Here is a 57,671-nt window from a genome sequence, read left to right as displayed (position 1 = left end):
GCCGACCCGCTGGGCGATGCCGAGCATCGGGTCGAGTGGTCTTGGCGGTGAGCCCAGCCCGCGTCTTTGCCGAGGCTGTGGTGTGAAGTGTGTCGATTAGGGACAGATCGCCAGGCCGGTACCGACCTAGCGTTCCTTCCCATTGGTGAGCGCTTGCATCGAGGAGGGCCCGTGGTTGCTGCAGCGGCAGTCGAAGGCACGCTGGACGAAGTCGGCCTTCGCGGGCGGTCCCCTGTCTGTGTCGTGCAGGGCTGGGTGCGTGCACAGGTGGATGTTGACCATCCAGGTACTCCAGCTGCAGCCATTCCCGTCTTCGACCAACGCGGTCCGCTGGGTGTTACTGAAGGGGTATGGATCGGTGTGGTGAGCTTTCGCGCCGATGGACGGCAGCGGCGCGAACTTTCCATCGTGTCGGTCGCCCGACCAGCCAAAGCACAAGGTGCTCTTGGGCGCCGATCGTTGGAAGTTCGACTGGTGGGTGCATGCGACAGCCTTGACGGCCAGTTTGTGGCGGTCCAGCTTTTCGAGCGGATTCGCACCCAACCCCTGTCGGCCTCGGCGGAGTCGGTGGCGCTGCAGGCGGTCGAGGACGCCGGCAGGGCCCAGCAGTGGATGCTCCACGGCAACCATGGGTGAGTGCTTGAGTGTGCCGGGGATGTGCTTGGGGGTATTTGATGAATTCCGCAGGCCTGTGCTGACCGTCCTGATCACGGCGACGTCCCGAGGGCACGCGGTGACGGATGAGGATGAGACCGTGCGAGAGGCACCTCGTCGCCGACCGCGTGGCACGTGCTGAGCCCTTGCATGCTACGCGGGGCACGTACGAGGCGGGCCCGGCCCTCGCTCGGTTGGTATGTCCCCGGCGACTACTGAGATGTAGCCGTCTCCGTCTTACGCGACATCACCCCGATGTTGGCCTCTCGGAACAAGGGGTGTTTCACCCCTAGATGACGACCGGGGTGAACGTTGCTGGCTGGGTCGACCTGTCGATTCCTACCCTGGCATGAACAGCCCTTGGAACTCGCCCGCCAGGGTTGCGGATCTGCTCGTCACGAGGTACTTGAGTCGTCGCGTCGTGCGAACCTGCTGGGGCCGTGCAACAGCGATCTGCTGGCGAGAGTCGCCAAGACCTTTCATGGGATTACCTGGGTCACAGATGCGTGTTGAACGCCGGTCGGGGATGCCCGAGCGGTGGATCAGGCAGTCCTTGCGGTGTGGTTCCTCCCGCGAGACGCCGTACGAGGGGCCTTAGGGGAATATGTTGCGAGGTCCCGCTGCGCTGGGTCGGACTTCGGCTGACCACTGGCCACGACGAGCGCCGCTTGGAAGGCCGAGGATCGACGGAAGAAGGTGGCGTTGTCGGCGGTCAGATGCGCATGACCTCGGCCAGAAGCGCCTCGCGCTGGGGAGCCGCCGATTGCTGCTGTCGGGCGCGGCCGAGCCGTTGAGGTTCAGATGCACGAGAACTCGCCGCTGGTACTTGACGCGTTGATGTGGGCGCCGGCGGCCTGTCGGCCCCGTCACCACGTTTAAGGCGCTTGGGGATGAAGCGTGATGTTGGCCCAGGATGCGGCCAGTGGGGACAAACGTGGTCGACGCGGACTGCGATGGCCGCATCGGGCGGCGGGCTGAGCCTGAGGTGGAAGACGCAGGAGGCTGGCCGTTGGGTCGACTCGCACGCGCAACGCTGCGGAAACACCCATGAAACAGCCTTGTGGCAGCGTACGAACGTACGTTAGGTTCCGTCTCGCGTACCTCAACCGTCGGGCACAGGTGCCCCGTTCACGAGGAGAGTCAGCACGATGAAGTCTGTCGACGCGCCACTCAGCGGACAGCTGGGTGTAGGTTCGATCCTCTTCATGGTCGTCGCCGCCGCGGCGCCCCTCACCGCCATCGCCGGGTTGTCACCTGTAGGAGTCCTTCAGGGCAACGGCGCTGGATACCCGGCGATGTACCTGATCCTCGGCGCGCTCTTGGTGCTCTTTTCCCTCGGCTTCTGCGCTATGGCGCCACGCGTCCGGGAGGCTGGGGGCTTCTACTCCTACATCCGCATGGGTCTGGGTAACCGGGCCGGCGCGGGTGCTTCCTTCCTGGCGATGTTCGCCTATGTGGCCGGGCAGATCGCGATGTACCCGTTCATCGGCCTGCAGATCGCCAACCTCGCCGATGATGCCGGGATTCCTATGCCGTGGTGGGCAGCAACTTTGCTCGTCATCCTGGGAGTGGGCTACCTGGGCTATCGCAACATCGACTTCAGCGCCAAGATCCTCGGTGCCATCCTGGTGATCGAGATCGTGGTCACGTTGGCGGTCAGCGCTGCGATCATCGGCCAGGGTGGTGATTCTGGACTCACCGTCACACCCTTCGAACCGTCCATGGTGTTCTCCGGCAGCATCGCGCTCGGCTTCATGTTTGCGGTCTCGGCCTTCATCGGCTTCGAGGGGACGGCCATCTACCGCGATGAAGCCCGCGACCCCGAACGCACGATCCCCCGCGCGACCTACATCGCGGTGACGTCCATCGCGGTGTTCTACGCCTTCTCCACCTGGACGTTTGTGATGGGCTGGGGAGTCGACGACGTCGCCGCCGAGGCGGCCCGAACCCTCGCGCACGGCGACATGTATCAGCAGACCGCGACCCGATACATCGGGACATGGATGGGTGTCGTCATCAACGTCTTCCTGGTGACGAGCAACCTCGCGTGCATCCTGGCTCAGCACAACGTGACCGCACGGTACATGTTCAGCAATGCCCGCACCGGACTGCTGCCCGAGCGCCTGGGTATGCGTCATGCCAAGCACGCATCGCCGGCCACTGCGTCGCTGACCACGTCGATCATGCTCACCGTCGTCACGGTGGCTTTGATCGCTGCCGGCTTGGATCCCTACGCGCAGACGTACACCTGGTTCTCCGGGGTCGCAGTCGTTGCGATCGTGCTCCTCATGGCGACGACGTCGCTGGCCGTCGTGACCTTCTTCCGCAAGACGCCCTCGTCGGTCGGCGTGCTGCGCCGCGCCGTCGCGCCGATCGTGAGCGCGGTCCTCATGGCGGTGCTCTTCGTGGTGATCGTGATCAACTTCAACCGCCTGACCGGTGACGTGGACAGTCAGGGCCGGCCCACCTTCGGCCCGGTGACCCTGTCCATCCTCGCGGCCATCGTCGTTGCACCCGTCGCCGGCTGGCTGTGGCAGGGAGTGCGAGACCGCCGCCGACCGCTCACATCCACCGGTTCCGGTGAGACGCCGAACGTCGATGAGGTGCAGGAAGCGAACAGGTGAGGAGTTCCACCGTGCAGGCATCAGACTTGCAGCCATCGAGCTTGACAATCGACTTGTCCGGCTACCGGGCGGTTGTGACGGGCGCAGCCGGAGGCATCGGCTCGGCCATCAGTGCGGTGCTGCGCCGCGCCGGTGCCCACGTCACAGGCGTAGACCGAAGCCAGTCGGCACCGGCCGACGTCGACGAGTACGTAAGTGGAGACCTCACGGAGGCGACCGTACGCAAGGAGGCGTTGGCGCGGTTGGGTGACCAGCGCGATCGCTGCATCCTTGTCAACAACGCCGGTCTCGTGCTGGACAAACGGCTGGCCGAGACCTCCGAGGAGGAGACTCGCCAGCTCTTCGAGGTCAACGCCATCATGCCCATGCTCTTCACCGCCGAGCTCGCCGCCGCCGGCCACCAGGGTGCGGTGGTCAACATTGCGTCGATTCTGAGCTTCGCCGCCGAACGGTCGACCGGCCCCTACACGATGACGAAAGGGGCGATCGCCAATCACACCCGCGTCGCGGCGCTGGAGTACGCCGGGCAGCTGCGCGTCAACGCCGTGTGCCCAGGATCGGTCCGTACCCCCATGGTGACCAGGGGTTGGCACGAGAGCGGAGACCCCAGCCGGGCCGAACGCCGGGTCAGCAGCCTGTACCCCGTTGGCCGCATCGGGGAGCCTTCTGACATCGCGAACGTCGTCGCCTTCCTCTGCAGCGATCTAGCCGCGTTCGTCAATGGTGCGCTGTGGACCGTCGACGGCGGTATTACGGCCGCCAACGCCGAATGGGCCCTCGAGCAGCTCTGATCGGACCGGTCCCAGAACGAAGGAATGAGTCACAGTGATCGAAGCAGTCGTCGTACGTCACGACGGTCCTCACCCGACGTTCGCGGTCGAGGAGGTTGCGGATCCCGTCTGCGGACCCGATGAGCTCCTCATCGAGCCGGAACTGGTAGGTATCTGCGGGTCCGACCTTGAGCTGTTGTCCGGACACCTGGAAGAGGGTGTCGGTGTGACCTACCCGGTCGTGCTGGGTCACGAGTGGGCAGGGCGGGTCGTGCAGTGCGGCGATCGGGTGTCGGGGTTCAGCGTCGGCCAGCTCGTCATCGGTCACGGTCATCTGCCGGGCGACCGGTGGCTGGGTTTCACCGCGGACGGCGTCTTGGCGCAACGGTTCGCGATGGGCGCTGCCCTATGCATGCCTGTACCTCCCGGGGTGAGCGCCGAACAAGCCGTTCTCATCGAACCCATCGCCTGCGTCCTGCAAGGTCTGCGGCGAGCGGGTGGGGCGGACGCGGGTGTCACGGCGGTCGTCTTCGGTTGTGGGACGCTGGGGCTTGCGACGATCGGAGTCCTCGCCTCCGCTGGTGCCACGGTGGTGGCGGTCGACCCGAGCAAGCGGCGGCGGACGACGGCACTGCGCGTCGGAGCAGAGTTCGTGATGGACGCTGCTGCAGGACCAGACCTACGCCGATCGATCCGGGAGGTGATCGGTGTTGACGGCGTGGACCTGATCGTTGAGGCGTCGGGCAACCCAGCAGCGCAAGCCGGCACCTTCTCGCTGACCAACCGCGCCAGCCGGATCGTCTTCCTTGGGCTGAGCCATGCCGACGCGACCGCCGTACCACTGCGAATGATCCAAGAACGGGATCTGCGGATTCACTCCTCGGACGGGGCGGAAGCAGACATCTGGGGCCCGGCGTTGAGACTGGTGCGCAAGAGCGGCCTCGACCTCACGCCGGCGATCTCGCATGTCTTCACAATGCGTGAGATGGAGGCGGCCGTTGCGGCGGCGCGAGATCCCCAGATCGCGGGCAAGGTGCTCGTGCGGCCGAACGCCCCCTCGGAGAGGCCGGTGCGCGCTGAAGACTGCTCCCGGGCCCGGTAGGCTCTCCAGGCCGGAGAGCCTGTTCGGGGGAGGGGTCGCGTCATGGGTGCGTCGAGTGTCGGGCAGATGATCATGTCCGACGACCTCGAAGGTCGACGATGGGACGCGCTGGAGGCCCTGCGGACTCGTCTTGCGGCCATGGACTGGACACGGTTGACACCAGGCCGGCGACACATCCTCGAAGCCTTCCTGCGGGTGGCGACCAGCGGCGGGTATTCCTCGGTCACCATGCGGTCGTTGAGTCGTGCGGTGAACCTGCAGCCAGCCAGCCTGTACAGCCACTTTCCTGGAGGCCGTGATGAGGTCGTCAGCGAAGCGCTGCGGTGGAACGATTACCAGCACTCATCGGCCATCGTCACCGCGGTTGAAGCGACCACCACGGCGGCGCAGTATTGGGACGCCCTGGTACGTGTTTACGCCGAACGCCAGCTGACGTTGCTGGAGAACGATATGTTCGACCTCATCGTCGCCTCCGACAGGATCGGCAACTTCCTACCCGACGCCACGCGCTCCTCGATCCGGGACATCTTTCAAGTTCAGGTCGGCTGCGGCGTCGCCGCGGCGCAGGACATGGGATACACCGGGGACCTGGTGATGGCCGTACGTCTTGTCTTCTCCGTACTGGACCGCATCCACACCTGGGCCGAGTGGGACGGTCGAGCGGAGACCGTCCCCGACATCGTTGAGGCCGCCGTCCGCTCCGCTCGAGCGCTGCTGGCCACGCACGCACGTGCCGCCGATGGGTCGCAGCTGCCCAGCTGACGAGCGCAGGACTTCAGGCATCGAATCCACGGGGCCGAGCGGACGTTGCGATGCTCATCGCGTCTTGTACCGATCGGGCACGCCCAGGTGGCGTTGGGTAGCCTCATGATTCGCTGGGACTGGCCGGATGGGAAAGTGGATCAACTGAGGGTCGCTCTGCAACGCGTCAACTGTGTCGCACCGTGCCTCCGGTATCGACGTGAACCGCGGCCATGATCACCTCGTGGTTATGATGGCCGGCGTCTGCGCCCTCGCCAAGAGGTGCCGTCCTGACACCTCGTACGGCCGCACAGTGCGCCGCCGAACGCGCCGCGACGCCGCGACGGCAACGGGTGGTGGCTCCTCGATGGTTAAGGCAGTCCGAAGGCTCTCGTTGGTCCTCGACCGAGCAGGATTGCTGGCCACTGCCATGGTGTAGCGCGACCCTCACCTTGTAGGTGACTCCGTACCTACTGCTTTGCCTGCTCGGACGATGGGGGAACGATCATCGTGTGTGCGAGCACAGCTCGGCGGTGCAACGACGATCGAGGCTGTTGCACCTCGAGAGAACACCGGCGGCGCGTGCTAGTCCGGCGCTGTCGGCCGTCACCGTTCGCCGTCACCGTTCGCCCTCGCCGCACGCAACACCTAGCGGACCGCCATCGGACTCTCAGACCAGGCAGGCGGACATCGACCCTGCGCAGCATCGCCTCTTCTGGCGCTGCGCTCGAAGGGCGACCACTTCCAGAGGCTGATCTTCAGCCTTCGCCGATCCTTGACACTCAATCCGACCTCGGCTCCTCCCCTACTGGCCCACCGGTGGCGGAACAGGAACCGTAGAGCGTCTGCAGCCGTCTCTAGCACCCGGGCCGGCACTTGGCTCAGACGGCACCGACACGGGTCGGCTTACTACCCAGCTGTCCGCCGTCCTAACTCATTACCCACAGCGTGACACCGCGACTACAGGTAAAGATCTACAGGAAGCAACTACAGGGAGCACCCTGCAGTCAGGGCCTGACCTGCAACGATGCTGTCGCAGGCGGCGCCAAAAATACGTACGGGCGGCGCCAGAAATACGTGCCCTGCCGCACAAGCGCCCCAGCCGGAGCGGCGCCAAAAATACGTGGACCATCGTCAACATCCACCCCCTGCTGTGGATACCTACTGGCCACGCCCAACGCCTGGCCTGCACTCTCGCGACGCCACCTTCGAGTCACTGCTGAGGTCGCCGCCTCCAGCAACACCCCACCACCCCACCGCCCGCCTGAAAGCAATCGCGCCACCTTGGGACAGTGAGTTATGGAGGGCGCGGACTTGGCCCTGCCCGGCTCCAACCCGTGGCGCCTGCCCAACTAGACCCACTCAGAGGCCTAACCAGACCTTGTGAGGTAGGCGCTTGCGCGCACGCTGCGCCTGCGTGCTCATGCGGGCGCGCAGTCCATGAGGCGCCGGCTGCACCGATCCGGCATGGATGGTCGACGACACGCGGAGCGCAGTGCATGACCGACCGGTGCTGGCGTGGGAGGGTGGGTGACTGTGACCGGTAGGCCTGGTCGGCCCCCACGCGATGACCTCGCCTGGCTGGATGAGGCCGCCCAGCTGTGGGACCAAGCCCACGCCGACATCGGCTACCTGGCCTGCGTCTTCGCCCAAACCTCCCTGCCCTACCGCGACCCCGGCGATCTGCCCGTGTGGCAGCGCCGCAACGGCGGCCTCACCCTCACCCTCCAGCCCGGCGCCCCTCTACCGGGCCCCACTGGGGAGTGGGAGCCGATCGGCTACCCCTTCGGCACGCTGCCGCGGCTGCTGCTGGCCTGGCTGACGACCGAGGCGGTGCGGACCAAGAGCCGCACCATCGGCCTGGGGGAGTCCCTCAGTGACTTCTGCCGGCAGCTGGAGCTGCCCATCACCGGCCTGCAGATCCGCCGGCTGAAGGACCAGGCCCGGCGGTTGTTCAACGCCCGCCTGTCGGTGCACTACATCGAGCACCTGGACACCAGTACGGACACCACCACAGGCACCACCGCCGGCGCCCGGCGCTCTGGGGTGCGGCAGGAGGCCGGGCAGAACCTGCTGATCGCCACCCGCTATGAGCTGTGGACCTCCACCCAGCGCACGCCCCAGCCCGCCGAGCCCAATCCACCCGCCCCCGGCGTCGGCAAGAGCAGCAAGAGCGGCAAGAGCCCGGCGAAGACGTCGGCCAAGGACGAGGCCGAGGGCGAGGCCAAGAGCACCGGCCGCGGCCGCACCCACGCTGCGGCGGCGGCGAGGCCGGCGCCGGGTTCGGTGGCGGCCGAGACCAGCCTGCCTCCAGCGTCACGTTGAGCGCTGAGCTGTACGAGGAAGTCACCCACCGCCCCGTCCCGGTCGACATCGGCGCGCTGCGGCTGCTGCGCGGGTCCCCGCTGCGGCTGGACGTGTACGTGTGGCTGACCTACCGGATGAGCTACCTGCGCCGGCCGGTGACCGTGACGTGGGAGCAGCTGCGCTTCCAGTTCGGCACCCAGGTCTCCACCCCGCGCGGGTACCGGCACTTCCGCGCCGACTTCTCCGAAGCCCTGCGGTGGGTGCTGGCCATCTACCGGGAGGCGAAGGTGGAGGAGGTCGCCAACGGCATCCGCCTGCGCCCCTCCCCACCGCACGTCAGCCGCGGCCGGCGCCCCGCGCTCAACCAGCGCGACTGATCGCACTATCGCCGCCGCCATACGGCTACCCCGGATGACTCCGCGCGGCCCGACAAGCGCGGATGCAGCACAAATCCGAGCACACCCACCGCTACGTGCCGCGAAGCGGCGTCATCCGGAACTGATCATGGTGAAAAGTCACTCTTAGGACCAAAATCAGAAAAAACTGCTCATCTTCACCTCTTCCTCCCGTGGTGCTCGGTGGTCCGCACCGACAAAGTCGTCTGCACGTAGCCGCCTGGTGCCGCTGCCCGTACAACGACGGACCACAAGGACGGGGTGAGAGACGGCCGTGACTCAAACCGACGTAGTACCGGTCTTCTTCCTGTCTGACAGCACCGGGATCAGCGCCGAGACGATGGGCAACGCCCTGCTCATCCAGTTCCCGCACCTGCGTTTCGAGCGCACCTCCATCCCCTTCATCGCCACCGAGAACGACGCGCTCGCCGCAGTAGCGGTGCTGGATGAGGCGATGCGAGGGCCGGTACAGCCGCTGGCGTTCACCACGACCGCGCTCACGGCGATCCGGGACATCCTGCACACCAGCACCTGTCCGCTGATCGACTTCTTCGACCTACACATGAGCCGGGTCGAGCACCTGCTCGGTATCGCCGGTGTTCGCCAGCCCCTGCGGCTGCATGGAGTAGGCGACGTGCGCCGCTACAACAACCGCATGCAAGCCGTGGAGTACGCCATCGAGCACGATGACGGCGCCAGCCTGCGCGCGCTGGACAAGGCCGACGTCGTCCTGCTGGCCCCCTCCCGCTGCGGCAAAACCCCCACATCCATGTACCTGGCGTTGCAGCACGGCTTGTTCGTGGCCAACTACCCACTGCTACCTGAAGATCTCGAACGCAGCGAGCTGCCCGCCCCCGTGCGGTCCACGCATCAGCGTTGCTTCGGTATCACCACCTCGGCGCAGCGGCTCAGCCAGGTCCGCCACGAACGACGACCGCACTCGCGGTACGCCGCCCGCGAGCAGTGCGCCTGGGAGCTTCGCGCCGCCGAGCGTCTGTTCGCGACGCATGAGTTGCCGGTACTGAACTCAGCCACGACCTCGGTGGAGGAGATGTCCACGGTCGTACTGCAGCACCTCGGTCGCCATAGCGAACGCCCCAACGTGCCCGCCTTCCCTACACCGTCACCAACGATCACGACGGCACGGTCAAAGCGCATCTGACACGGCCCATCCCCGACACGTCCAACTGTGAGTCACCACCCACGCCATCTCAAGGAGACCTTGCATGACTACGAACGCCAGCCCACGACCCGGCCGATCAAAGCTCGCCCCGTCCAACGTGCGCTGGTACTCGCAGTTGGCGATGACCGATGTCGAGTCAGTCGGCGGCAAGAACGCCTCCCTGGGGGAAATGGTCAGCGGCCTGACCGGTGCCGGGGTACGTGTACCGGACGGCTTCGCGACCACAGCCGAGGCCTACCGCCGATTCACCGCCCACGACGGGCTGCAAGAGTTCATCGACGCCGAGCTGGCCGCGCTGGACCCCGACGACGTGACGGCGCTAACGCTGGTCGGCAAGCGCATCCGCGACGCTATCACCGCTCAGCCCTTTCCTGCCGACCTCGAAGCCGACGTCCGCGCCGCCTACGCCGAGCTGGTCGCCGGCCTAGACGACCACGGCGACCGGTCGGTGTCGGTCGCGGTACGCTCCAGCGCCACCGCCGAAGACCTGCCCGACGCTTCCTTCGCCGGACAGCAGGAGACGTTCCTCAACGTCCGCGGCGTCGAGGCAGTACTGCAAGCCGTCCGGGAGGTCTTCGCCTCCTTGTACAACGACCGGGCCATCTCCTACCGCGTCCACCACGGCTTCGAGCACGCCACGGTCGCGTTGTCGGCTGGAGTGCAGCGGATGGTGCGCTCGGACCTGGCCGCCTCCGGAGTCCTGTTCACCATCGACACCGAGACCGGGGTGGACCGGGCAGTGTTCATCACCTCCTCCTACGGCCTGGGTGAGACAGTGGTGCAGGGCGCGGTCAACCCCGATGAGTTTTACGTCGACAAAGACGGGCTGCGTGCCGGGCGCCCGGCGATCCTGCGCCGCAGCGTCGGCGCCAAGGCGATCAAGATGGTCTATGCGGCCAACGGCTCCGGTGTGCTCACCGTCGACGTTTCCGCGCCCGACCGCGCCCGGTTCAGCCTCACCGACACCGAGGTCGAGGAGCTGGCCCGTACAGCGCTGCTCATCGAGGAGCACTACGGACGGCCGATGGACGTGGAGTGGGCCAAGGACGGCCTCGACGGACTGCTGTACGTCGTGCAGGCGCGCCCGGAGACCGTTCAGTCGCGCACCGAAGGAGCGATCCTGACCCGGTATCAGATGACCAAGCAGGGCAAGGTCCTCATCGAGGGCCGGGCCATCGGCCAGCGCATCGGTGCCGGCCCGGTGCGGGTACTGCGCTCCTTGGACGACATGCACACCTTCACTCCCGGCGACGTCCTGGTCGCTGACATGACCGACCCGGACTGGGAACCGATCATGAAGCGGGCCTCGGCCATCGTCACCAACCGGGGTGGACGGACCTGCCACGCGGCGATCATCGCCCGCGAGCTGGGCATCCCCGCGGTCGTGGGCACCGGCGATGCCACCACGACGTTGGCCGAGGGTCAACCGGTGACGGTCTCATGCGCCGAGGGTGACACCGGCCTGGTCTACGACGGCGTCCTGGACTTCCACATCGAACAGACCCGGCTGGACGACATGCCCCGGGTCGGTCTCGACGTCATGATGAACGTGGGAACGCCGGAGCAAGCCTTCGCCTTCTCCCGGTTGCCGCACCGCGGGGTGGGGCTGGCGCGGCTGGAGTTCATCATCAACCGACAGATCGGCATCCACCCCCGTGCTCTGCTGCAGGTCGAGACCTTGCCAGCGGACCGACGCGCGCAGGTGCAGGCTCTGACGGCCGCCTACCCCAGCCCGCGGGACTTCTTCGTCTCCCGCGTCGCCGAAGGGGTGGCGATGATCGCGGCAGCTTTCGCCCCACACCCGGTCATCGTGCGACTGAGCGACTTCAAGTCCAACGAGTACGCCAACCTGCTGGCCGGTGAGCTGTTCGAGCCGACTGAGGAAAATCCAATGCTCGGTTTCCGCGGCGCCTCCCGGTACCTGTCCCCGAACTTCGCCGACTGCTTCGCGATGGAGTGCGAGGCGCTGCGCTACGTGCGCGAGGACATGGGGTTCACCAACGTCAAGGTCATGGTGCCGTTCGTGCGGACCGTCGCCGAGGCCGAGGGGGTCATCGCTCTGCTGGCCCGGCACGGCCTGCGGCGAGGAGAGAACGGGCTGCAGGTGGTGATGATGTGCGAGCTGCCCTCCAACGTGCTGCAGGCCGAGGCTTTCCTGGAGCACTTCGACGGTTTTTCCATCGGCTCCAACGACCTGACCCAGCTGACTTTGGGACTGGACCGGGACTCAGCGTTGGTCGCGGGCACCTTCGACGAGCGCGATCCCGCGGTCAAGAGCCTCATCGCGACGGCCATCCGTGCCTGCAAGGAGCGCGGCAAGTACGTCGGCATCTGCGGTCAAGGGCCCAGTGACCACCCCGATCTGGCGCTGTGGCTGCTCGAGCAGGGGATCGACACTCTCTCGCTCAACCCCGACACCGTGGTGGACACCTGGCTGAGCCTGGCCAACAGTGGTTCAGCAGCCTGACCGGCCCTTGGTCCTGCAGCTTCGAGCCAGCTGCGGCCACGCCACCATCGCGCGGGTGACCTCTGAGCGCCGCGGTCGCACTGCCCGGCACCAGGCTCGCCGGAGGGCGCAACGGTGGCCCCTTCCATCGGTCGACAGTCCGCACCCTGCACGAAAGGTACCTTCGTGACGCGTCTCGTCCTGCTCGGTGCGCCCGGTGCGGGCAAGGGCACCCAGGCCAAGCTCCTGTCGGCCCGCCTCGGTGTCCCCGCCATCTCCACCGGCGACATCTTCCGCGCCAACGTCGCAGCGGAGACCGAGCTGGGCCAGACGGTCAAGGAGTACCTCGACGCCGGCAAGTACGTGCCGGACACCGTGACCAACGCCATGGTGCGCGACCGCCTGCAGCAGCCGGACGCCGTCGACGGCTTCATCCTCGACGGCTACCCCCGCACGACCGACCAGGTGCGCGAGCTCGACGAGATGCTCGGCGAGGCCGGGGCCAAGCTCGAGCACGTCCTGGAGATCACCGCCGACACCGACGAGCTGGTGCGCCGGCTGGCGGGGCGCGCGGCCGAGCAGGGCCGCTCCGACGACACCGAGGCCGTGATCCGCACCCGCCAGCAGGTCTACGCCGAGCAGACGGCCCCGCTGGTGGAGGTTTACGCCGAGCGCGGCCTGCTGCGCTCGGTGGACGGCCTGGGCGAGATCGCGGCGGTGACCGGCCGGCTCGTGGCCGCGCTCACGTCGCTGGTGAACCCTGCCTGATGCCTCATCCCGCACGTACTGACACCCAGGAGGCATTGATGTCCAGACCCGTACCGACCATGATCGGGTACCGCAGCGATGCCGACGACCTGGGGTGGTCCCTCAAGCTCGGCCTGGCCGAGGCGATGGTGCCGTTGATCGGGCGGCTGCACCGCGACCACGGCGTGACGGTGACCGTCCACGGCCGCAGCCTCGTGGGCAAGTCCGTCGTCGGCCTCGTCAAGGCGCACCGCTTCGCGCGCCGCGTCGACGACGAGGAGCTGTCGCTGGAGGTCAGCCTGGACCTGCTGCAGGTGCTGTGCCGCCTGCCGCTGTCCCCGGCCGTCGTGGACCTGGCCCGGCTCAACGCCGGGGGCACCACCGGGGAGGCCGCCGTGCGCGAGCTCCTCGCGCCGCTGCAGCACGCCCCGGCCGGCCGGGACCGGCTGCAGGCCCGGCGCGACGTCGTCCTGTACGGCTTCGGCCGGATCGGCCGGCTGCTGGCCCGCATCCTGGTCGAGGACGGCGACGACCCGTGGGGTCTGCGGCTGCGGGCCGTCGTGGTGCGTCGCGGCGGGCCCAACGACCTGGTCAAGCGCGCGAGCCTGCTGCGGCGCGACTCGGTGCACGGCGCGTTCGCCGGCACGATCACCGTCGACGAGGAGAACGACCGGATCCACGCCAACGGCACCACGATCCAGGTGATCTACTCCGACGACCCCGGCACGGTGGACTACGCCGCGCACGGCCTGACCGACGCCCTGGTCATCGACAACACCGGCCGGTGGCGCGACGAGGCCGGCCTGGCCCGGCACCTGGACAGCACCGGGGTCGGGCGGGTGCTGCTGACGGCCCCGGGGAAGGGGGCGGTGAAGAACGTCGTCCACGGCCTGAACCACGGGACCCTCACCGCGGCCGACCGCGTCGCCTCGGCGGCCTCGTGCACGACGAACGCCATCGCGCCCGTCCTGAAGGCCGTGCACGAGAGGTTCGGGATCGTGCGCGGGCACGTCGAGACGGTGCACTCCTTCACCAACGACCAGAACCTCATCGACAACTTCCACAAGGGCGACCGCCGGGGACGCTCGGCCGTGCTGAACATGGTCCTCACCGAGACGGGCGCGGCGAAGGCGGTGGCCAAGGCGCTGCCGGAGCTGGAGGGCAGGCTCACCGGGAACTCGATCCGCGTGCCCACCCCCGACGTCTCCCTCGCGGTGCTGCACCTGACCCTGGAGCACCCGGTCGACAAGGCCGGGATCAACGAGTACCTGCGGCAGGTGTCGCTGGACTCCCCGCTGCAGGACCAGATCGACTACACCGATTCCCCCGAGGTCGTCTCCACCGACTTCATCGGCACCCGCAAGACCGGGGTGGTGGACGCGCTGGCGACGATCGCCGCGGGCGACACGGTGGTCCTGTACGTCTGGTACGACAACGAGCGCGGGTACTGCGAGCAGGTGCTGCGGGTGGCGCAGACGTTCCAGGGCCTGGACCGGCCCGTGTTCCCCGCCGCGGCCCGCTCCGGCAACATCTTGCAAGCAGCCGTTGGCGCAAGATGACCTACACAGCACCACCCTCCTTAGGCCCCTCCTCTCCTGCCACATCCAAGCTCTGTCCACGGCGTTGACCCTCCCTTTCGCGGGGTGTACAGCCGTGAAGCGCGCCTCAAACCGACACCGTCGATCGTCTGTAGCCTCTGTGCTCTGGCAGCATGTCCGCTGCTGCCGATTAGACGGAGGGCCGGATGGGCAAAGCGCCAGGCTTGGTGGACGTCGCGCGCTTGGCTGGCGTGTCCCACATGACGGTTTCTCGGGTGCTCAACGGACACCCCATGGTCAAGGAGGCGACCCGGCAGCGGGTCATGGCCGCTGTTGAGGAGCTGGGATACCGCCGCAACAGCATCGCTCGCGCCCTACGCGGAGACGTCTCAGGAACGCTGGGGGTCGTCCTAGCCGGTGAAGAGCTGTTTGAGCTGTCCAAAGTGCTCCTGGGCATCGAGACCGCCGCTCGTGACGCTGGCTATTGGGTCAACCTCGCCGCTTGGCACGGCGGGTCTGCCGAGGACCTCACGGAGACGGTCAACCGGCTGATCGACCAAGCGGTTGACGGCATCGCCTTCGTCGCTGACCGGCCGATGGCGGCCGAAGCGCTGCGCAGCGTCAACAGCCGTGTCCCGGTCGCCGTCGTGATGTCCGGCGCGGTGAGCAACGAGCGGTTGGCCTCGGTCGAAATCGATCAGGTCTCAGGAGCCCGCGCGGTGACCCGTCACCTGTTGGAGATGGGACATCAGCGCATCGTCCACCTCAGCGGCCCATTGCATGTCTACGACGCCAGGGCTCGCGTGCTCGGCTTCCGGGAGGAGATGGCCGCAGCCGGCCTGGGTGAGGCGGTGGTGCTCGAAGGCGGGTTCACCCCCGACAGCGGTTACGAGCTCACGGTCGAGCTGCTTCGGTCCCGCGCTACCGAAGACGCCGACTCAAAACCCAACCTTATGCGCGCCGGCCGCTTGCACACCACGGCGGGCCGCAGCATCGCTGCGATGCCCACCGCGGTGTTCGCGGGCAACGACATGATGGCGCTGGGTTGCCTCAAGGCACTGACCGAAGCTGGCCTTCAGGTGCCCCACGACGTCTCATTGGTGGGATTTGACGACTCACCGGGGATGACGCACCTGACGCCCTCGCTCACAACGGTCCGCCAGAACTTCACCCAGCTGGGAACCACCGTCATCGAGATGCTGCTGGAGATGCTAGGAGGTGCCCAGCCGGTGCACCGGCTTATCCCAGCCGAATTGATCGCGCGGGACAGCGTTGCCCGTCCCGCCCCTACCGTTTTACCCCGAGCACCTCAGAGCGCAGTCCCGGCAGGCCAAAAAGTGTTTAGCGAGGGCTCCAAGCCGGTCGTTGAGCGGTAACGGAAGCACGTCACCACGAAGGACTGCCAAGTCCCTTCCTGAATCAAGTCGTTCTCGCCAGCGGAGCGGATCGCGCAAGGACCTAGGTGGACACCGAGGAAGTCACCAGCTATGTGGTTGCCCAGCGCGGTCCTGGGGATGGACCCGACCGGCAGCCACCCTTCGTGCTCACCGCTGGCCGCGTCCTCACCCTCAACCAGTGCTACGTCGGCCGTGACGTCGGCCGTGACGTCGGCCGTGACGTCGGCCGTGATGTCGGCGGGACCATCCTCGACTGCCCTGCCGGCTCCTGCCACGGACCAGGAGAAGCGATAATCCTGCTCGTCTCCGTCCACGGCGATCACAACGTCCTGGTCGCCACTCAGATGCACCAGACGTCGGCTGAAGCCGTGGCTTTGGCCCCCGGGCGTGATGATCCGCATCTCCAGGGAGCCGTCCGGCAAGGAGGCGATAAGACCGGCGGCCCACACGTGCGGAGTGACGAACAGCGCCAAGCCCGCCTGCGTTCCTGGAGCCGGTGGCTGGCACCACACTTCGGCGCGGAACCTCACGTCCGGTTGCGGCCAGCTGAGGAAGGTGGGCGTGCCGGTGGCCGCTGACAAGTCTCTGGCTGTGATGGGCAACGTCACTGCGCCATTGTCCAGATGGCGCACAGCCAGTGGACCCCGCAAGGAGGAGACCTGCGGTCCGTGCAGGTCAATGGTGATCCAGCCGCTGGTGGCAACCGGTGCCGGGCAGTCGCCGACGGGCAGCACGGCGGGCGTCGCAGGTGCGGTGACCATGCCGGTCCCCGGGGCGAAGACCGGCCCGTCCGGGCTCCAGTCCACCGGCACGAGGAACACCTCCCGGCCCAGGGTGTGGACCCCGCCCACCGGCCGCACGCCCAGGACCACGGCCCAGGTGCGGCCGTCCTCGTCGTCGACCAGGTCAGCGTGTCCCACGTTCTGCACCGGATGGTCGCCGGACAGGTGGCGGTGAGTCAGCAGGGGACTGCGCGGGTCGGTGCGCCACGGCCCCGTGACCGCCTGCGCCCGGGCGGCAGTCACGCTGTGACGGCGCTCGGTGCCGCCTTCGGCGGCCAGGAGGTGGTAGGCGCCGTCGCGCTTGACCAGATGCGGCGCCTCCGCCCAGGCTCCGGTCATCGCCCCGTGCCAGATGACCGTCTCCGGCCCCACCAGCGACAGCGAGCGCAGGTCCAGGCGGCGCACGTAGATCTCCGCCGGCCCCGTCGCCGTGGCCACGGTGGCATCGCGCGCGGCCGCGAACCAGCAGGTGCCGTCGTCGTCGAAGAACAACGACGGATCGATCCCGTCGGCCTCCAGCTGCACCGGCGCCGACCAGGGACCCCGTGGGTCGGTCGCGGTGAACAGCAGCGTCGCCGCTCCCCGGCGCTCGCGGGCCAGGGCGAGGACGACGTAGAAGGTGCCCTCGTGGTGGCGGATGGTCGGAGCCCACACCCCGTCGGAGCAGTCGGTGTCGGTGAAGTCCAGGTCGCCGCAGCGCAGATGTGCGGGGTCGGTGACGACGTGCCCGATCAGCTCCCAGGTGAGCAAGTCCCGGGAGTGGTGCACCGGAACGGCGGGGAAGTAGGCGAAGGAGGAGGTGACCAGGTAGTAGTCCGCCCCGACCCGGCAGATCGAGGGGTCCGGGTGGGAGCCGGCCAGCACGGGATTCACCGGTGCCGGAGGCTGAGGCAGCGACCTGGTGGCGGCATCGGCGATGGGCTCGGTGGTGGGGCCGGCAGTGAGGCCGGTGGTGAGCTCGGGGCCGAGCGTGGCGGTGGACTGGGCGGTCGGGGGATCCATCGGGACGGCGCAAGAGGTCACGGGTTGCCTTGTCGTGAGGAGGGCAGGTGGGAGTCGGCAGGACCGGCGTCCTTGACCGATGTTCACGTGAACAGTAGCGTCCTCCCTCAGCACGCGGGAAGCGTGCGTCCGGTGGCGTCGGCGCCACCGCCGGCACGTCGAGGGAGATGTGATGACCCACCAGCCCCAGCCCAGCCCCCACCGCACGACCAGCTCCGCGACCGGCAGCTTCACCAACAGGCGCTCAGCGACCTCCCGGCGCACCTTCCTGGCCGGCGCCGCAGCCACGGCCGGCTTGACCGCCACCGCATGCAGCTCCGGCGACGACTCCGCCGCCGGCGGTTCCGGCGGTGACAGCGGCCCGGTCACCCTGCAGTTCTGGACCTACTCCCTCAAGGGCGGTGACCCGGCCGCCCAGGCCATCATCGAGCGCTACCACGAGCTCAACCCCGACGTCACCGTCAAGCTGTCCGAGGTCGGCGGCACCCCGGAGACCGCCTCGAAGCTGTTGGCCGCCGACCGCGCCGACACCGCCCCCGACGTCGTGCAGATCGAGTACCGCGCCCTGCCCTCCCTCGTCGTGGCCGGAGTCGTGGCCGACCTGACCAAGCAGGTGTCCTCCTCCAAGGCCGGGGCCCAGGACAACATCTGGTCCCTGTGCACCCTCGACGACACCGTCTACGGCGTGCCGCAGGACATCGGCCCGATGATGTTCACCTACCGCAAGGACCTCTTCGACCAGTACGGCGTGAAGGTCCCCACCACGTGGGCCGAGTACGCCGCCGCCGCTGAGGCCATCCACACCGCCGACCCCAGCGTCTACATCGCCAGCTTCGCCGCCACCCAGTTCGAGTTCTTCGCCGCCCACGCCGCCCAGGCCGGGGCGAAGTGGTGGTCCAACGACGGTGAGACCTGGACGGTCAGCCTCACCGATGACGCCTCACTGGCCACCGCCGACTTCTGGCAGGACCTGGTCCGCCGGGACCTGGTGACCGTCCAGCCGCTGCTGACCCCGGAGTGGAACGCCCAGGTCAACGCCGGGAAGATCCTCAGCTGGGCCGCCGCGGCCTGGGCCCCCAGCGTCTTGTACTCCGTGGCCCCCGACACCGCCGGCAAGTGGGAGTCCGCACCGCTGCCGCAGTGGACCCCGGGTGACTCGGCGGTTCCCTTCCTCGGCGGCTCGACCTACCTGGTGCCGGCGAAGTCCAAGCACGCCGACGCGGCGGCGAAGTTCGCCGCCTGGCTGGGAGCCTCCGACGAGGGCTCGAAGCTGCTGCTCACCCTCGACATCTACCCCGGCGGCAACGGCGGACGCGAAGCCACCTTGAAGTCCGCCCCGCCGCGCCTGATGCCGCAGCAGACGGACTTCTACCAGATCGCCGACCAGGTCATCGACGACACCACCATCACCCAAACCTGGGGCCCCAACGTCAACGTCGCCAGCTCCACCTTCGGCGACGCCCTCAACGAGGCCGCGCTGGGCGGCGGCTCGTTCCGCGACGTGTACGCCAGCACCCAGGCCGCGATCATCGCCGACCTGAAGAAGTCCGGCTTCACCGTCTCCTGACCGTGCCGTCCGTACCGTTGACGTCCCACCGTTGACGCCCCGGCGTGCCGCCGTGGTCGCTCAGCCCCGTCCTCGCCCCACGCCCTCCCGTACCGGCCGCGTCCTGCCCATGAGAGAAGATGGCCCATGACCGTCCTGCAGCACCCCGCCCCCGCAACGGGCTCGCGGCGATCGCGCCGAGGCTCGCTACCGCGCGCGGTCGCGCCGTGGGCGTTCGTCGCACCGGCCGCGGTCTTCTTCACGCTGTTCCTGCTGCTGCCCATCGCGTACGCGCTGTGGCTGAGCTTCCGCGGCTACCGCGTCAGCGGCGGCGGTGCCTTCGGGCGCCGGGTGGAGGGGTTCGTCGGGCTGGAGAACTACACCAGCGCCCTGAGTGACCCCGAGTTCCTCGCCGGCCTGGGCCGGGTCCTGATCTACGGGTGCATCTCGATCCCGCTGGTGCTGGGCTTCGCCCTGCTCTTCGCCCTGCTGCTGGACACTCCCGCGGTGCGCGCTCGCAGCTTCTCCCGCACCGCCATCTTCATGCCCTACGCGGTGCCCGGCGTCATCGCCACCTTGCTGTGGGGGTTCATGTACCTGCCCAGCACCAGCCCCATCAACTACATCGCCACCCGGCTCGGCGCCAGCCCGCTGGACTTCCTGTCCACCCCCTTCCTCTACTTCTCCATGGCCAACATCGCCCTGTGGTCCGGGGTGGGCTTCAACATGATCGTCATCTACACCTCCCTGCGCTCCATCCCCACCGAGATCTACGAAGCCGCCCGCATCGACGGCGCCACCGAACGCCAGATCGCCCTGCGCATCAAGGTGCCCCTGGTCGCCCCGGCCCTGGTGCTGACCGGGCTGTTCTCCGTCATCGGGACCTTCCAGCTCTACAGCGAACCGGCCACCCTGCGGCCCTTCACCTCCACGATCTCCTCCACGTGGGTGCCGCTGATGAAGATCTACCAAGAGGCCTTCGACAACGACAACCTCGGTGGCGCGGCCGCGGCCTCGGTGGTCCTGGCCGTGGGCACCCTGCTGCTGTCCACCGTCGTCCTGCGCTTCTTCCAGCGCACCACCTTCGGAGGCGAGCGATGAGCACCCAGACCATCTCTTCCCGCACCGGCGCAAGCCGCCCGACCCGCCCTGCCCGACCCCGGGGTGTTCGCCGCAAAGGCGGCGGACCGGCGACCGCGGTGCTGCTGCTGGGCGCGCTGTACTGCCTGATCCCGGTCGCCTGGGTCGTCATCGCCTCCTCCAAGGCACCCCGGGAGCTGTTCACCACCTTCTCCTTCGCCCCCGGCACCTCCCTGCTGGACAACCTCGCCGCGCTGAGCAGCTACGCCGGCGGTCAGTTCTGGCGGTGGGCGGCCAACAGCCTGCTGTACGCCGGCCTCGGGGCGCTGCTGTCCACCCTGGTCTCGGCCATGGCCGGCTACGGACTGGCCAAGTTCCGCTTCCGCGGCCGTGAGGCCCTCTTCGCCGTCGTCCTGGCCGGGGTGCTGGTGCCCGGCATCGTCGTGGCCGTCCCGCAGTACCTGCTGATGGCCGCCGCCGGGCTGGCCGGCACCTACTGGTCGGTCCTGCTACCGGTGATCATCAACCCCTTCGGCATCTTCCTCGCCCGGGTCTTCTGCGCCGCCTCCCTGCCCGACGAGACGCTGGAAGCCGCGCGCATCGACGGGGCGGGGGAGACGCGGATCTTCACCTCCATCGCGCTGCCGATGATGGTGCAGGGCCTGGTGACCGTCTTCCTGCTGCAGTTCGTCGGCATCTGGAACAACTTCCTGCTGCCCTTCATCATGCTCTCGGACCAGGACCAGTACCCCCTGACCCTGGGCCTGTACTCCTTCTTGTCCAAGGGCGCCGGCGACACCGACCTGTACCCCCTCATCGTCACCGGCTCGGCCGTCTCGGTCATCCCGCTCATCGCCCTCATCCTCGTCCTCCAGCGGTACTGGCGCACCGACCTGCTCGCCGGCGGACTGAAAGGCTGACCCTGCTGTGAAGTTCACCGACGGCTACTGGCTGACCCGCACCGGTCTCGACGTGCAGTACGCCGCCCAGGCCTACGACCTGCGCGTCGAAGCTGGCGAGCACGGCGACCAGCTGGTGGTGCATGCCCCCACCAAGGTCATCGACCATCGCGGCGATACCCTCAACCGGGCCCTGCTCACCGTGGTCTTCGACAGCCCTGCTGAAGGCGTCATCCGCACCCGCATCGTGCACCACGCCGGCTCGGCACGGCCCGGCCCCCGATTTGACCTGCACCCCGCAGCTGCCTCGACCGACGCGACCTCAGCGGCCAGCTCAGCCGCCGCATCGGCGCGCAACACGTCCACGCCTGCGGTGATGCCTTCGGTGCAGGCCGGCGTCGACGATGACGGCGGCTGGCTGCGCACCGGGGACCTGGAAGTCTGGGTCGAGCGCGGGGCGCCGTGGTCGGTGCAGTACCGCGATGCACGAGGGATCTTGACGCGCAGCCTGCCCAAGAGTGTGGGCATCGTCCGGGATCAGGCCGGCCGCCACTTCGTCCACGAGCAGCTGGCGCTGTCGGTGGGGGAGACCGTCCACGGGCTGGGGGAGCGTTTCGGCCCGGTCGTGCGCAACGGCCAAAGCGTCGACATCTGGAACGCCGACGGCGGCACCTCCAGCGAGCAGGCATACAAGAACGTGCCCTTCTACCTGTCCGACCGCGGTTACGGCGTCTTCGTCGATGACCCCGGCGCGGTGTCCTTCGAGGTGGCCTCCGAGGTCGTCTCCCGCACCCAGTTCAGCGTCGAGGGTCACGAGCTGACCTACCACGTCATCGCCGGCCCGACTCCGCTGGAGGTGCTGCGCCGCTACACCGGTCTGACCGGGCGGCCCCCGCGCATCCCGGAGTGGTCCTTCGGCCTGTGGCTGTCCACCTCCTTCACCACCGACTACGACGAAGCCACCGTCACCTCCTTCATCGAGGGCATGGCCGAACGCGACCTGCCGCTGAGCGTGTTCCACTTCGACTGCTTCTGGATGCGCGAGTTCCACTGGACCGACTTCGAGTGGGACCCCCGCACCTTCCCCGACCCCCAGGGCATGCTGGCCCGGCTGCACGAGCGCGACCTGAAGGTCTGCGTGTGGATCAACCCCTACATCGCCCAGCAGTCCGCGGCCTTCGCCGAGGCGGCCGCCCAGGGGTACCTGCTGCGCCGCCGCGACGGCAGCGTGTGGCAGACCGACCTGTGGCAGGCCGGCATGGGCATCGTCGACTTCACCAACCCCGCCGCCCGCGCCTGGTTCGCCGGGCACCTGCAACGCCTGCAGGCGATGGGTGTGGACGCTTTCAAGACCGACTTCGGTGAGCGCATCCCCGTCGACGACGTCGTCTGGTTCGACGGCTCCGATCCCCAGCGGATGCACAACCACTACGCCCAGCAGTACAACGCCTGCGTCTTCGAGGCCCTGCGCACCCACCGCGGCGAGGGCGAGGCCGTCGTCTTCGCCCGCAGCGCCACCGCCGGCGGCCAGCAGTTCCCCGTGCACTGGGGTGGGGACTGCTACTCCACCTTCGAGGCGATGGCCGAGACCCTGCGCGGCGGGCTGTCCCTGGCCGCCAGCGGGTTCGCCTTCTGGAGCCACGACATCGGCGGTTTCGAGGGCAACCCCGACCCGGCGGTCTTCAAGCGGTGGCTGGCCTTCGGGTTGCTGTCCAGCCACAGCCGCTTGCACGGGTCCAGCTCCTACCGGGTGCCGTGGGCCTTCGACGAGGAGGCCGTGGACGTCGCCCGCCGCTTCACCCGGCTGAAGATGCGGTTGATGCCGTACCTGGCGCAGCTGGCCCGCGAGGCCCACGAGACCGGCGCACCGGTCCTGCGGCCGATGTTCCTGGAGTTCCCGCACGACCGGGCCGTGGCCCACCTGGACACCCAGTACATGCTGGGGCCCTCCCTGCTGGTCGCGCCCGTCTTCACCGCCGACGGCACGGTCGAGTACTACGTCCCGGCTGGGCGCTGGCAGCACCTGCTGACCGGCGAGGTCGTCGAAGGACCGGGCTGGCGCACCGAACGGCACGGGTTCGACTCCCTGCCCCTGCTGGTGCGGCCCGGCACGGTGCTGCCCGTCGGGGCCCGGTTCGACCGGCCCGACTACGACTACACCGACGGCCTGGTGCTGCACTGCTACGACCTGCCCGAAGCATCGGAGACGGTGCTGCACATCCCCACCGCGGGGGCCGGTGACAGCCTGACCATCCGAGTCCAGCGAGACGGGGACCAGCTGACGGCGAGTACCGGTGACGGGGAACCCCTCCTGGGGCCGTCGCCACGAGTCATCATGGATCTACCCGTCAACTTGTGACGCAGTCCCGGCGGCCGGGCACGGACTTCGTCCGGGTTGGGTCGCCGGCCTGTGATCGTGGGGATGGCGAGGGGCGTCTTGGGAAAAGCACCAAAGCGCTGCGAAGGCGTGGGCGGTACGTGGCCCACCATGTCACCATCGCATTCGGCAACGGGTATGCAGGTAGGTGGTCAGCGCGGCCAGTTGAGGGTGCCTCGGCCCTACGAAGGGAGCGGACGTCGATGCATCGCCGGGGTGCGTACGCGAAGACGCCACTGAGGCAACTGAGGATCGTGCTGATCGCCAAGGAGATGTTCGCCGCTCACGGGTACTGGGGGACGTCGCTGACGGCAGTAGCCAGGGCCGCCGATCTCAGCTCGACCGGGGTTACACACCACTTCCCGTCCAAAGACATGCTGATGATGGCGGTGCTGGATCATGCCAGCTCGAGCCTCCTGCCTGCTGTGGACGCCGGCTCGACAGGGCTGCGTGCGTCGATGAGCGAACTGGCTCGCCGAGCGTGTGCTGACCCTTCTTCGGCGCGTCTTGTGCTGATGCTCGAAGCTGAAGCTTGCTCTGCCGACCACCCGGCGCACCGGTGGTTCCAGCATTGGCGGCGCACCCTGCGCAGCTCGGCGCGGCAGTGGGCTCTAGCAGACCCGACTTTGAGACTGAACCAGACCGAGGCTGAGGTGCTGGGGCTACAGGTCGTCGCCACCTGCGAAGGCCTGTTACTGCACTGGCTCGCCGACGGGGACTTCGACGTGGTTCAGGCAGTGGACGCTGCCGTCGCGACGCTAGCGGCGGGTGCGAGGGTGTGCGACACGAGCAGCGTTTGAGGACCTGAGTGACCGCGGCTTCCAGCCCAGGATGACTAGCCCTGGGGCGAAGCGACGGCGACCTCCCAGGTATCAGCCACGGCGCGGCAGGGGAGCGGTGGCTGCGTGACCTCTGCGCCACCAGCCGGGGCTCCGCTGCGAGCTGATCAACATGGATGCCGATGCACACTGCGCGGCGGCCGATCCCGATCATGCTGCCTCCGCGCCTCCGCGCCTCCGCGCCTCCGCGCCTCCGCGCCTCCGCGCCTCCGCGCCTCCGCGCCAAGCGCGGTCTGGACGGTCCGGGTCCGTCCTCAGCGGGCTGGTGGGTGCTTTCGAGGTCCGTCGCGCCGGGTGCCGTCGCTGCGGGTCTCACCAGGGGTCGGCGGCCGAGGCCTCGAAGACGGGGCTGCTGGAGGACCGGGCTGTCGGGATCGGCCCGGTCGGCCAGCTAGATGGTCGTGTCCGACGCTCGTGCGGCATCAGCCGGGCACCTGTCAGACACCTCGAGCACCCGTTTAGCAGCTGTCCGACGGATCGGGGCAAGAGCGGATGCGGCTGGTCCAGGCGGCCGCGGCTCGCACTGCTGCCGCTCGGGCGCGGTCACGGCTTGCGGGGTGCATGACGCCTGTCCGGAAGCGCCCGCCCTTGGTCGCCGAGGGCAGGTGCGCGGATGCGAGCCGCCGGTCAGCCCACCGTTCGGTGTCACATGCGCGAAACGTCGTGGAAACGACCAAGTGATCTAACACCTTTTGGGCGTAGGGAGTAGACAAGACCCACCTAACGGATGTTAGGTTCATGCCTCGTACCGCTCGACGACGAGGAAGTCACCATGGTGTCAGTCGCAACGCGCCCGATGAGTGCCCCCTCCGCGCTTCGCTACACGGATGAGATTCGTGACCGGTTCCTGAATCGTGTCACCGACGACTTGTCCAGCCTTCGTCCTGTGGTCGCCCGGTCCTGGCGACGCAGCCGCGCTGCGGGCGTCGACGGTCAAACCGACCGCGGTTACATCGAAGAGGGACGAGTCGACGAGCGGACCACCTCTGTCGCCGCGCCACACCTGCGCAAGCTGGACGAGATGGCCAGTGACATCGGCGGCTACGTCAGCCTGACCTCGCCCAACGGTGCCCTCGTCAAGGCTCCCTTCCTGCGCGACGACTCCGACTTCCCGCCGGGCTACTCGTTGCTGGAGGCCAGCTGCGGTAGCAATGGCGAGGGGGTGGCCCTCGAGGAGGGACGAGCCGTGTGGCTCTCCCCCGAGGAGCACTTCCGCGACGACATGCGCGGTAACTGGTGCTTCGCCTCCCTCATCCGAGACCCCTTCCATAACCGGGTGCGCGGTGTCATCGGCCTGACGTTGCCGGCGGCCCGTGTCGGGCAGCTCGAGCCGTCCGCCACCCTCCTCATGCTGGAGAACGTCACCTCGCGCATCGAGCATGAGATCGAGACGCTCATGTCGGCACGCGAGCGCACGTTGATGCGTGAGTACCTCACTACGTCGCGACGTCGCGGTGCGGCGGCGGTGATCGCAACCGATGGCAAGCACTCGATCATGAACGCCAACGCCAGCGCCTCATTGGAGGGTGCTGACCTGTCCGTGATCGCCGGCTACACCAAAGGAGTCATGTCGACGGGACACGGCCTCAGCGCTCAGGTGGTGTTGTCAGGATCGGGTCCTGCGACTATCGACGTCGCACCGGTGGACCTGTCGGCTTCCAGCTACGGCGCCGTCGCCGTCATCCGACTTGGCACGAGCGTGGGCGCAGGCCAGCGTGCCTGCCCGGCTGAGCCTCCTGCGCACGAAGCATCGTTGCGAGAACGACTGCACGGTCAGAGCATGTCCTTCCAACGTCTCATCGCCTTGACGAACACGGCGATCGAGCAGCGCCGCTCAGTGCTGATCCTCGGTGAACCCGGCAGTGGCAAGTCACACCTGGCCGAGGTGATTGCGCGAGCTCGAGGAGGTGAGCTGCACCTGGATGCGCGCCACGGCGACGTCTGTCGGCGCTTCGAGGCCGCTCGCGCCGCCCATCGTGAGGCTTCCGGTGTCCTGATGCTGACGCACGCTGACGAACTGTCCACGACACGGGCCTGTGACATCGCCGCCCAGCTGAGGAGTGGTGGCGACTGGACCATCGTCATGACGGCGGGGAGCCCCAGCGACGCCACGCGAGTCCTGTCCGACGTCACGGGACCCCTGGAGATCCCCATCGCGCCGTTGCGCCGCCGGCGTGAGGACATTCCGCTGTTGGCCAATGCCATCGCAGACGAAGTCGGGGACCGGCGACTGTCCCGCAAGGTCCTCTCGACCCTGACCGACTCCGATTGGCCACGCAACGTCACTCAGTTGCGCCAAGTCGTGGTCGACGCTGCCGCTCACTGCCGCGGTATCGAGATCACCGAAACTGACCTGCCCGAGGGATTCCACCGGGTCCTGACCGGAGGGCGGCTGTCCCGCCTGGAGGACGCCGAGCTCGTGGAGATCCGCAGTGCCCTGCGCGAAGCAGGCGGTAACCGGCGGTTGGCGGCGGAGATCCTGGAGATCGGACGGTCCACGTTGTACCGGCGGATGGACTACTTCCGCAGCAGGGGCTTCGACATCTGATCCATCCGTCACCGGGCTGGACGTGCGGGCCCAGCCACTCCGCCCTGCCTGCCCGGCCCCGCCGGGGTGTTCCGATCTGGCACGGATACCGCTGCCGCCAAGACGGTTGACTGGTTCCAGTCCTCGAGCAGGTCCCCGAAGGGACCGACCACATGCTCACGATGACGAGACCACGACACGAACAGGACGGCACGACATGAGCGGCGACGCGCAGGGAACCATCTTGGTGGCACCGCACCACTTCCCAGACCTCGACCGTGAACACGCGCTGGCGAAGGAGGTCGACCGGGAGCTGGTGGCAGCACCCGACGCCGACGCCTTCCGCACCGCATTGCCCGACGCTGAAGTTGTGATGGTCACACCGTACGCCCGCTTGACCGCCGAGGAGTTCCCCTTCATGGGCAAGTGCCGGGCGGTGATCCGCTACGGCATGGGCTACGACAACATCGACGTCGACGCAGCCACCGCAGCAGGCATCCCGGTAGCGATCGTTCCCGGGACCGCTTCCGAGGAGGTGGCCTCGCACGCCTTCGCGATGGGTCTGGCCTTGGCCCGGCGGCTACCCACCGGCGATGCTTCCATCCGCTCGCTGGGTTGGGCCGGCATCATCGGCTACGACACTCCAGTGCTCTCCCAGTTGCAGGTGGGCGTCGTGGGCCTTGGCCGCATCGGTCAGCACGTCGCCCGCATGTGGACGGCCGTGGGAGCTCACGTCAAGGGGTACGACCCCTACGCCACCGACGGTCCGGTGGAGCTGGCCACCCTCGACACCGTCCTGCAGGAGTCCGACGTCGTCTCCTTGCACCTGCCGCTCAACGACGACACCTGGCACCTGGTCTCCGAAGACGTGCTGGCCCGGATGCGCCGGGGGGCTGTCGTGGTCAACGTCTCACGCGGAGGCCTCATCGACGAGGACGCCCTGGCCGCGGCCCTGATCTCAGGTCATCTCGCCGGCGCAGGCATCGACACCTTCTCCCAGGAGCCAGTCGCCGCCGAGCACCCGCTGCGGTCGGCCCCCAACACGATCCTCACCCCGCACATCGCCTGGCGGTCGAACCGCTCGACCGGTGCCTTACAGGACGGTGCGGTGCAGCGAGCCCGGCTGGCGCTGACCGGGCAGCCCCTGACCGACCGCGTGAACTGACGAACTGGAGAAGCGACGTGTCCGCCAACACCCAGGCTCCCCCCGCCACCGACGATTTGCTCACCGAGGACCCGCACCTGCGTCGCGGCCCGCGCGGCTTCCCACTGCTTCCCGGAGGCTATGGGCGCTCGACCTACTACATCGGAGCTCCCAGCCCCTACGCCGTCCGCGGAGAGGGCTACCGCGTCTGGGACGACCGTGGTCGGGAGCTCATCGACGCGAACAACAACTTCACCTCCTTGATCCACGGTAACGCCCACCCCGAGATCACCGAGGCGGCCACCAAAGCCCTGACCTCCGGCGCGAGTTGGGGCATCCCCAACCTCCACGAGTGGGAATTGGCCGAGCTGCTCCTGTCGCGTCTGCCCCAGCTGGACCAGGTGCGCTTCACCAACTCCGGCACCGAAGCGGTCATGTCCGCCGTCCGGATCGCCCGAGCCAGCACGGGGCGTGAGCGTGTCATCGTCACACAGGGTGGCTACCACGGAACCTCCGACCTCGCCTTGGTCCCCGGCGGCCCCAGCTACACCCGGGGCGTGACGCGCGGGGTCATCGACGACGTCACCGCCATCCCCCTCAACGACGTCGACCGGCTGCGGCGCGCGATCGAGACGGCACCCACGGAGTACGCGGCGATCATCCTCGATCTGCTGCCCAACCGCGCCGGGCTGTTGCGCATCTCCGATGACTTCGTCACTACCGCCCGGGACCTGGCCACCCGGCACGGCATCGTCCTGATCATCGATGAGGTGATCAGCCTGCGCCTGGGGCTGCAGGGCCTGAGCGGGCAGTACGGTGTGGCGCCGGACCTGCTGACCACCGGCAAGACCATCGGCGGCGGCTTCGCTGTTGGGGCAGTCGTCGGGCTCGCCGAGTTGATGGCCGAGGTCGACCCGACGCGAGCAGGCAGCCTGCCGCACGGTGGCACCTTCTCCGGCAACCCGGTGAGCATGGCAGCCGGCGCCGCAGCCCTTCGCCTCTACCCCGAACCCGAGGTCGACCGGCTCAACCGGCTCGGCGACAACGCACGCGAGAAGGTCAACGCCCAAGTCAGCCAGGCCGGATGGGAAGTGCGCGGCCGCGGATCGCTACTGCGCGCGGTCCCCGCAGGAGCTCAGAAGGTCGATGAGGCCACCCAGCACCGTCTGTGGTGGGCCTCCTACCAGCGTGGGCTGCTCGGCTCCCCGGCCAACCTGCTCTCGTTGTCCACCCCCATGGACGGCGCCGTCGTCGACGACATCGCCGACCGCCTGGCCGATGCCGTGCTCGCCGTCGCCGACGCCCCGACCAGCGCCTGAGGAAGGAAACCACCATGAGGATCGTCTCCTACGTGCACGAGCATGGCGTTCGCGGCGGCATCCTGTCCGAGGGCGCCGTCTACGACCTGCAACGCCTCCTGCTGGCTTCCGGCCGGATCGTCACCTCCCCCTCGGTCCGTGACTTCCTGACCACCCACGGGGAGGACCTGGAGAAGCTGTCTGACCAGTTCGCTCAGCTGGTGCAGGACAACCCGCACACCTGGGTCGGTGACCTGCGCAACATCCAGCTGACCTCCCCGGTCCCCGACCCTGCCAAGGTGCTGTGCGTCGGGCTCAACTACAAGGACCACGTCGCCGAGACCGGACGGGCGCTGCCGGAGTACCCCGACGTCTTCGCCAAGTTCGCCACCTCCATGATCGGCCCGGCGGACGAGATCGAAGGCGCGGACGTCAGTTCCAACCTCGACTTCGAAGGTGAGGTCGCCGTCGTGATCGGACGCACCGCGCGGCGGGTCCCTGAAGCCGAGGCCCTTGCGTACATCGCCGGGCTGGCACCGCTGAACGACATCTCAGCCCGGGACCTGCAGTACCGCGGCACCCAGTGGCTGGCCGGCAAGTCCGTCGACCGGTCCACGCCCTGGGGGCCCGCCCTGGTCACCCTTGACGAAGCTGGCGACATTCAGGACCTGGATCTGGTGACCCGTGTCAACGGCACGGAAGTGCAGCGCTCGAACACGAAGTACCAGATCTTCCCCATCGCCCGCATCGTGTCCTACCTGTCCAGCTTCCTGACCCTCGAGCCGGGCGATGTCATCGCCACCGGTACCCCCCAGGGCATCGGTGCCAAGCGCACCCCACCGCTGTGGCTGCGCCCCGGCGACGTCATCGACGTCGATGTCGAGCGGATCGGCCTGCTCAGCAACCGCGTAGGCGCGTACTGACGCTCCCGCACCGCCCCGTTCGCGGGGTCTCCCCGTCCGGCTCGACAGACATGGAAGAAAGATGAACGACGTTCACACCGAGAACAAGGGCGACGGTGCCAGGTACCGCATCGCCGTCGACACCGGCGGCACCTTCACCGACGTGGTGGTCGGGTCCGACACCGGCGACATGGCGGTCGGCAAGGCGCTGACGACCTACGACCGCGTCTTCACCGGCTTCGAAGCCTCGGTCCACCGTGCGGCCGAGTCCGTCGGCTGGGACGGGGAGGAGGTGCTGCGCAACGCCGACGTCATCGTGTACGGCACCACCCACGCCACCAACGCCGTCCTCACCGGCAGGGTCGCTCGTACCGCGCTGCTGACCACCGACGGCTTCGCCGACACTCTGCTGCTGCGCGAAGGAGGCCGGCGCGACGCGTTCGACTCCAAGGCCGCCTACCCCGGGCCCTACATCCCCCGTCGGCTCACCTACGAGGTTCGCGAGCGGATCTCCTCCGAAGGCGACGTCCTGGTTCCCCTGGACGAGCAGCAGGTCCGCGAGGTGCTGCAGCAGCTGGCCGACGAGAACATCGAGGCCGTGGCGGTCTCCTTCTTGTGGTCGATCGTCAACGACACCCACGAGAAGCGACTGGGTCAGCTCATCGAGGACATCCTGCCCGGAGTTCCGTACACGCTGTCCCACGAGGCCAACCCCACCATCCGTGAGTACCGCCGGTCCTCGGCCGCGGCGATCGACGCCTCGCTCAAGCCCCTCATGGCCGACCACCTGGGCAACCTGCGCTCGGACCTGGTGCAGTACGGGTTCTCCGGTGACCTGCTGGTGGTGACCTCCGAAGGCGCCGTCCTCGACGTGGCCGATGTTCTCGATCGACCGGTACTGCTGCTCAACTCCGGTCCGTCGATGGCCCCCTTGGTCGGTGCCGCCGCCGCGCCCGACCGCGAGATCGTCGTCGTGTGCGACATGGGCGGGACCACCTTCGACGTCTCCTTGGTAGAGAAGGGCGTCGTCCGTCACACGCGCGAGGCCTGGCTGGGTGAGCCGTTCGTCGGTCACCTCACCGGGTTGTCGTCCGTCGCCGTCTCCAGCATCGGCGCCGGCGGTGGCAGCATCGCTTGGATCGACGGCGGCGGTCTGCTGCGCGTCGGCCCGCAGAGCGCGCGCAGCACGCCCGGCCCGGCCGCCTACGGCCGCGGTGGCGAGGAGCCGACCGTCACCGACGCGTGTGTGGCGCTCGGCTACCTCGACGCCAGCGGCTTCGAAGGGGGCTTCACCCTCGACCGCCACGCCGCCGTCAAGGCGATCGACTCGCGCATCGCCGGCCCGCTCGGCATGGACACCACTCAAGCCGCCCAGGCCATCCTCGACGTCTCGGCCAACCACATGGCCACGGCCATCCGGCAGGCGTCCCTGGAGCAGGGCGTGGATCCGCGCGGAGCACTCATCGTCGCCGGCGGAGGAGCGGGCGCGATGGTCGCCGCGGCCATCGGCATCCTGCTGGAGGCCGATACGGTGTTGATTCCCGCCACCGCCGGTGTCCTGGCGGCCTACGGCGCGCACCGGGCGCCCATCGCCACCGAGTTCCTCTCGCCCCTGCACAACGACACCCACGCCTTCGACGCCGCCTCCGCGACGCGGGCCGTCGAAGACCTCAAGGCCAAAGCCGCCGTGTTCGCCGCCCGCTTCGACGGCGTGGGGGAGAAGCCGGAGTTCACCTACTTCGTCGACGCCCGCTACCCTGGACAGGCTTGGGACCTGCGAGTGCACCTGGTGTCGGCTCCCGAGGGCCCCGACACCGCGACGGTGATCGAGCAGGCTTTCCACGCCGAGCACGACCGCCGCAACGGCACGCACGACGCCCGCAGCCGCGTTGAGGTCATCACTTGGGGCGTGCGGGTCGAGGTACCCCGCCCGGAGCAGCTCAAGGACACGGTCGCCACGAGCGGCGCCCCGCAGTCGCACCGCACCGACCCGATGGTCTTTGGCGGCGCCACCTACGACACGACGCGTTTTCGCGGCGTGACCCTCGGTCCGGCGGACAAGATCGTGGGGCCGGCGGTCATCGACCTGCCGACCACGACCATCGTCGTGCCCCCCGAGTGGGACGCCACCTTGGATGACCGTTCCAACATCTACCTGACCCGCAAGGAGGCGTGACGTGTCGCGCGAATTTGACCCGGTCAAGCTGTCGGTGCTGGCCAACGCCTTCGACGGCATCGTCCGGGAGATGACCAGCGGACTGCTGCGCTCGGCTCGCTCTTCGGTCATCAACACCGCCCGCGACTTCTCCTGCGCCGTGCTGACCGCCGACAACCAGCTGTTGGCGGCCGCTGAGGGCGTACCGGTGCACGTCTTCGGCGCCGGCCCGCTGGGTGAGGACATGGTGGCGCTGCACGACGACATCCGTGAAGGCGACGCCTACCTGCACAACGACCCCTACCTGGGCAACTCGCACGCAGCCGACCACGTCATCCTCGTGCCCATCTTCGTGCAGGGTCGTCACCTCTTCACCGCAGTCACCAAGGCCCACCAGGCCGACTGCGGCAACTCCCTTCCGACGACGTTCTTCGCCACCGCCCGAGACGTCTACGAGGAAGGTGCGCTGATCTTTCCCTGCGTCAGGATCCAGCGTGACTACACCGACCTTGACGACATCATCCGGATGTGCCGCTCGCGCATCCGGGTACCCGAGCAGTGGTACGGGGACTACCTGGCCTCCGTGGGTGCCTCGCGCATCGCTGAACGCCGCGTGCAGGAGCTCGCCGAGAAGTTCGGCGCCGATGTCTTGATCGAGTTCGTGCAAGCCTGGTTCGACTACTCCGAGCGGCTCGCCGTCAGCGCGGTCGAGACGCTGCCGGAGTATGTCATCACCGGCACCAGCACTCACGACCCCTTCCCCGGAACCGGCCCCGAGGGTGTGCCTCTAAAGGCCACTGTCTCGGTCAAACCGAAGGAGGGGCGTGTCACGATCGACCTGCGTGACAACCCTGACAACCTGCCGAACGGCCTGAACCTCACCCGGGCGACGGCCACCGGTGCTGCTCTGGCCGGCGTGTTGTCCGGCCTGCCGGAAAATCTGCCCAGCAACGCGGGTACCTTCCGCCGCTTTGAGGTCCTGCTGCGAGAAGGCTGCGCGGTCGGCATTCCCAAGCACCCCTACTCGTGCTCGTCGGGCACCACCAACCTGGCCGACCGTGTCGTCAACATCGTCCAGTCCGCGTTCTCTCAGATCGAGGACGGCTACGGGGCGGCCGAAGGAGCCTCCGGTCAGGCTCCGGCCAAGTCAGTCATCTCCGGCATCGATGAGCGCAACGGCAATGCCTACGTCAATCAGATCCTCGTCGGCGGTGTGGGCGGACCGGCCACCCCTTACGTCGATGGCTGGCCCACCTACCAGCGTCCGGTGTGCGGTGCCTTGCTGTACCACGACAGCGTCGAGGTCGACGAGCAGCGCTACCCCATCCTGGTCCATGAGCGGGTCCTGGTCGCCGACACCGGCGGCGCCGGCCGCCAGCGCGGCGGCCTCGCGACTCGAGTCACCCTCGAAGCTCGCGACGACGACTTGACCATCACCTACGGCATCGAGGGCAAGCTCAACCCCCCCAAGGGCGTGCGCGGCGGTGCCGGCGGTGCTGGGCCGCAAACCTGGGTGGAAGGGTCTGACGGTGTCCGCACCGAGATCCCCGTGGTAGGCCGCTACGACCTGCGCCGCGGCGACAAGGTCGTGTCCATAACACCCGGCGGCGGCGGTTACGGCGACCCGTTGGAGCGTGATGCTGAGGCAGTCCTAGACGACCTGCGTGAAAGCCGCATCAGCGCTCGAGGCGCTCTGGAGGACTACGGTGTGGTCATCAGCGACCTCGAGATCGACGAGGTCGCCACGGCGCAGCTGCGTCGCGAGCGCGTCGGCGCCCGCTAGAGACCGAGCCTCGCTGCGGCGGTCGCCGGCACCAGCTGCCCGCCGACGACCGCCGCGGCGACTGTGTCCCGTTGTGGGACGCACGAGAACCAGTACCGCAACGCAGGATGGTGCACGTCAGGCGTTCCCGGCGTCACCCGACACCGGCGACACCGGCGACACCGGCAACACCGGCAACACCGGCAACACCGGCGACACCGCACGGCGAGAGGTAGGACGAAATGAGTGAAGTGGAACCCATCAGGGTCGGCATCGTCGGCGTCGGCAACGTCCTGAACCAGTACCTGGACAAGATCGCTGTGCACCCCGACGTTCGCATCGTCGCACTCGCTGACGTCAACGCCGAAGCGGTCAAGGGTCGCGCCCAGCAGTACGGGATCGACAAGGCCTTGACACCCGATGAGCTGCTCGACGACCCTGAAGTCGAGCTCGTGCTCAACTTGACCCCGCCTAAGCTCCACGCCCCAGTGTCGTTGCAGGCCATCGCGGCCGGTAAGCACGTGCTGTCGGAAAAGCCGTTCGCCACATCGCTGGCGGAGGCCCAGCAGGTCCTCGAGGCTGCCCGGGCAGCTGGGGTGCACGCCGGGTCCGCGCCCACGACCTTCCTGGGGTCGGGGATGCAGACCAGTCGCAAGCTCATCGATGACGGCTGGATCGGCCAACCCGTCGCCGCCTTCGGGTCCTTCGCCTGCCGCGGATACGAGCACTGGCACCCCAACGTGGATCCCTTCTACAGCCCCGGGGCCGGTCCGATGCTCGACATCGGTCCCTACTTGATCACCAACCTGGTCAACTTCTTCGGGCCGGTGCAGCGTGTCTCAGCCAGCACGCCCCGCTCTTCGCAGACCCGCCCACGTCCCACCGGCGACGGAGGCTACGAAGGAGTCATCGACATCCAGACGCCGACGCACGTGACCGGATCGATCGACTTCGAGTCCGGAGCGGTCGCCACCGTGATCGTCAGCTGGGACGTGTGGAACCACAACCTGCCCCACCTGGAGATCTACGGCACCAGTGGATCCATCGCCGCGCCGAACCCGGATCACTTCTCAGGCGCACCGGTGCTGCGCCGCGGCGAGCCCGGCGACCTGGCGCTGGACATGACCCCGCCCGGGGGAGGCGACTGGCGTCAGACGCCCATCACTCACCGTGACGACGCCTATCGGGGCATTGGTCTGGCGGAATTCGGCCACGCCATTCGCACGGGTGTCGAGCCGCGCACCGGTGGCCAGTTCGCGTACCACGTCCTGGAGGTCCTACTGGCCTTCGAGGCATCCTCGACCCAGGGTCGGCACGTCGACGTGGACAGCACGTGTGAGCGACCGCGCCCGTTGCCTTCGGTCGGACCGCACGAGCCCTACCGGTTCGACTGACCGCGCCTGTCGCCGGATGACCGGAGTCGATCGTGTCCGCAACCTCGACGCCGTCCACAGCAGCTTCCGGGCCGCCGATGACGGCAGTCACCCCCAAACGGGACTTCCTCACCATCGCCGACCTTGTGGCCATGCCGCACCTGGGGCTGCGGCTGATGGCCGGCGGCGATGGTGCCCGCCACGCCGTGCTGTGGACGCACACCTCTGAGCTCGCCGACCCGGGGCCGTGGCTGGAAGGCGGTGAGCTGCTCATCGTCAACGGCTTCGGCATCCCCGCCGAACCCGATGAGCAGGTCGAGTACCTCACCCGGCTATCCCTGCACCGCCTCGCTGGATTGGCCGTCAGTGCGCGATCCCCCACGCTCACGCCGGAGCTGCTGGCCACCGCCGACCGCCTAGCCTTCCCCGTGTTGCGCATCCCCCGGCAGATCCCCTTTGTCGAGCTGTCGCACCTGGTGGCCAACGCGCGGGACAGGTCGGCCCGCAGCCGGCTGTCGCGCCACCTGCAGATCTTTGAGACCCTGCGGCTGCGCAACAGTCCCGACAGCGATGTGGTGAAGTTCTACACCGAACTGGAGCGGGTCTCCGGTTACCGACTGGCCCTCGTGTCCCCGGCCGGTCGCCCTCTGCTCGCGCAGTGGCCGTGGATGCCCGACGACCTCGCCTTCGACCCGAGGCCTGCAGCCTCGAAGGAGCTGCGGGTCGTCCCCGGCGGCTTCGTCATACCGTTGGTTGTCGGCGACCGGGTCACCGCCCACCTCGTCGGGCGCGAGCGGACCGATGCGGTCCCCGGAGGCCTGGCCGCCCTGCAACACGTCGCCTCGCTCGCCGAGCTGGACGCCATCGACGACCAGCGCCATCGGGAGGCGCTGCACCGTGAAGGCGGCGAGCTGCTGGCGAGCGCACTGGACGCCCCCGCCGCGAGCGAAGATCACCGCAAGCGCCTGTCCAGGTTCGGGCTGGACCCTTCCCGCGGCCTACGCGTGCTCGCCATCGCAGGACGCACGGGACACCTGGTGCCCGAGCAGTGGGTCCGCGACTGGCTCTGCGACCGCGACATCCCGCACCTGCTGCTCCTTCGGCAAGGCGTCTTGTTGGCCGTCGTCGACCGCGACGAGCCCAACCTGCGTGAGATGGCCATCCACTTGGCAGTGGACCTGGGCGTCAGCTCCCGTTGCGATGACCCCGGCGAGCTGGCCCGACTACGTCGGCAGGCCGTCTGGTCGCTCACCCTGGCCAACGAGTCGGCTGAGCCAAGCGTGGTCCTGGCCGATCAGCAGCAGGGGTTGGCCCGCTGGCTCAATCCTGACGTGCAGACGATCAAGGAGCTGGCCGGCGCGGTCTTGCGCCCTTTAATGGAGTACGACGCTCAGAACGACGGCGAGCTGCTGCGCACCTTGACGGTCTACTTCCGGAACCAGGGCCGGGTACGGCCCTCAGCGGCTGAGCTTTTCATTCACGAGCACACCTTGACCTACCGGCTCAAGCGCATTGAGCAGCTCGTCGACCGTGATCTGAAGTCCTACCGTGATCTCTTCGAGCTGTGGCTCGCCACCGTGGCGACCCCGCTGATGGACCGGTCCTGACCGCTTGCCCCCTCTTCACGACCTCGTGTCAATTTGGCACACCCCCATCCGCGCGGCCGGTGGAACGCTGGCCGCTAGAACCCATCGCACGACCGAGTCGACGATGAAGCACGGACTAGGAGAAGGCATGAGCAGCACAACGGCCGTCGACACCGGCACCGACGCGGCGCCCGCCGGCACGCGCCGGCGCACCGTTGCGCAGGCGATCGTCGAGTACCTGCAGGTGCAGCACAGCGAGCTCGACGGGGTCCGCCGACGGCTGATCCCGGGCCTCTACGGCATCTTCGGGCACGGCAACTCGGTCGGGTTGGCTCAGGCCACCGACGAGTACGGCAGCGACTTCCCGTTCTACCCCGGCAAGAACGAGCAGTCGATGGTCCACGCGGCCATCGGCTACGCACGAGCCAACAACCGGGCCTCGACCCTGGCATGTACCGCCTCCGCCGGGCCGGGGTCGACCAACATGGTGACTGGGGCAGCCACCGCCACCACCAACCGACTGCCGGTCCTGCTCTTCCCCGCTGACATCATCAACAACCGCAAGGGTGACCCGGTGCTGCAGCAGGTGGAGCACCCCGTCGAGCGGGACGTGTCGGCGAACGACTGCTTCCGCCCGGTCAGCCGCTACTTCGACCGGATCACCACCCCCTCGCAGCTGCTGTCGACCCTGCCGGAGGCCATGCGAGTCCTGACGGACCCGGTGGAGACCGGAGCGGTCGTCGTCTGCCTCCCGCAGGACATCCAGGGTGAGGAGTACGACTTCCCCGAGGCGTTCTTCACCCCACGGGTCTGGCACATCCGGCGCCGCCCGGCCGCTGAGGACGAGATCAGCGGCGCGATCGAGATCATCCGCAACGCCAAGCATCCCCTCATCATCGCCGGAGGTGGCGTCCGGTACTCGGCCGCCTCCGAGGAGCTCGCCCGCTTCAGCGACGACTTCGGCATCCCTGTCTCCGAGACTTACGCCGGCAAAGGCAGCGGCCCGGTCAGCGACCTCAACGTCGGTGGCGTGGGGGTCACCGGCACGGTCGGCGCCAACCAGTTGGCTCAGCGTAGCGACTGCGTGATCAGCGTCGGTACCCGCCTGCAGGACTTCATCACCGCGTCGCACTCGCTGTTCGAGAACCCCGACGTGCGCTTCGTACACCTGAACGTCAGTTCCTTCGATGCGCACAAGATGGGGTCCTTCCCCGTCGTGGGCGATGCCCGTCTGTCCCTGACCTCGCTGCACACAGGTCTGGCGGCGGTCGGCTACCACGCCGACGCCACCTGGAATGACGCCGTCAGCGCAGCCCAGCAGGTCACGGCCGACAACCTCGCGCACGATCTGCAGGACTTCCCCGGCGAACTGATGAGCCAGGCTCAGGTCATCGCTCAGCTGAACGCACACGTGGACGGGCACGACACCCTGGTGCTGGGGTCCGGTGGCGTCGTCGAAGGCGTTCACAAGGCGTGGGACACCTCGAACGGCACCGAGATCCACTTTGAGTACGCCAACTCCTGCATGGGCCACGAGATCCCCGCTGGTTTGGGTGCCAAGCTGGGTCGCGGTGACACCGAGGGTGAAGTCTTCGTCCTGATCGGTGATGGCACGTACTACATGCAGCCGACTGAGCTGATCACTGCAGTGCAGCTGCGGCAGAAGATCACGGTCGTGATCGTCGACAACAGTGGACACCAGTGCATCTGGCCGCTGCAGGTCGCCAAGGGCGGCCCCGACCACGAGTTCGGCACCCAGCTGCGCGAGGCGAACGCCCAGACCGGTCGACTCGACGGCGCGGTCGTTCCGGTGGACATCGCCGCGAACGCCGCAAGTTTCGGGGCGGCCTCTTGGACGACGAAGACGATCGAGGAGTTCACGCTGGCTCTGAAGGAGGCGCGCGCGGTCGAGGACCGGCCGGCGGTGATCGTCGCGCACGTGGAGCCGTGGCGCTTCCTTACGGGCAACGGTGCCTTCTGGGACGTCGGGGCGGCCATGACCTCCCAGCGTCCGGAGACGCTGGAAGGTGGTGCTAAGCACCGCCAAGGGCGCCAGCGTCAGCGGTACTACGGGACGACGACCGTACCGGACGGCCAGGCCTGACCTGCCCCGCGCCGCCGGGATCCACCGGCGGCCCACCCGGGGGCGGCAGCGTCGGCTGCCGCCGCCGGAGCCAGGACACGCGACCGGCTCGCCGGTCGGCTTCGGCGACCGGGCAGGACCGCCGGGTGCAGGAAGCGCACAGTGATCGAGGAGGACTACGAATGGGAACGTTCACCGTCACCGACCCGGCCACGGGCCAACAGCTCGCTGAGTACCCCGAGAGCACGGACGAGCAGGTCGAAGCCGCGCTGGCTTCGGCCCACGCCGCCTACCAGGGATGGGCCCGTCGCACTAGCGTCCGCGAGCGCGCCGCCCTTGCCCGCCGGCTCTCGGAGCTGTTCAGCCAGCGTCAGGACGAGCTGGCCAAGATCATCAACCGGGAGATGGGCAAGCCCTTGTCCCAGGGCATCGGGGAGATCGAGTTCTCCGCCAAGATCTGCGCCGCGTTCGCCGACAACGCCGAGGAGTGGCTGGCCGATGAGGAGCTGCACACCGCCGATGGCCTAAGGAGCTTCTTCCGCTACCAGGGGATCGGCGTGGTCTTGGGTATCATGCCGTGGAACTACCCCTACTACCAGGTCGCCCGATTCGCGGTACCCAATCTGATCCTGGGCAACACGATCATCCTGCGGCACGCCAGTCAGTGCCCCGAATCGGCGCTGGCGTTGCAGCAACTGTTCGACGACGCCGGCTTCCCCGAGGGCGCCTACGTCAACGTCTTCGCCAGTCACGCTCAGCTGTCGACCGTCATCGCGGACGACCGGGTGCAGGGTGTCTCCCTCACCGGATCCGAGCGCGTCGGTGCGATCGTTGCCGAGCAGGCGGGTAGGGCCTTGAAGAAGTGCGTCCTCGAGCTCGGTGGTTCCGACGTCTTCCTCGTGCTCGATGGCGCCGACTTGGACAACGCCGTGAAGCACGCCGTGGCCGGCCGGATGGACAACACCGGTCAAAGCTGTATGGGTTCCAAGCGCGTCGTCGTCCTGGATGAGTACTTCGACGAGTTCGCTGCCAAGTTCACGGCAGCCATCGGTGCCCAGTCGTACGAGAACGGTGACTACGGGCCCCTTTCGTCGGAATCGGCCACCCGGACGCTGGCCGCGCAGGTCCAGGCCGCACTCGATCAGGGTGCAGACCTCCTGGTGGGTGACAACGCACCTCGCGGCAACGTGTACACGCCGAGCGTCATCGGCGGCGTCACGCCGAGCATGGACGTCTACAGCGAAGAGCTGTTCGGTCCCGTCGCCCAGCTGTACCGCGTCTCCAGTGACGAGGAAGCCATTGAGCTGGCCAACTCCTCGCCCTATGGGCTCGGATCGGTCATCATGTGCCAGGACTTGGCGCGGGCTGAGCGCGTAGGCAGTCAGCTGGAGACCGGCATGGTGTTCATCAACGCCGCCGGCATCGGTGGTCCCGACGTACCCTTCGGCGGCGTCAAGAAGTCGGGCTATGGCCGCGAGCTGGGCAAGGTGGGCATGCTGGAGTTCGCGAACAAGAAGCTCTTCCGCTTCGCGCAGTAGGACGCCTACGCCGCGGGGGATCGGGGTCGACCTCGAGCCCCCGCGGCGCTCCAGCCGTGGGTGCGGCATCCCGTGCCTGGGCCGAGTCAGACGGGTGGCGAGTCGACTGGCGACGTGACGTTCGCGCAGGGGCTCTCCTCCTGGCAACGGGCGAGTCCAGCCATAGGAGCAACTCCGACTTCGTGGCCGATGCGGTCTGCACCCTAGCCCGATGCGCGCCGCCCCAGTGCGCTGTCTCGCCTTGGTACACGTCAGGCTCTGCGAGCGGGAACACCCTGGTCATGGAGCACCGATCCACGAACCTACGGAGGTGGATATGCAGGAAGATCCTTTGCGTTTCGGGTTGATTGGCACTGGCCGCATCGGCCAGGTCCACGCAGCGAGCATCGCCGCCAACCCGGACACGACGCTCGCCTGGGTCGCTGACCCCTTCGTCGGGGGCGCCGAGGCGGTGGCGTCCCGACACGGAGGAAGGGCCACGGACTCACCTGAGCGGCTGTTGGCCTCGGGTGAGCTGGACGCAGTGGTCGTCGCGTCTCCCACCCCGACTCACGTCGCCCTCATCGAGGCCTGCCTGGACGCGGGGTTGCCGGTGCTGTGCGAGAAGCCCATCGATCTAGACATCGCCAAGGTCGATGCCTTGCGTCCGAAGGTGGCGGCCAGCCAGGTGCCTGTCGCGCTCGGATTCAACCAGCGCTTCGACCCGGCTTTCGCGGAGACGAGGGCGCGGGTGGCGGCGGGGGAGATCGGTGAGCCGGAGCACCTGTCGATCGTCAGCCGAGACCCGGGGCCGCCGCCGGCTGAGTACATCGCGGTCTCCGGCGGAATCTTCCGCGACATGACGATCCACGACTTCGACATGGCTCGCTTCTTCCTCGGCGACATCGTGGAGGTCAGCGCGACGGGCGCTCAGTTGTTCGACGAGGGTGCTCGCGAACACGGTGACTTCGACAGCGTCGTCGTCGTGCTGCGCGCTGCCTCTGGGGCCATCGCCACCATCACCAACTCCCGACGTAGCCGGATCGGGTACGACCAGCGTCTGGAGGTCGTGGGTGCTGAAGGCTCGCTCACGGTGTCCAACGCACCCTCCAGTCTGGTGAGTGTCTCGACTGCCCGGGCCGTGGAGGCGAGACGGCCGTACGTGGAGTTCTTCCTGGAACGCTACGCCACCGCGTACGCCCAGGAGCTGGCCGAGTTTGTCGAACTGGCCCGGGGAGGAAAGTCCACGAGTCCGACGTTCGAGGACGGGCGCGCGGCACTGGTGATCGCCGACGCCGCCCGCCGATCGGCGGCCGACGGTGCGGTGGTGCGCATCGACGGCTGAGGCGATCCGGGACCGCCAGGGGGACGGTCGCTCGGGTCGTGGTGACGAGAAGGGCCGGACGTGGAGACTGTCCGGCCCTTCTTCGGTCCCATGACCGGCACGCCGACTCCACGCCGACCTTGCGCCGACCCGCGGGCCGACCCGCGGGTCGACCCAGCGGTCGGCTACGCGTGAGTGGGCAGTCGCACCGTTGCGCCGCTGCGGGCCGCCCGGCGAGCGGCGTCCAAGATTTCGCACGTGGCGATCGCGTCCGCCGGGTCGACCGGGACGGGCCCTCGACCGCGAACCGCGCGGGCGAAAGCGGCGTAGAAGTCCGGCCAACGGCCGGGCTCGCTCGGCACCCGGCGCGCGGGCCCATCACCCAGCACCACCGCCCCCCAGCGGCTGGGCGGCTCGACACCCCAGGCATCGCCTTCAACACCAGGAGTGCGCCCGGCCAACAAGAGCGCCTCCTGCACGTCCAGCGGCGCCTCGAGCACGAAGCTGCCAGCAGTCCCGGTGAGGCGGTACCGGGGCGCGGGAGCCGGCTGCACCAGCGACGCGGACAGCTCGCTGACCACACCGTTCACGTGCTGCAGCTGCAGGCGCGCCTCGCGCTCACAGCCATCGCCTCCGCTGGTCTGCGCCGCGACGGACTCGACCGGCCCGAAGAGCACCAGCGCCTGGTCCACCAGGTGCGTGCCGAAGTCACGCAGCAAGCCACCGCCAGCGATGACCGGCTCGGCAGGGGCCCAGCGCTCCAGCGCGGACTCCAGGCGCGTGACCTGCCCCAGCTCGCCGTTGGCCAACACGCGCCGCAACGTTCTGAAGTCGGAATCCCAGCGTCGGTTCTGGCAGGGGCTGAGCAGGACACCCGTGGAGCGTGCACGCTGCACGCTGGCTCGCGCGGCGCGGGCGTCCAAGGCGAACGGCTTGTCGCAGACGGTAGGCACTCCCAGAGCGATGGCTTGGTCGGTCAGCTGCGAGTGCGTTGCCACCGGGGTCGAGATGGCGACGGCTTGCGCCCCCGCGGCGACGGCCTCCGCCAGCGATGGCACCACTTCGGCCTGCGGGTGCTCGGCCGCCGCCTGGGCGCTGCGCTCAGGGCTGCCAGTCACGATGAAGCCCAGTCGGGCGCCGGCGGCACCAGCGATCACGGGGGCGTGGAAGTACCGCCCGCCCTCCCCGTACCCGACGAGGGCGAAGGTCACCGGCGGCGAGCAGGCCGACAGGTCCTCGAGCGCGCGCGATCGACCGCTCGTGGACTGCTGCCGGCCCACGCCGCTCACGCCTGGGTCGTCAGGGAGCCGGAGACGACCGGGACGTCGACCCACTCGCCCGAAGCGGCGCTGCGCAGCGCCGCGTCCACGATCTCGGCGGCCGACCACCCATCGGCCGCCGAGGGGGCCAGTTGGCGACCCTCGGCGACCGAGCGCAGGAACAGGGCCGCCTCGATCGTCTTCAGGTCGTTGAACCCGATGCCCGGCCCGGCATTGGGCTGGAACCGCCCGAACTCGCCGTAGGAGGTGGGCGTCATGATGGTGCGGTACCCCGAGCCGTCGTCGGCAAGTTCGAGCTGATTCATGCGGTCGAAGTTCCAGCGCAAAGAGCCCTCGGTGCCGTACACCTCGACGATGTACTCAGCGTGCGGCCCCACGGCGACGCGTGTGGTCTCCAGGACGCCCACGACGCCCCCCTCGAAGCGGGCGAGCACCGCGGCGTAGTCCTCGTTCTCAACTTCACGGGTCTCCCCCGTGCCGGGCACGGTCCGCTTGGGGATGAACCGCTCGGTCACCGAGCTGACCGACTTGATCGGTGCGACCAGGAACTGGGCGAGGTCGAAGCCGTGGCTGAGCACGTCGGCGAGGGCACCCGACCCGGCCTGCGCCTCCTCGTACCGCCAGGTGAAGGGTTGCGCCGGGTCGGAGGCGTAGCTAGTGATCATGCGAAGCTGCAAATTGGTGATGCGCCCCAGTGCACCGGTGCGGATCAACCGCCGTGCCTCCGCCACAGCCGGGGCATGGCGGTAGTTGAACCCGACACCGGTGAACAGGCCGGCCGCACCGGCCCGCTCGGCGATATCCCTAGACTCCCGAGCGCTGCGTCCCATCGGCTTTTCGATCCAGAAGTGCTTGCCAGCCTCGACTGCCGCCAGTGCCATCTCGTGGTGCAAGAAGGGCGGTGAGCAGATCGACACCACATCGACGTCAGGATGGGCGAGGAGCTGGCGGTAGTCGGTGGTCGTCTCGCGGAAGCCAAGGGCGTCCGAGGCGTAGGCGCGGCCGCCTGCGTCGGGATCGGCGGCGACGACGAGCTCGGCGCGGCGAGGTAGCTCGGGAAAGAACTGCGAGCTCTGCAGGTAAGAACGCGCGTGCAGCCGCCCCATCACCCCGACAGAGATGAGACCGACTCCGATGCTGTTCTGGCTGGGCATGGCGACTCCTCGGTGTTCGGCTAAATCCCGGCGCGGCTACCGCACGGCCTGCCGTCGGCGCCCGCGTCCTTGCCCGCCAGCCTAGGAACTGCGCGACCGACGCCGTTGTCTCAATCTGGAACATCCACCGTGACGGTGACCCTGTTGCAATGGATCCGACCATTCGCGGACTCAGAGGAGGACAGCGGTGATTGGCGAGACGGCCTTCGACGCCGAACCGGAACAGCTACGCGTTCTGGTAACCGGTGCCACGTCCGGCGTGGGAGAGGCCACGGCTCGACTCTTCGCCCGGCGCGGCGCCAAGGTCGCGCTCCTTGGACGACGCGAGGAGCAGCTGCGCCGGGTGGTCGATGACCTCGGTCGGAGCGCGCACCCCTTCCGGACCGACGTCAGCGACCCCGGCTCTGTCGCGGCTGGCGTCAGCGCGGCCGCGACCGTGCTCGGTGGTCTCGACGTCGTGGTCAACGCAGCAGGAGTCGCGGGCTCGGCACCCCTCGAGCTGTTGGACGACGCGGCGTGGCGCGAGGTGCTCGACACCAACCTGTCGGGAACCTTCCACGTCTGCCGGCAGGCCGTGCCGCACCTGCGAGCAGCTGGCGGTGCCATCGTCAACGTGGCCTCCGACCTGGCCGACATGGGGGTCGCCGGCCTGGCGCACTACTGCGCAGCCAAAGCTGGAGTCGTCGGTCTGACCCGTGCGCTCGCCGTGGAGCTGGCGCCGGCGGTGCGAGTGAACGTGGTGTGTCCTGGGCCGATCGACACGCCGATGCTGCGTGCAGGACTCGACCCAGCGAACCCGGTCGCGTCGCTGCGCGAGAAGGAGGCGACCGTCCCACTGAACCGGCTGGCCTCACCGGAGGAGGTCGCCCGGGCCATCTGGTTCCTGGCCGTCGACGGCACGTTCGCGACGGGCACCTCCATGGCCCTGGATGGTGGCACCTCCGCCGCCTGACTTGACACTCACCCATTGCGCGCCGCGTGGTGGACGGATCGGTACAAGGAGCACGAAGGCATGTCCGAGCAACAGCCCAGCGACCTCCGCAGCGCGCGGTGGTTCGGGCCGCACGACCTCACGGGGTTCATCCACCGGACTGCGATCCAGGCGGAGGGCTTCTCGAAGTTCGCCATCAAGGACCGGCCCGTCGTCGGCATCGCCAACTCCTGGTCGGAGCTGGTGAACTGCAACATCCACTTCAAGATGCTCGCCGACGCGGTAAAGCGCGGTGTGTTGATGGCCGGTGGCCTGCCGTTGGAGTTCCCGACCATCTCGCTCGGCGAGAGCTTGATGAAGCCCTCCGCGATGCAGTTCCGCAACCTCATGGCGATGGACGTGGAGGAGTCGATCCGGGCGTACCCACTCGACGCCATCGTCCTGCTCGGCGGCTGCGACAAGACGGTACCGGCCCAACTCATGGGTGCGGCCAGCGCGGATGTTCCGACCATCATGCTGACCGGCGGCCCGCAGGAGCCGGCCTACTTCCGCGGCAAGCAGCTGGGTGTCGGGACGGACACCTGGAAGTACGCCGACGAGTTGCGGGCGGGCACGATCACCCAGGACGACTTCAACGAGCTCGAGGCGAGCGCCAAGCCGACTGCGGGACACTGCAGCGAGATGGGTACCGCCTCGACCATGACCTCGATCGTCGAGGCGCTGGGCATGTGCTTGCCCGGCACTGCCTCGATCCCCGCCGTCCACGCGCGCCGAGCCTCCGCCGCTGAAGCCACCGGCCGGCGTGCGGTGGAGATGGCGCTGTCCGGAGGGCCCAGACCGAGCGACGTCCTCACCGAGCAGGCCTTCGACAACGCCATCACCCTCCTCATGGCCGTCGGCGGATCGACCAACGCGGTCATCCACCTGCTCGCGCTGGCCCGTCGCGTCGGCTACGAACTGCAGCTCGACAGGTTCCACGAGATCTCCCAGCGCACACCGCGCATCGCCAACGTCCGGCCGTCGGGTGAGCACCTCATCGCACAGCTGTTCAACGCCGGCGGCATCTCGGCCGTGCTCAAGGAACTCGACCCGCTGCTGCACGCTGGTGCGATCACCGTGACGGGCGAGAGCCTGTCGGATGGGTACCGCAACGCGCCCGCACCCGACGGTGATGTCATCAGTACGCTGTCCGAACCGTTCGACACCTCAGGCGGCATCGCTGTCGTCCGTGGTTCCTTGGCTCCCAAGGGCGCAGTCATCAAGCGCAGTGCGGCCTCGCCCGAGCTGCTGAAGCACCGTGGCCCCGCAGTCGTCTTCGAGGACATCTACGACCTCGGGCGCCGCATCGACGACCCCGACCTGGAGATCACTGAGGACTCGGTGCTCGTGCTGCGCAACAGCGGCCCGACCGGTGCCCCCGGCATGCCCGAGTGGGGCATGCTGCCGATCCCCGAACGTCTGCTGCGCAAGGGCGTACGCGACATCGTACGAATTTCCGACGCCCGCATGAGCGGAACCGCCTTCGGCACGACGATCTTGCACGTGTCGCCGGAGGCGGCCGTCGGGGGTCCGCTGGCGGCCGTGCGCGACGGCGATCACATCCTGCTCGACGTGCAGGAGCAGCGACTGGACTTGGAAGTGCCTCAGGATGAGATCGAGCGTCGACTGGCCGAAGCCGTCCCACCGGCGCCGAAGTACCGTCGCGGCTACGGCAAGCTCTTCGTCGACCACGTCACCCAAGCCGATGAGGGCTGCGACTTCGACTTCCTGCAGAAGCTGCCGGACGAGGAGCCGCAGCGACTGCCTCACGGCCTGACGAGCGGATGGCAGGGGGGCTGGTGAGCGGCGCGGACCTGGGGAAGACCGAGGCGGTCGAAGCGGCAGTGGGCGACGGTGCGAGGATGTCCCGACCCAAGGCGATCGTCGTTGTCCCCCGCGACGGGGTGGTGCCTCCACTGGCTGCGGCCGAGGCCGAAGCGGACCTCACCGTCGTGCGCACGTCCGGGGAGCTGCGAGCGGCCCAGGAGGACGCGGAGATCCTCTTCCTCAACGACTTCCGCAGCACCTTGTTGCGGGAGGTGGGGCCTGGTCGACTGCGCTGGATCCACACCTCCAGCATCGGGATGGACCCGCTGTTGACCGCATCGATCATCGACAGCGACATCGTGGCCAGCAACACCCGCGGGGTCTGCGAGCGTCCCATCGCCGAGTGGATCCTCGGCGTGCTCCTGCTGTTCACCAAGGACCTGCGTCGCACCATCGAGCTGCAGTCCCGACACAGTTGGCAGCATCGGGAGACCGAAGCGATCCAGGGTCGCCGCGTCCTGGTCGCCGGTCCCGGTCCGGTGGGGCGCGAGACTGTCCTGCTGTTGCGGGCGGCCGGCATGGACGTCACCGTGGTCGGACGCAGCGCTCGCGAGGACGCTGAGCTCGGTGGGGTCCGAGCCATCACCGACCTCGACGACCTGCTCCCGCTGGCTGACGACGTCGTTCTGACGCTGCCGTTGACCGAGGAGACACGAGGGCTGTTCGACGCCCGCAAGCTGGGGCTGATGCGTTCGGGTGCTCGGCTGGTCAACGTCGGTCGGGGGGCCGTCGTGGTGGCGGACGACCTGCTGGCCGCGATCGACGGCCGCCACCTCGGTGGTGCGGCGCTCGATGTCTTCGAACAGGAACCACTGCCCCCCGAGCATCCCTTCTGGAGCCGCTCCAACGTCCTGGTGTCGCCGCACGCTTCGGGCGACCTGGTGGGCTGGCGTGGCCGTGTCGTGGACCGGTTCGTGGACAACCTGCGTCGCTGGAAGGCTGGCCAGCCGTTGCAGGACGTCGTCGACCTGCGCCGTCTAGGAGCCACGGCGCCGGCCTCAACCGGTCACTGAGCCTCCGGAGCTCCTCGCGCCGGGGGTCGGAGCGTCGCCTCATCGGGTGCGGGCACTCACCGGCGCGGTGGCTCGGTGGGGGTTGACCGGAGCGCTCCCGCAGCGGCGCGGACGCCAAGCGGGTGGGCAGCCGTCTGTCGCGGCGCGCGAGGCGCTCGACCGGCGGTCGTCGTCACCGGCAGCAACTCTCCCTGGACGACCGTCTCCGGGCGGCTCCACAGCTGGTCGAGGCGGTCACCTCGCCCTGCCGCTTCTCCTGCGCTGTCACTAAAGACGACCTCGTACGAGGGGCGTCCCTTCGGGGCCGGCGGTTGAGGGAGCTTGAGGCGGCTTCCGTCGCGGACCGCCGGCGCCGTAGGTGGGGGCCGTCGGGCTGCTGGTGATGCCTTGAGGCGGGTCCGCGCTGGTAGACCCACTCCGCCAGTGACCTGGTTGTCCTGACCATGGACGTTGGCGACACGCCCGGACTGGCCCAGTCCGAGCGGAGGGAGGACTTCCGACGGCAGTGTGGAGCTGCTGAGGGCGACCCCACGCATGCCACTCGGAGGTCCTCGTGCCCCATCGCAACGCCGCCTTGGCCCCCGTCGGGAGACTCGAGTTGACTCAGCTCATCATCGGTGAACGCTGGCCCATCCGTCGGGCTGCCGAACGCTTCGCCCTCCCGAGCGGGAGACCCCCCGGTCTCCTGACCCACCGCCGCCCGCTGCACCGAGCGCCTGCTTGAGCTGGGCGCTGCCGGCCGTCGTGAAGAACCCGGGCTGGTCGGGCGGTCCTCTTGACCGCACCGCAGTCCGACGCGGACCCCGCAGGCGGCGGGAACAAAGTGGTGCACCTGCGCACCACCCGCGCTTGAGGACCAGTCCGCATCGGACCCGAGCTGGGCTTGCCCGTCTCGACCGTCGCCGTCGGCATCGCCCGGGAGGACCTGCCCAGGTTGTGCGACGTCGGTCTGAGCGACCGTCAGCGCATCCGCCGCGAAGTCCGACGCTACGAGCACGCCACCGCAGGACATCTGGTGCACATCGACGTGAAAGGGCTCAGCGTCACCACTGGCGGCGGCGGCTGGCGATTTCATGGCCGCGGCAACGCGAACCGTCGTGGACGACCTCCACCTCCTAGCCTTCACCGAGGTCCTTCCCGACGAGGAGGGCTCCACCACGGCCACGATCCGGGCCCAGGCCAACGCCTGGTTCACCGGGTGCGGCATCACCACCGCCTGCTGCCGAATGGACAACGGCGCCAACGACCGCTCGGCGACTTCGCCGCCGCGTTGGCCGCAACGGGCACCGTCCACAAGCAGACCCGGCCGCATCGGTCACAGAACAACGGCACGATCGAGCGCTCCCACCGGACCCTGGCCACCGAGTGGGCCCGCGACCGCCCCTACTCCTCCGAGGCCGCCCGTCGCCGCGCCTTGCCGACCTGGCTGCACCTCTGCAACCACCACCGGCACCACACCGCCCTCGGCCGGCGACCACCTGCTTCGCGCGTCACCGACCTCAGTGGTCAGTACCCCTAGGACGATGGAGTGCCGCACGATCCTCGCACACGACCGACCAGCACCGCTGCGGATCACCACGAGCCAGCCTGTGCAGGCGGCACGCTGACGGCTCATCGAAACGTCCTCGCAACGTCCGTGAAACGTGGCAGTGACCTGTCGGCACCGGACGGTGGATCTACCTGCCCCAGGACGCGAAGTGTGCAGAACTGGCACACCCGGCCTTCTTTCGCGGTGGTCACACTCGAACGCATCGAACTGGTGACCGGGTTCGCAGTCGACGGTGACGCTCCCGCAATGCTCTGCAGTATCAGGTGTTGCCCACCGGGACGGTGATCTCCGCACCAGTGCGTTGCTAGGCCGGGAATCTATCGATCACGAGGATGCCATGACCGACGCTCCACCTGCCACCCGACCCCTCGTCGCGCTGCGCGACATCCACAAGACGTTCGGCGCGGTGACCGCCTTGCGCGGGGTCAGCATCGACGTTCTCCCGGGCGAGACGTTCGCCCTGCTGGGCGACAACGCCGCCGGCAAGTCCACGCTCATGAAGATCCTCACCGGCGTCCACCAGCCCGACGACGGATGCATCGAACTCGACGGGACCTCGACCCACTTCCCGACACCTTCGGCCTCCCGGAGCAAAGGGATCGAGATGGTCTACCAGGATTTCGCCCTGGCGGACAATCTAGACGTCCGCACCAACGTCTTCCTCGGCCGTGAACCGCAGAAGAAGCTACTGGGCCCTTTCCTGAGCGTCATCGACCGCAAGAAGATGGAGCACGAGACGAACCGCGTCCTGGAGCGCCTCGATATTCCCATCAATCCGCGGCTGAAAGTGCGACGACTTTCCGGCGGTCAGCGGCAGGCTGTGGCCATCGGACGCGCCCTGGCCTTCGATGCGCGGCTCATCATCATGGATGAGCCGACGGCGAACCTGTCCGTGGCGAAGGTGGACAAGCTCATCGAAGTCACCCAGCGCCTCAAGGACCTGGGTATCGCCGTCATCATCATCACCCACCGCCTCGACGAGGCCTTCGCCGTCGCCGACCGCTTCGCGGTGATGCGCCAAGGGCAGGTCGTCGGCCGTTTCAGGACTGGCGAGGTGACGGAGACCCAGGTGGCGCAGCTCATCTCGCACGGGACGATCGAAGATCACCTCGATTCGGGCATCGACGCTGCTGAACACCGTCGCAAGATCGGCAGCACGTCCGCAACCACGACCGGATCGACCCTCGGGAACCTCTCGTGACATCGACTTTGGAACGACTTCCGCTGTTTTTGGGCAAAGCCAAGCTGGACGACTCCGCCAGGTCCACCAGGGTCAAGCGCTTCGTCGGCGACTACGGGATCCTCGTCTTCTTCGCGTTGATCGTCATCGCCCTCACCATCGCCGCGCCCAACTTCCTGTCGCTGAACAACATGATCAACGTCGTACGCCAGTCGTCGATCATTGGCGTCGTCGCGCTGGGCATGACCTTCATCATGATCACATCTGGTATCGACCTCTCGGTGGGGTCGGTCGTCGGATTGGCCGGCCTCGTCTACGCCCTGCTCGCCCCAGCTTCAGGCACGGCTTTCGTCCTGCCTCTGCTGGCCGGAGCCGCAGTTGGTCTGCTGGTCGGCTTCCTCAGCTCGGCCCTGGTGGTCTGGGGCAAGATCCTGCCCTTCCTCGCGACCCTGGCCACGATGGCCATCGCCCGCACCGGCGCACTGGTCATCACTGACGGACAAGTCGTCTCCGGCCTCAGCGAACCGGCCGAGTGGCTCGGCTCGGGATTCATCGGGCCGGTCCCCGTCCCGGTCCTGATGTTCCTGCTCGCAGCGTTGATCTGCGAGTTCGTGCTGAGCCGAACCAAGTTCGGATCACACGTCTACGCCGTCGGAGGCAACGAGGAGTCTGCGAAGAAGGTCGGCATCGCGGTCCGCCGCGTACTGTTCACCGTCTACCTCATCGGCGGGCTGATGGCTGCGCTCGGCGGGTTGGTGCTGACCGCTCGGCTCAACGGTGCAGCTCCGGTCGCCGGTACGGGTTATGAGCTGCAGGTGATCGCCGCAGTGGTCATCGGCGGCACGAGCCTGTTCGGTGGAGTCGGGACCATCCGCGGCACCGTCTTGGGTGTTCTGCTCCTGGGCGTGGTGATGAACGGGATGAACCTGCTGGGCGTGTCCTCGTACTACCAGCAAGGGGTACAGGGAGTGATCCTCGTCCTCGCCGTCCTGCTCAACCGGTGGAAGTCCGACTGACCGTTCGGCCTGAATCGCCCGGACCGTCCGATCACCCGAACGACGAGGCACCGAAGCACTGAAGCACTGAGGCACCGAAGCGCAACTACTGAGCTACGACTGGAGGAACGACCATGGAGACGAAGCGAAGCCGCTCCGCGGCTGCCGCGGTGCTGGCGATCGGAGCTCTGACGCTGTCTGGGTGCTCAGCGGCGAGCACTCAGAGCGGGACCGAAGGCTCCTACACCGTCGGTGTCGTCGTACTGGACCTGCAGGACCCCGACCTGGCCCTGATGACCAAGGCCATGGAGCAGGAAGCCTCGACCCAGGGTGTGGCGCTGGACGTCACCGACTCCAAGAAAGACGTCGGCAGTGAGCTCAACCAGGTCGAAGACCTGATCACACGGCAGGTCGACGCCATCATCCTGCAGCCACTGGACGGCGAAGCGAGCCAGACCGCCGCGCAGCGCGTCACCGAGGCGGGCATCCCGCTGTTCATCTTGTCGACGGAGTTCGCCGAAGGAGCCGCCGTCGACTACGAGAGCTACATCGGCGTCGACGACACGCTCGCCGGCCAGATGCAAGCTGACTACCTCAACCAAGCCCTGCCCGATGGGGGAGACATCGTCTTCGCCGCCGGCACCTACGGCGCGTCCTGGACCGATCGACGCAAGAAGGGGTTCGAGGAAAAGATCGACCCGGACATCAAGGTCGTCGCCGAATTCCAGGCCAAGGGCAGCCGGGACGACGCCAAGCGCAACATGGAGGACGTCCTGCAGCGATTCGGTGCCGGCGAGATCGTCGCCCTCGTCGCCAACAACGACGAGATGGCGATCGGCGCCGCCTCGGCTGTCACCGACGCCGGTCGCACGTCCGAGTTCAAGGCCGTCGTCGGAGTGGATGGGACGCCGGCTGCCGTGGAGGCCATCCAGGGCGGTGCCATGACGGCTACGATCCGCCAGGATTCGCAAGGACAAGGAGAGAAGGCGGTGGACGTGGCCACGCAGTTCCTCAAGGGGCAGGAGGTCGAGGACCGGTACACGCTGCCGTTCGAGCTGATCACCAAGGACAACGCGGCGAACTTCGCCGGGTAGCGCCGTCACCGACCTCCGGGCAGCGACCGCGCGGTCGCTGCCCGGCGGACGTGTCGATGTGGGACAGCCAACCGGTGATCGCCGTTCGTAGGCTGTCGGCGGTCCACCGGAATGGAGAGCACGAGATGCCGATCACCACTGGAACCGCAGCTGACCTCGGCGGGCTCGTCGAGGCGCTGAGACTTCGGAGCATCGAGGTCGACGATTCCTCCCGACGGCTCTGGGAGTACTCCTACGATGCTTCGAACTACCGGGTCAGCCCGGCGGCGGTGGCATTCCCGCGCACCGTGGAGGAGGTGCGCGAGGTGGTCCGGGCATGTGCAGACACCGGCGTACCCGTGGTCGCCCGCGGGGGTGGTACCTCGATGGCTGGCAACGCCGTGGGCGAAGGCGTCGTGCTCGACCTGTCCCGGTGGATGACGACCACGGACGAGGTCGACGCCGAGACGCAGACGGTCTGGGTAGACGCCGGAGTCGTACTCGGAGAGCTGCGCAACGCCGTCGAACAGGTATCAGGCGGCAAGTCGACCTTCGCGCCCGACCCGTCGTCCCTGTCCCGAGCGACGATCGGCGGCTCGATCGGCAACGACGCTTGCGGCAACCACTCGGTGGCCTACGGCCGGATGACCCAGCACGTCCTCGAAGTCGAGCTCGTGACCGCCGACGGCGCCCACCTGCGCGCGGGTCGCGGCACGATCCGCGCCGTCGACCCGTCCGACGTCACCTCGGTCCAGCGAGCAGCCCAACTGGAGACCGACCTGCGGCAGCTGGCGCGCGACAACCTCGCGACGATCCGACAGGAACTGCAGACCATCCCGCGCCAGGTGTCCGGGTACCACCTGGGCGAGCTGCTGCCGGAGAACGGCTTCCACCTCGCACGCGCCCTCGCCGGTAGCGAGGGCACGTGCGCGGTGCTCGTCCGTGCCCGCGTCGCTCTCGTACCCAGACCCCGCACGACCGCGCTGCTGTGCCTCGGCTACGAAGACACCGTCGAGTCGGCACGGGACGTGATGTCCATCCTCGCGACCAGCCCCACGGCGATCGAGGGGCTGGACTCCTCGATCGTGGAGATCATGCGACACCGGCGCGGTGCGGACAGCGTCGACTCCCTGCCGCGAGGCAATGCGTACCTCATGGTCGAGTTCTCGGCCGACACCATCGCCGTGGCTGCGGCCGAGTGCGAGCGCCTGCTGGAAGTGCTGCGCCGCGATGGCCGCGTCCTCGACCACACGATCGTCACCGCCCCTCAAGAGCGGGCCAAACTGTGGCGCGTGCGCGAGGACGGAGCAGGACTGTCCTCACGCCGCGTGGACGGGGTACAGACCTGGCCCGGCTGGGAGGACTCGGCGGTGGCTCCCGAGCGACTGGCCGACTACCTCGCCGCGCTGCTCACCCTCGTAAGCGAGCACGGGTACACCGCCTTCACCTACGGTCACTTCGGAGCTGGTTGCGTGCACATGCGACTCGACTTCGACCTGCGCAGCCAAGCCGGCCGCGCAACGTTCGAGCAGTTCACCCAGCGGGCCGCCGCGCTGGTCGTGGCGCACGGAGGCTCGTTGTCCGGTGAGCACGGTGACGGGCGGGCACGCAGCCAGTTGCTGGACATCATGTACTCGCCTGAGGTGATCGACCTGTTCGGAGAGTTCAAGCGGCTCTGGGACCCGCAAGGCACGCTGAACCCCGGCATCATCGTCGACCCGGTCTCCTTCTCGGCCGACCTGGCGCTGCACGGACTGCCCGAGGCCGACCACCCCCGAGGTGCAGGAAGCTCAGGGCAGCTGGGCGGCAAGATCGTCGAGGTGGGATCTGAGCTGCCCGTTCGCGGCGAGCTGTCGGCGGCCGCGTTCGCAGGCAGTAGCCACGCCTGCATCGGGGTAGGACGGTGCCGAGCCACCTCCGGCGGGTTCATGTGCCCCAGCTACCGGGCCACGAAGGATGAGAAGGACTCCACCCGGGGCAGGGCACGCGTCCTGCAGGAGCTGACTCGCACCCAGGGGAGCAACCTGGGCGGGTGGTCGACGCCACAAGTGCGGGAGGCGCTCGATCTGTGTCTGTCCTGCAAGGCGTGCTCGAGCGACTGCCCGACCGGCGTGGACATCGCCGAGGCGAAGTCGCAATTGATCGATGAGCACTACCGCGGCCGGCTGCGACCCTTCACGCACTACACGATCGGCTGGCTCCCGCGGTGGCTGCCGCTGTTGACCCAGATTGCGCCGCTGGCCAACGTCGGGGCACGGGTGCCCCTGGCACGCCGGCTGGGGGAGCGGCTGGGCATCAGCTCCCGGCGCCGCCTACCCGCCTTCGTCCCCGCCCGAGTGAGGCGGCGGCACCTCCGCGAAGCCGACTTCAACGACCACGCCGAGGTGCTCGTCTTCGCCGACAGCTTCACCCGCGCCTTCCGTCCAGAAGTCATCCCCGCTGCGGCCAGGGTCCTGGAGGAGACGGGAGCGTCCGTGGGATGCACCCCCGAGGCCTGCTGCGGACTGACCTGGATCTCCACGGGGCAGCGCGACGGCGCCAGGCGCCGGTTGCGGCGGCTGGTCGAACGCTTCGACGACGGAACCGACCGTCCCATCGTGGTGCTCGAGCCCAGCTGCGCGGCCACGATCCGTGATGAGGCGCCCAAGCTCGTCGGGGGCGAGGCCGCGCAGCGGGTGGCCGCCCGCGTGCGGTCCTTCGCCACCGCCGTGGACGAGGCACTGGCCCGAGGCTGGCGACCGAGCGCGACACCGCCGCAGCGTGCCGTGCTGCAGGTGCACTGCCACGAGCACGCCGTCTTCGGCTCCGAAGCCCAGCGCCGGGTCCTGGCGACGTGGGGGGTCGCGGACGTGACCACCTCCTCCTCCTGCTGCGGTGTCGCCGGGAACTTCGGGTTCGAGGCCGAGCACTTCGACACGTCCATGCAGGTGGCCGCACACTCGATCGCGCCGGCCCTGTCCAGCGCAGCCGAGGCACCAGTACTCACCGACGGTTTCAGCTGCGCCATGCAGGTAAGCCAGATCGACGCACTCCGTGGCAGTAGTCACCTGGCGTCGATGCTCGACCCCGCACCGTCTCCCGATGCGGAAGCCAGCCCCGCCACCCAACGACCACGACCGACCGCAGAAGGACCTGACCGTGAGCACTGACACCAACATCCTCAGGACGCCCCCCGCGCCGGTGCGTGCCGCTCCGCTGGAGGACGCACGCCGACAGCTTGCCGAGGCCGTGTCGCACCTGGGTCTGTCCGAGGGCACTTACCGGCTGCTGGCACACCCGCGGCGGGAAGTGACCGTTAGCGTTCCCCTACGGCTGGACAACGGCGATGTGGAGCTGTACATCGGCCACCGGGTGCAGCACAACTTCTCCCGCGGCCCGGCCAAGGGCGGGCTGCGGTACGCCCCGACGGTGGACCTGGACGAGGTACGTGCGCTGGCGATGTGGATGACGTGGAAGTCGGCGCTGCTCGACGTCCCCTACGGTGGGGCCAAAGGCGGTATCGCGATCCAACCCCGTGACCACTCCCGCGCCGAGCTGGAACGCCTGACGCGGCGGTACACCAGTGAGATCCTGCCCGTCATCGGCCCTGAGCGCGACATCCCTGCCCCCGACGTGGGGACCGACGAGAGCACCATGGCCTGGATCATGGATACCTACTCGGTGAACTCGGGGTACACGGTCCCTGGCGTGGTCACCGGCAAGCCGCTGGAGCTCGGGGGGTCCCTGGGACGCGCGTCCGCCACCAGCCGCGGCGTGACCCACATTGCGCTCGCTGCCCTGCAGCACGCCGGCATCGCGCGACGGGGTGCTCGAGTCGCGGTCCAAGGCATGGGGAAGGTGGGCCGTGACGCAGCACGCTTCCTCGCCGAGGCGGGGCTGCGCGTCATCGCTGTGAGCGACCAGTACGGGGCGGTGCACCACGACGGCGGCCTCGACATCGCCGCGGTCGTTCGGCACCTGGACGTCACCGGCAGCGTGGTCGGTGCCCCGGGCTCGGACGAGCTGGAACGCGAGGCGCTGCTCGAGCTCGACGTGGAGCTGCTGGTGCCGGCGGCCCTGGAGGGGGCGATCCACGAGGGCAACGCCCACCGAGTGCAGGCCCGCGTGGTGGTCGAAGGTGCGAACGGGCCCACGACGACGGCGGCTGATCAAGTCCTCGCCGACCACGGCGTCCTCGTCGTCCCCGACATCCTGGCCAACGCAGGTGGCGTGATCGTGTCGTACTTCGAGTGGGTCCAGTCGAACCAGACCTACTGGTGGAGCGCCGACGAGGTGGAGTCGCGCCTGGAAGCACGCATGCTCTCGGCGTGGGAGCAGGTGGTTCGCTTCGCCGCAGACCGCCGCTTGAGCCTGCGCGCTGCCGCCACGGCGCTCGCCGTCGGCCGGGTGGCGGAGGCGCACCGTCTGCGCGGGTTGTACCCGTGAGCCGACGACCCACCCTTGGTGATCTGCATCACCCCGCGGAGCCACTATTGAGGAAATGACCTAACGTCCGTTTGGTGTAGAGGTGCACCGAGTCGTGTGACCCGG

The 57,671-nt window shown here is 68.3% G+C and carries 39 protein-coding genes and 1 pseudogene; 37 read left to right on the top strand and 3 right to left on the bottom strand.

Features of this window, described 5'->3' with window-relative positions; genetic code table 11:
• Nucleotides 1-171: 171 nt before the first annotated feature.
• From BJ968_RS23680 to BJ968_RS23630, 12 genes are all read left to right on the top strand, one after another.
• The gene (locus BJ968_RS23680) at nt 172-636 is read left to right on the top strand and encodes a hypothetical protein (RefSeq protein WP_179757421.1); all 465 of its coding nucleotides are present in this window, start codon (nt 172-174) and stop codon (nt 634-636) included.
• 1,166 nt (nt 637-1,802) lie between these two features.
• Complete coding sequence (locus BJ968_RS23675; RefSeq protein ID WP_179757419.1) at nt 1,803-3,278, top strand: APC family permease; 1,476 nt, start codon at nt 1,803-1,805, stop codon at nt 3,276-3,278.
• A gap of 11 nt (nt 3,279-3,289) precedes the next feature.
• Nucleotides 3,290-4,069: an SDR family oxidoreductase gene (locus tag BJ968_RS23670; RefSeq protein WP_179757417.1), complete on the top strand. Its 780-nt coding sequence runs from the start codon at nt 3,290-3,292 to the stop codon at nt 4,067-4,069.
• 34 nt (nt 4,070-4,103) lie between these two features.
• Nucleotides 4,104-5,150 (top strand): zinc-binding dehydrogenase, encoded by a 1,047-nt coding sequence (locus BJ968_RS23665; RefSeq protein ID WP_179757415.1) that lies wholly within the window; start codon nt 4,104-4,106, stop codon nt 5,148-5,150.
• A 66-nt stretch (nt 5,151-5,216) separates the two neighbouring features.
• Complete coding sequence (locus tag BJ968_RS23660; RefSeq protein ID WP_179757413.1) at nt 5,217-5,912, top strand: TetR/AcrR family transcriptional regulator; 696 nt, start codon at nt 5,217-5,219, stop codon at nt 5,910-5,912.
• 1,515 nt (nt 5,913-7,427) lie between these two features.
• On the top strand, nt 7,428-8,216 hold the full coding sequence (locus BJ968_RS27140; protein WP_343078297.1) for a replication initiation protein: 789 nt from the start codon (nt 7,428-7,430) through the stop codon (nt 8,214-8,216).
• Nucleotides 8,213-8,575: a replication protein RepA gene (locus BJ968_RS25380; RefSeq protein WP_246316466.1), complete on the top strand. Its 363-nt coding sequence runs from the start codon at nt 8,213-8,215 to the stop codon at nt 8,573-8,575. Before BJ968_RS27140 ends, BJ968_RS25380 begins: the two co-directional genes overlap by 4 nt.
• Nucleotides 8,576-8,867: 292 nt before the next feature.
• Complete coding sequence (locus tag BJ968_RS23650) at nt 8,868-9,755, top strand: pyruvate, phosphate dikinase/phosphoenolpyruvate synthase regulator (protein ID WP_179757411.1); 888 nt, start codon at nt 8,868-8,870, stop codon at nt 9,753-9,755.
• Nucleotides 9,756-9,819: 64 nt separating this feature from the next.
• Complete coding sequence (gene ppsA, locus BJ968_RS23645; RefSeq protein ID WP_179757409.1) at nt 9,820-12,243, top strand: phosphoenolpyruvate synthase; 2,424 nt, start codon at nt 9,820-9,822, stop codon at nt 12,241-12,243.
• Between the two features lie 165 nt (nt 12,244-12,408).
• Nucleotides 12,409-12,990, top strand: a complete 582-nt coding sequence (locus tag BJ968_RS23640; RefSeq protein ID WP_179757407.1) for an adenylate kinase — start codon at nt 12,409-12,411, stop codon at nt 12,988-12,990.
• Nucleotides 12,991-13,049: 59 nt separating this feature from the next.
• Nucleotides 13,050-14,528: a glyceraldehyde-3-phosphate dehydrogenase gene (locus BJ968_RS23635; protein WP_179757446.1), complete on the top strand. Its 1,479-nt coding sequence runs from the start codon at nt 13,050-13,052 to the stop codon at nt 14,526-14,528.
• 206 nt (nt 14,529-14,734) lie between these two features.
• Entirely contained in the window at nt 14,735-15,883 is a 1,149-nt protein-coding gene (locus BJ968_RS23630; RefSeq protein WP_218886608.1) for a substrate-binding domain-containing protein, read from the top strand.
• On the opposite strand, the gene BJ968_RS23625 is transcribed toward BJ968_RS23630, so the two are convergent.
• On the bottom strand, nt 15,817-17,688 hold the full coding sequence (locus BJ968_RS23625; protein WP_179757403.1) for a glycoside hydrolase family 43 protein: 1,872 nt from the start codon (nt 17,686-17,688) through the stop codon (nt 15,817-15,819). The two genes, BJ968_RS23630 and BJ968_RS23625, sit on opposite strands and share 67 nt — an antisense overlap.
• Nucleotides 17,689-17,860: 172 nt before the next feature.
• Between BJ968_RS23625 and BJ968_RS23620 the strand changes: the two genes are divergently transcribed.
• The 16 genes from BJ968_RS23620 to iolG all read left to right on the top strand — a co-directional run bounded on the left by BJ968_RS23620 (nt 17,861) and on the right by iolG (nt 42,121).
• Nucleotides 17,861-19,255 carry an ABC transporter substrate-binding protein gene (locus BJ968_RS23620; protein WP_179757401.1) on the top strand — a complete coding sequence of 465 codons (1,395 nt, stop codon included), beginning with the start codon at nt 17,861-17,863 and terminating at the stop codon, nt 19,253-19,255.
• 126 nt (nt 19,256-19,381) lie between these two features.
• A complete protein-coding gene (locus tag BJ968_RS23615; RefSeq protein ID WP_179757399.1) occupies nt 19,382-20,335 on the top strand; it encodes a carbohydrate ABC transporter permease in 954 nt (317 codons plus the stop codon).
• On the top strand, nt 20,332-21,234 hold the full coding sequence (locus BJ968_RS23610; RefSeq protein WP_179757397.1) for a carbohydrate ABC transporter permease: 903 nt from the start codon (nt 20,332-20,334) through the stop codon (nt 21,232-21,234). The genes BJ968_RS23615 and BJ968_RS23610 overlap by 4 nt, the downstream gene beginning before the upstream one ends.
• A 7-nt stretch (nt 21,235-21,241) precedes the next feature.
• Entirely contained in the window at nt 21,242-23,572 is a 2,331-nt protein-coding gene (yicI, locus tag BJ968_RS23605) for an alpha-xylosidase (RefSeq protein ID WP_179757395.1), read from the top strand.
• 272 nt (nt 23,573-23,844) lie between these two features.
• Nucleotides 23,845-24,390 carry a TetR family transcriptional regulator gene (locus tag BJ968_RS23600; protein WP_179757393.1) on the top strand — a complete coding sequence of 182 codons (546 nt, stop codon included), beginning with the start codon at nt 23,845-23,847 and terminating at the stop codon, nt 24,388-24,390.
• Between the two features lie 814 nt (nt 24,391-25,204).
• Nucleotides 25,205-26,977, top strand: coding sequence for an AAA-type ATPase lid domain-containing protein (locus BJ968_RS27135; RefSeq protein WP_218886606.1), 1,773 nt, complete (start codon nt 25,205-25,207; stop codon nt 26,975-26,977).
• A 196-nt stretch (nt 26,978-27,173) separates the two neighbouring features.
• Nucleotides 27,174-28,121 carry a C-terminal binding protein gene (locus BJ968_RS23590; RefSeq protein WP_179757389.1) on the top strand — a complete coding sequence of 316 codons (948 nt, stop codon included), beginning with the start codon at nt 27,174-27,176 and terminating at the stop codon, nt 28,119-28,121.
• Nucleotides 28,122-28,138: 17 nt separating this feature from the next.
• On the top strand, nt 28,139-29,419 hold the full coding sequence (locus BJ968_RS23585) for an aminotransferase class III-fold pyridoxal phosphate-dependent enzyme (protein WP_179757387.1): 1,281 nt from the start codon (nt 28,139-28,141) through the stop codon (nt 29,417-29,419).
• Between the two features lie 14 nt (nt 29,420-29,433).
• Nucleotides 29,434-30,321, top strand: coding sequence for a fumarylacetoacetate hydrolase family protein (locus tag BJ968_RS23580; RefSeq protein WP_179757384.1), 888 nt, complete (start codon nt 29,434-29,436; stop codon nt 30,319-30,321).
• Between the two features lie 61 nt (nt 30,322-30,382).
• Nucleotides 30,383-32,476, top strand: a complete 2,094-nt coding sequence (locus BJ968_RS23575) for a hydantoinase/oxoprolinase family protein (RefSeq protein ID WP_179757382.1) — start codon at nt 30,383-30,385, stop codon at nt 32,474-32,476.
• 1 nt (nt 32,477) lies between these two features.
• A complete protein-coding gene (locus BJ968_RS23570) occupies nt 32,478-34,238 on the top strand; it encodes a hydantoinase B/oxoprolinase family protein (RefSeq protein WP_179757380.1) in 1,761 nt (586 codons plus the stop codon).
• 221 nt (nt 34,239-34,459) lie between these two features.
• Nucleotides 34,460-35,611 (top strand): Gfo/Idh/MocA family protein, encoded by a 1,152-nt coding sequence (locus tag BJ968_RS23565; protein ID WP_179757377.1) that lies wholly within the window; start codon nt 34,460-34,462, stop codon nt 35,609-35,611.
• A 32-nt stretch (nt 35,612-35,643) separates the two neighbouring features.
• On the top strand, nt 35,644-37,197 hold the full coding sequence (locus BJ968_RS23560; RefSeq protein WP_179757375.1) for a PucR family transcriptional regulator ligand-binding domain-containing protein: 1,554 nt from the start codon (nt 35,644-35,646) through the stop codon (nt 37,195-37,197).
• 127 nt (nt 37,198-37,324) lie between these two features.
• Nucleotides 37,325-39,280 (top strand): 3D-(3,5/4)-trihydroxycyclohexane-1,2-dione acylhydrolase (decyclizing), encoded by a 1,956-nt coding sequence (gene iolD / locus BJ968_RS23555; protein WP_179757373.1) that lies wholly within the window; start codon nt 37,325-37,327, stop codon nt 39,278-39,280.
• 161 nt (nt 39,281-39,441) lie between these two features.
• Complete coding sequence (locus BJ968_RS23550) at nt 39,442-40,797, top strand: NAD-dependent succinate-semialdehyde dehydrogenase (protein ID WP_179757371.1); 1,356 nt, start codon at nt 39,442-39,444, stop codon at nt 40,795-40,797.
• A gap of 316 nt (nt 40,798-41,113) precedes the next feature.
• Entirely contained in the window at nt 41,114-42,121 is a 1,008-nt protein-coding gene (gene iolG, locus BJ968_RS23545) for an inositol 2-dehydrogenase (protein WP_179757444.1), read from the top strand.
• A 164-nt stretch (nt 42,122-42,285) separates the two neighbouring features.
• Here the strand turns inward: iolG and BJ968_RS23540 are convergent, their stop codons facing one another.
• Together BJ968_RS23540 and BJ968_RS23535 are read right to left on the bottom strand one after the other, a co-directional pair.
• Nucleotides 42,286-43,389: a Gfo/Idh/MocA family protein gene (locus BJ968_RS23540; protein WP_343078296.1), complete on the bottom strand. Its 1,104-nt coding sequence runs from the start codon at nt 43,387-43,389 to the stop codon at nt 42,286-42,288.
• Complete coding sequence (locus tag BJ968_RS23535; protein ID WP_179757369.1) at nt 43,386-44,534, bottom strand: Gfo/Idh/MocA family protein; 1,149 nt, start codon at nt 44,532-44,534, stop codon at nt 43,386-43,388. Before BJ968_RS23535 ends, BJ968_RS23540 begins: the two co-directional genes overlap by 4 nt.
• A 187-nt stretch (nt 44,535-44,721) precedes the next feature.
• Here BJ968_RS23535 and BJ968_RS23530 point away from each other — a divergent pair, with 187 nt between their 5' ends.
• From BJ968_RS23530 to BJ968_RS23490, 9 genes and pseudogenes are all read left to right on the top strand, one after another.
• Nucleotides 44,722-45,486: an SDR family oxidoreductase gene (locus BJ968_RS23530; protein WP_218886605.1), complete on the top strand. Its 765-nt coding sequence runs from the start codon at nt 44,722-44,724 to the stop codon at nt 45,484-45,486.
• A gap of 60 nt (nt 45,487-45,546) precedes the next feature.
• Entirely contained in the window at nt 45,547-47,307 is a 1,761-nt protein-coding gene (locus tag BJ968_RS23525; RefSeq protein WP_179757367.1) for an IlvD/Edd family dehydratase, read from the top strand.
• The gene (locus BJ968_RS23520; protein ID WP_218886604.1) at nt 47,304-48,344 is read left to right on the top strand and encodes an NAD(P)-dependent oxidoreductase; all 1,041 of its coding nucleotides are present in this window, start codon (nt 47,304-47,306) and stop codon (nt 48,342-48,344) included. The genes BJ968_RS23525 and BJ968_RS23520 overlap by 4 nt, the downstream gene beginning before the upstream one ends.
• Before the next feature lie 553 nt (nt 48,345-48,897).
• Nucleotides 48,898-49,863 (top strand): annotated as a pseudogene (locus tag BJ968_RS23515) (integrase core domain-containing protein).
• Nucleotides 49,864-50,230: 367 nt separating this feature from the next.
• Nucleotides 50,231-51,094 (top strand): ATP-binding cassette domain-containing protein, encoded by an 864-nt coding sequence (locus tag BJ968_RS23510; protein WP_179757365.1) that lies wholly within the window; start codon nt 50,231-50,233, stop codon nt 51,092-51,094.
• Nucleotides 51,091-52,089: an ABC transporter permease subunit gene (locus BJ968_RS23505; protein ID WP_218886603.1), complete on the top strand. Its 999-nt coding sequence runs from the start codon at nt 51,091-51,093 to the stop codon at nt 52,087-52,089. The genes BJ968_RS23510 and BJ968_RS23505 overlap by 4 nt, the downstream gene beginning before the upstream one ends.
• Before the next feature lie 113 nt (nt 52,090-52,202).
• A complete protein-coding gene (locus BJ968_RS23500) occupies nt 52,203-53,162 on the top strand; it encodes a sugar ABC transporter substrate-binding protein (protein WP_179757363.1) in 960 nt (319 codons plus the stop codon).
• Nucleotides 53,163-53,287: 125 nt separating this feature from the next.
• Nucleotides 53,288-56,290, top strand: coding sequence for an FAD-binding and (Fe-S)-binding domain-containing protein (locus BJ968_RS23495; RefSeq protein WP_179757361.1), 3,003 nt, complete (start codon nt 53,288-53,290; stop codon nt 56,288-56,290).
• Nucleotides 56,280-57,566, top strand: a complete 1,287-nt coding sequence (locus BJ968_RS23490) for a Glu/Leu/Phe/Val dehydrogenase dimerization domain-containing protein (protein WP_218886602.1) — start codon at nt 56,280-56,282, stop codon at nt 57,564-57,566. Before BJ968_RS23495 ends, BJ968_RS23490 begins: the two co-directional genes overlap by 11 nt.
• Nucleotides 57,567-57,671 lie beyond the last annotated feature (105 nt).

The organism is Kineococcus aurantiacus (genome assembly GCF_013409345.1).
Classification (GTDB): domain Bacteria; phylum Actinomycetota; class Actinomycetes; order Actinomycetales; family Kineococcaceae; genus Kineococcus; species Kineococcus aurantiacus.
This window is presented reverse-complemented; position numbering and strand designations above follow the sequence as displayed.

Coding starts and splice junctions, on each gene's coding strand:
- BJ968_RS23675 (WP_179757419.1), top strand. CDS start 1,803: ATGAAGTCTGTCGACGCGCCACTCAGCGGACAGCTGGGTGTAGGTTCG.
- BJ968_RS23660 (WP_179757413.1), top strand. CDS start 5,217: ATGATCATGTCCGACGACCTCGAAGGTCGACGATGGGACGCGCTGGAG.
- ppsA (WP_179757409.1), top strand. CDS start 9,820: ATGACTACGAACGCCAGCCCACGACCCGGCCGATCAAAGCTCGCCCCG.
- BJ968_RS23635 (WP_179757446.1), top strand. CDS start 13,050: ATGATCGGGTACCGCAGCGATGCCGACGACCTGGGGTGGTCCCTCAAG.
- BJ968_RS23625 (WP_179757403.1), bottom strand. CDS start 17,688: ATGGATCCCCCGACCGCCCAGTCCACCGCCACGCTCGGCCCCGAGCTC.
- BJ968_RS23620 (WP_179757401.1), top strand. CDS start 17,861: ATGACCCACCAGCCCCAGCCCAGCCCCCACCGCACGACCAGCTCCGCG.
- BJ968_RS23615 (WP_179757399.1), top strand. CDS start 19,382: ATGACCGTCCTGCAGCACCCCGCCCCCGCAACGGGCTCGCGGCGATCG.
- BJ968_RS23610 (WP_179757397.1), top strand. CDS start 20,332: ATGAGCACCCAGACCATCTCTTCCCGCACCGGCGCAAGCCGCCCGACC.
- BJ968_RS23590 (WP_179757389.1), top strand. CDS start 27,174: ATGAGCGGCGACGCGCAGGGAACCATCTTGGTGGCACCGCACCACTTC.
- BJ968_RS23580 (WP_179757384.1), top strand. CDS start 29,434: ATGAGGATCGTCTCCTACGTGCACGAGCATGGCGTTCGCGGCGGCATC.
- BJ968_RS23575 (WP_179757382.1), top strand. CDS start 30,383: ATGAACGACGTTCACACCGAGAACAAGGGCGACGGTGCCAGGTACCGC.
- BJ968_RS23565 (WP_179757377.1), top strand. CDS start 34,460: ATGAGTGAAGTGGAACCCATCAGGGTCGGCATCGTCGGCGTCGGCAAC.
- iolD (WP_179757373.1), top strand. CDS start 37,325: ATGAGCAGCACAACGGCCGTCGACACCGGCACCGACGCGGCGCCCGCC.
- BJ968_RS23550 (WP_179757371.1), top strand. CDS start 39,442: ATGGGAACGTTCACCGTCACCGACCCGGCCACGGGCCAACAGCTCGCT.
- iolG (WP_179757444.1), top strand. CDS start 41,114: ATGCAGGAAGATCCTTTGCGTTTCGGGTTGATTGGCACTGGCCGCATC.
- BJ968_RS23535 (WP_179757369.1), bottom strand. CDS start 44,534: ATGCCCAGCCAGAACAGCATCGGAGTCGGTCTCATCTCTGTCGGGGTG.
- BJ968_RS23525 (WP_179757367.1), top strand. CDS start 45,547: ATGTCCGAGCAACAGCCCAGCGACCTCCGCAGCGCGCGGTGGTTCGGG.
- BJ968_RS23510 (WP_179757365.1), top strand. CDS start 50,231: ATGACCGACGCTCCACCTGCCACCCGACCCCTCGTCGCGCTGCGCGAC.
- BJ968_RS23500 (WP_179757363.1), top strand. CDS start 52,203: ATGGAGACGAAGCGAAGCCGCTCCGCGGCTGCCGCGGTGCTGGCGATC.
- BJ968_RS23495 (WP_179757361.1), top strand. CDS start 53,288: ATGCCGATCACCACTGGAACCGCAGCTGACCTCGGCGGGCTCGTCGAG.